The organism is Brevibacterium sp. FME37 (assembly GCF_014897485.1).
Lineage (GTDB): Bacteria > Actinomycetota > Actinomycetes > Actinomycetales > Brevibacteriaceae > Brevibacterium.
This window is the reverse complement of record NZ_JABUYE010000005.1, coordinates 1-57289: the sequence shown is the minus strand read 5'-3', so window position 1 is coordinate 57289 and position 57289 is coordinate 1. Positions and strand designations below refer to the sequence as shown.

At 61.5% G+C, this 57289-nt stretch carries 54 protein-coding genes (1 of these 54 cut by a window edge); 23 read left to right on the top strand and 31 right to left on the bottom strand.

Going from position 1 to position 57289, the window contains the following annotated elements:
• A protein-coding gene (gene lgt / locus INT29_RS07925) for a prolipoprotein diacylglyceryl transferase (protein ID WP_096163134.1) crosses the window boundary here: on the top strand, positions 1 to 672 show its 3' portion. The gene continues 252 nt to the left of window position 1, outside the view; only the last 672 of its 924 coding nucleotides appear in the window; its start codon lies beyond the left edge, outside the window; its stop codon occupies positions 670 to 672.
• Positions 673 to 717: 45 nt separating this feature from the next.
• Here the strand turns inward: lgt and INT29_RS07920 are convergent, their stop codons facing one another.
• The 3 genes from INT29_RS07920 to INT29_RS07910 all read right to left on the bottom strand — a co-directional run bounded on the left by INT29_RS07920 (position 718) and on the right by INT29_RS07910 (position 3155).
• Positions 718 to 1914 carry a pyridoxal phosphate-dependent aminotransferase gene (locus INT29_RS07920; protein WP_193071316.1) on the bottom strand — a complete coding sequence of 399 codons (1197 nt, stop codon included), beginning with the start codon at positions 1912 to 1914 and terminating at the stop codon, positions 718 to 720.
• Between the two features lie 139 nt (positions 1915 to 2053).
• Positions 2054 to 2617 carry a hypothetical protein gene (locus INT29_RS07915; RefSeq protein WP_193071315.1) on the bottom strand — a complete coding sequence of 188 codons (564 nt, stop codon included), beginning with the start codon at positions 2615 to 2617 and terminating at the stop codon, positions 2054 to 2056.
• A 139-nt stretch (positions 2618 to 2756) separates the two neighbouring features.
• Positions 2757 to 3155, bottom strand: a complete 399-nt coding sequence (locus INT29_RS07910) for a cupin domain-containing protein (protein WP_226829966.1) — start codon at positions 3153 to 3155, stop codon at positions 2757 to 2759.
• A gap of 138 nt (positions 3156 to 3293) precedes the next feature.
• Here INT29_RS07910 and INT29_RS07905 point away from each other — a divergent pair, with 138 nt between their 5' ends.
• Entirely contained in the window at positions 3294 to 4748 is a 1455-nt protein-coding gene (locus INT29_RS07905; RefSeq protein WP_193071314.1) for an NAD(P)/FAD-dependent oxidoreductase, read from the top strand.
• 45 nt (positions 4749 to 4793) lie between these two features.
• Complete coding sequence (locus tag INT29_RS07900; protein WP_096158042.1) at positions 4794 to 5963, top strand: pyridoxal phosphate-dependent aminotransferase; 1170 nt, start codon at positions 4794 to 4796, stop codon at positions 5961 to 5963.
• A 30-nt stretch (positions 5964 to 5993) separates the two neighbouring features.
• Here the strand turns inward: INT29_RS07900 and INT29_RS20625 are convergent, their stop codons facing one another.
• Positions 5994 to 7046: an XRE family transcriptional regulator gene (locus INT29_RS20625; protein WP_101584196.1), complete on the bottom strand. Its 1053-nt coding sequence runs from the start codon at positions 7044 to 7046 to the stop codon at positions 5994 to 5996.
• Positions 7043 to 7651: a hypothetical protein gene (locus INT29_RS07890; protein ID WP_101557098.1), complete on the bottom strand. Its 609-nt coding sequence runs from the start codon at positions 7649 to 7651 to the stop codon at positions 7043 to 7045. The genes INT29_RS20625 and INT29_RS07890 overlap by 4 nt, the downstream gene beginning before the upstream one ends.
• A gap of 96 nt (positions 7652 to 7747) precedes the next feature.
• On the opposite strand from INT29_RS07890, the gene INT29_RS07885 reads away from it, so the two are divergent.
• Entirely contained in the window at positions 7748 to 8431 is a 684-nt protein-coding gene (locus INT29_RS07885) for an NAD(P)H-binding protein (protein WP_096145714.1), read from the top strand.
• Between the two features lie 18 nt (positions 8432 to 8449).
• Here INT29_RS07885 and INT29_RS07880 read toward each other — a convergent pair whose 3' ends face one another.
• The 8 genes from INT29_RS07880 to INT29_RS07845 all read right to left on the bottom strand — a co-directional run bounded on the left by INT29_RS07880 (position 8450) and on the right by INT29_RS07845 (position 14215).
• Positions 8450 to 9097, bottom strand: coding sequence for an RraA family protein (locus INT29_RS07880; protein ID WP_125188626.1), 648 nt, complete (start codon positions 9095 to 9097; stop codon positions 8450 to 8452).
• 5 nt (positions 9098 to 9102) lie between these two features.
• The gene (locus INT29_RS07875; RefSeq protein WP_193071313.1) at positions 9103 to 9501 is read right to left on the bottom strand and encodes a RidA family protein; all 399 of its coding nucleotides are present in this window, start codon (positions 9499 to 9501) and stop codon (positions 9103 to 9105) included.
• Positions 9498 to 10907 (bottom strand): MFS transporter, encoded by a 1410-nt coding sequence (locus INT29_RS07870; protein ID WP_226841734.1) that lies wholly within the window; start codon positions 10905 to 10907, stop codon positions 9498 to 9500. Before INT29_RS07870 ends, INT29_RS07875 begins: the two co-directional genes overlap by 4 nt.
• A gap of 196 nt (positions 10908 to 11103) precedes the next feature.
• Positions 11104 to 11736 (bottom strand): homing endonuclease associated repeat-containing protein, encoded by a 633-nt coding sequence (locus INT29_RS07865; RefSeq protein WP_226823970.1) that lies wholly within the window; start codon positions 11734 to 11736, stop codon positions 11104 to 11106.
• A gap of 10 nt (positions 11737 to 11746) precedes the next feature.
• Positions 11747 to 12166: a hypothetical protein gene (locus INT29_RS07860; protein ID WP_193069947.1), complete on the bottom strand. Its 420-nt coding sequence runs from the start codon at positions 12164 to 12166 to the stop codon at positions 11747 to 11749.
• Between the two features lie 17 nt (positions 12167 to 12183).
• Positions 12184 to 12825 (bottom strand): small multidrug efflux protein, encoded by a 642-nt coding sequence (locus tag INT29_RS07855; RefSeq protein WP_114319463.1) that lies wholly within the window; start codon positions 12823 to 12825, stop codon positions 12184 to 12186.
• A 139-nt stretch (positions 12826 to 12964) separates the two neighbouring features.
• On the bottom strand, positions 12965 to 13732 hold the full coding sequence (locus INT29_RS07850) for a MerR family transcriptional regulator (protein ID WP_069599282.1): 768 nt from the start codon (positions 13730 to 13732) through the stop codon (positions 12965 to 12967).
• A 78-nt stretch (positions 13733 to 13810) separates the two neighbouring features.
• A complete protein-coding gene (locus tag INT29_RS07845) occupies positions 13811 to 14215 on the bottom strand; it encodes a hypothetical protein (RefSeq protein WP_096177659.1) in 405 nt (134 codons plus the stop codon).
• Between the two features lie 58 nt (positions 14216 to 14273).
• Between INT29_RS07845 and INT29_RS07840 the strand changes: the two genes are divergently transcribed.
• The 4 genes from INT29_RS07840 to INT29_RS07825 are packed head-to-tail and all read left to right on the top strand — an operon-like array spanning position 14274 to position 18862.
• Complete coding sequence (locus INT29_RS07840) at positions 14274 to 14444, top strand: hypothetical protein (protein WP_165771016.1); 171 nt, start codon at positions 14274 to 14276, stop codon at positions 14442 to 14444.
• 29 nt (positions 14445 to 14473) lie between these two features.
• A complete protein-coding gene (locus INT29_RS07835; protein ID WP_096159471.1) occupies positions 14474 to 15076 on the top strand; it encodes a hypothetical protein in 603 nt (200 codons plus the stop codon).
• 46 nt (positions 15077 to 15122) lie between these two features.
• On the top strand, positions 15123 to 18191 hold the full coding sequence (locus tag INT29_RS07830) for a DEAD/DEAH box helicase (RefSeq protein WP_193071312.1): 3069 nt from the start codon (positions 15123 to 15125) through the stop codon (positions 18189 to 18191).
• A gap of 32 nt (positions 18192 to 18223) precedes the next feature.
• A complete protein-coding gene (locus INT29_RS07825; protein WP_009883487.1) occupies positions 18224 to 18862 on the top strand; it encodes a hypothetical protein in 639 nt (212 codons plus the stop codon).
• Between the two features lie 142 nt (positions 18863 to 19004).
• Here INT29_RS07825 and INT29_RS07820 read toward each other — a convergent pair whose 3' ends face one another.
• Complete coding sequence (locus INT29_RS07820; RefSeq protein ID WP_096145676.1) at positions 19005 to 19328, bottom strand: CHY zinc finger protein; 324 nt, start codon at positions 19326 to 19328, stop codon at positions 19005 to 19007.
• Positions 19329 to 19429: 101 nt separating this feature from the next.
• On the opposite strand from INT29_RS07820, the gene INT29_RS07815 reads away from it, so the two are divergent.
• Complete coding sequence (locus INT29_RS07815; RefSeq protein ID WP_193071311.1) at positions 19430 to 20470, top strand: DUF2891 family protein; 1041 nt, start codon at positions 19430 to 19432, stop codon at positions 20468 to 20470.
• 102 nt (positions 20471 to 20572) lie between these two features.
• Here INT29_RS07815 and INT29_RS07810 read toward each other — a convergent pair whose 3' ends face one another.
• The 4 genes from INT29_RS07810 to INT29_RS07795 form a co-directional block, all read right to left on the bottom strand.
• Positions 20573 to 21598: an Abi family protein gene (locus INT29_RS07810; RefSeq protein WP_193071310.1), complete on the bottom strand. Its 1026-nt coding sequence runs from the start codon at positions 21596 to 21598 to the stop codon at positions 20573 to 20575.
• Positions 21599 to 21884: 286 nt separating this feature from the next.
• Positions 21885 to 23387, bottom strand: coding sequence for an aspartate ammonia-lyase (locus tag INT29_RS07805; RefSeq protein ID WP_193071309.1), 1503 nt, complete (start codon positions 23385 to 23387; stop codon positions 21885 to 21887).
• 60 nt (positions 23388 to 23447) lie between these two features.
• Positions 23448 to 24740 (bottom strand): flavin-containing monooxygenase, encoded by a 1293-nt coding sequence (locus INT29_RS07800; RefSeq protein ID WP_193071308.1) that lies wholly within the window; start codon positions 24738 to 24740, stop codon positions 23448 to 23450.
• Positions 24741 to 24981: 241 nt separating this feature from the next.
• Positions 24982 to 25914: a LysR substrate-binding domain-containing protein gene (locus INT29_RS07795; protein WP_193071307.1), complete on the bottom strand. Its 933-nt coding sequence runs from the start codon at positions 25912 to 25914 to the stop codon at positions 24982 to 24984.
• Positions 25915 to 26090: 176 nt separating this feature from the next.
• Here INT29_RS07795 and INT29_RS07790 point away from each other — a divergent pair, with 176 nt between their 5' ends.
• The 5 genes from INT29_RS07790 to INT29_RS07770 all read left to right on the top strand — a co-directional run bounded on the left by INT29_RS07790 (position 26091) and on the right by INT29_RS07770 (position 31466).
• A complete protein-coding gene (locus INT29_RS07790; RefSeq protein WP_319020861.1) occupies positions 26091 to 26534 on the top strand; it encodes a RidA family protein in 444 nt (147 codons plus the stop codon).
• On the top strand, positions 26531 to 27214 hold the full coding sequence (locus tag INT29_RS07785; RefSeq protein WP_193071306.1) for a DUF1028 domain-containing protein: 684 nt from the start codon (positions 26531 to 26533) through the stop codon (positions 27212 to 27214). Before INT29_RS07790 ends, INT29_RS07785 begins: the two co-directional genes overlap by 4 nt.
• On the top strand, positions 27211 to 28368 hold the full coding sequence (locus INT29_RS07780; RefSeq protein ID WP_193071305.1) for a M20 family metallopeptidase: 1158 nt from the start codon (positions 27211 to 27213) through the stop codon (positions 28366 to 28368). Before INT29_RS07785 ends, INT29_RS07780 begins: the two co-directional genes overlap by 4 nt.
• A gap of 125 nt (positions 28369 to 28493) precedes the next feature.
• The gene (locus tag INT29_RS07775; RefSeq protein ID WP_193071304.1) at positions 28494 to 29864 is read left to right on the top strand and encodes an MFS transporter; all 1371 of its coding nucleotides are present in this window, start codon (positions 28494 to 28496) and stop codon (positions 29862 to 29864) included.
• A 90-nt stretch (positions 29865 to 29954) separates the two neighbouring features.
• Entirely contained in the window at positions 29955 to 31466 is a 1512-nt protein-coding gene (locus INT29_RS07770; protein ID WP_193071303.1) for an aldehyde dehydrogenase family protein, read from the top strand.
• A gap of 69 nt (positions 31467 to 31535) precedes the next feature.
• Here the strand turns inward: INT29_RS07770 and INT29_RS07765 are convergent, their stop codons facing one another.
• Entirely contained in the window at positions 31536 to 32153 is a 618-nt protein-coding gene (locus tag INT29_RS07765) for a TetR/AcrR family transcriptional regulator (RefSeq protein WP_096158021.1), read from the bottom strand.
• 146 nt (positions 32154 to 32299) lie between these two features.
• Between INT29_RS07765 and INT29_RS07760 the strand changes: the two genes are divergently transcribed.
• From INT29_RS07760 to INT29_RS07750, 3 genes are all read left to right on the top strand, one after another.
• Complete coding sequence (locus tag INT29_RS07760; RefSeq protein WP_193071302.1) at positions 32300 to 33853, top strand: APC family permease; 1554 nt, start codon at positions 32300 to 32302, stop codon at positions 33851 to 33853.
• Between the two features lie 5 nt (positions 33854 to 33858).
• Entirely contained in the window at positions 33859 to 35823 is a 1965-nt protein-coding gene (locus INT29_RS07755) for a primary-amine oxidase (RefSeq protein ID WP_096158019.1), read from the top strand.
• Between the two features lie 128 nt (positions 35824 to 35951).
• Entirely contained in the window at positions 35952 to 36626 is a 675-nt protein-coding gene (locus INT29_RS07750; RefSeq protein WP_096158018.1) for a hypothetical protein, read from the top strand.
• A gap of 78 nt (positions 36627 to 36704) precedes the next feature.
• Here INT29_RS07750 and INT29_RS07745 read toward each other — a convergent pair whose 3' ends face one another.
• On the bottom strand, positions 36705 to 37460 hold the full coding sequence (locus tag INT29_RS07745; RefSeq protein WP_096158017.1) for an alpha/beta hydrolase: 756 nt from the start codon (positions 37458 to 37460) through the stop codon (positions 36705 to 36707).
• Positions 37461 to 37746: 286 nt separating this feature from the next.
• Positions 37747 to 38112 (bottom strand): CHY zinc finger protein, encoded by a 366-nt coding sequence (locus INT29_RS07740; protein WP_240516243.1) that lies wholly within the window; start codon positions 38110 to 38112, stop codon positions 37747 to 37749.
• Between the two features lie 512 nt (positions 38113 to 38624).
• Between INT29_RS07740 and INT29_RS07735 the strand changes: the two genes are divergently transcribed.
• Positions 38625 to 39485: a hypothetical protein gene (locus INT29_RS07735; protein WP_133066650.1), complete on the top strand. Its 861-nt coding sequence runs from the start codon at positions 38625 to 38627 to the stop codon at positions 39483 to 39485.
• 497 nt (positions 39486 to 39982) lie between these two features.
• Here INT29_RS07735 and INT29_RS07730 read toward each other — a convergent pair whose 3' ends face one another.
• Positions 39983 to 41656 (bottom strand): amidohydrolase, encoded by a 1674-nt coding sequence (locus INT29_RS07730; RefSeq protein WP_193071301.1) that lies wholly within the window; start codon positions 41654 to 41656, stop codon positions 39983 to 39985.
• A gap of 42 nt (positions 41657 to 41698) precedes the next feature.
• Entirely contained in the window at positions 41699 to 43189 is a 1491-nt protein-coding gene (locus INT29_RS07725) for a peptide MFS transporter (RefSeq protein WP_193071300.1), read from the bottom strand.
• A 195-nt stretch (positions 43190 to 43384) separates the two neighbouring features.
• On the opposite strand from INT29_RS07725, the gene INT29_RS07720 reads away from it, so the two are divergent.
• Entirely contained in the window at positions 43385 to 43822 is a 438-nt protein-coding gene (locus tag INT29_RS07720) for a DUF2891 family protein (protein WP_226841732.1), read from the top strand.
• Entirely contained in the window at positions 43749 to 43988 is a 240-nt protein-coding gene (locus INT29_RS20070; protein WP_319020865.1) for a DUF2891 family protein, read from the top strand. The genes INT29_RS07720 and INT29_RS20070 overlap by 74 nt, the downstream gene beginning before the upstream one ends.
• Positions 43989 to 44020: 32 nt before the next feature.
• On the opposite strand, the gene hutH is transcribed toward INT29_RS20070, so the two are convergent.
• From hutH to INT29_RS07695, 5 genes are all read right to left on the bottom strand, one after another.
• Positions 44021 to 45580: a histidine ammonia-lyase gene (hutH, locus tag INT29_RS07715; RefSeq protein WP_193071299.1), complete on the bottom strand. Its 1560-nt coding sequence runs from the start codon at positions 45578 to 45580 to the stop codon at positions 44021 to 44023.
• 40 nt (positions 45581 to 45620) lie between these two features.
• Positions 45621 to 47201, bottom strand: a complete 1581-nt coding sequence (locus INT29_RS07710; protein WP_193071298.1) for a BCCT family transporter — start codon at positions 47199 to 47201, stop codon at positions 45621 to 45623.
• Positions 47202 to 47414: 213 nt separating this feature from the next.
• The gene (locus tag INT29_RS07705; protein ID WP_193071297.1) at positions 47415 to 48971 is read right to left on the bottom strand and encodes an amidohydrolase; all 1557 of its coding nucleotides are present in this window, start codon (positions 48969 to 48971) and stop codon (positions 47415 to 47417) included.
• Positions 48968 to 50671: an amidohydrolase gene (locus tag INT29_RS07700; protein WP_193071296.1), complete on the bottom strand. Its 1704-nt coding sequence runs from the start codon at positions 50669 to 50671 to the stop codon at positions 48968 to 48970. Before INT29_RS07700 ends, INT29_RS07705 begins: the two co-directional genes overlap by 4 nt.
• Before the next feature lie 32 nt (positions 50672 to 50703).
• Entirely contained in the window at positions 50704 to 52005 is a 1302-nt protein-coding gene (locus INT29_RS07695) for an MFS transporter (RefSeq protein WP_193071295.1), read from the bottom strand.
• A gap of 67 nt (positions 52006 to 52072) precedes the next feature.
• Here INT29_RS07695 and INT29_RS07690 point away from each other — a divergent pair, with 67 nt between their 5' ends.
• The 3 genes from INT29_RS07690 (at position 52073) to INT29_RS07680 (ending at position 54586) form a co-directional block, all read left to right on the top strand.
• Positions 52073 to 53116, top strand: coding sequence for an Lrp/AsnC family transcriptional regulator (locus INT29_RS07690; RefSeq protein WP_226841753.1), 1044 nt, complete (start codon positions 52073 to 52075; stop codon positions 53114 to 53116).
• Positions 53117 to 53231: 115 nt separating this feature from the next.
• Complete coding sequence (locus tag INT29_RS07685) at positions 53232 to 53654, top strand: (deoxy)nucleoside triphosphate pyrophosphohydrolase (protein ID WP_193071294.1); 423 nt, start codon at positions 53232 to 53234, stop codon at positions 53652 to 53654.
• Positions 53655 to 53656: 2 nt separating this feature from the next.
• Positions 53657 to 54586, top strand: coding sequence for an HNH endonuclease (locus INT29_RS07680; RefSeq protein WP_319020860.1), 930 nt, complete (start codon positions 53657 to 53659; stop codon positions 54584 to 54586).
• Between the two features lie 48 nt (positions 54587 to 54634).
• On the opposite strand, the gene INT29_RS07675 is transcribed toward INT29_RS07680, so the two are convergent.
• From INT29_RS07675 to INT29_RS07665, 3 genes are all read right to left on the bottom strand, one after another.
• Positions 54635 to 55795 (bottom strand): CoA transferase, encoded by a 1161-nt coding sequence (locus tag INT29_RS07675; protein ID WP_193071293.1) that lies wholly within the window; start codon positions 55793 to 55795, stop codon positions 54635 to 54637.
• 9 nt (positions 55796 to 55804) lie between these two features.
• The gene (locus INT29_RS07670; protein WP_193071292.1) at positions 55805 to 56674 is read right to left on the bottom strand and encodes a MaoC family dehydratase N-terminal domain-containing protein; all 870 of its coding nucleotides are present in this window, start codon (positions 56672 to 56674) and stop codon (positions 55805 to 55807) included.
• Between the two features lies 1 nt (position 56675).
• A partial coding sequence (locus tag INT29_RS07665) for an acyl-CoA dehydrogenase family protein (protein ID WP_264298563.1) occupies positions 56676 to 57289 on the bottom strand: 614 nt, incomplete at its 5' end.

The following is a 57289-nucleotide window of genomic DNA, read 5'->3' as shown; positions in this document are numbered from 1 at the left end:
ATCTACCACGTCATCACCCACTACACGGACTACTTCGGCCCTGGTCGCAATCCGTGGAATCCCTTTGAGCCCGGCTCTGTGTGGGCGATCTGGGAGGGCGGAATCGCCATCTTCGGCTCACTCATCGGCGGCACCCTGGGCGCGCTGATCATGTGCCGCCGGCTCAACATCAAACTCTCCGCACTTCTCGACGCCATCGCCCCGGGACTGATCCTCGCCCAGGCCTGCGGTCGCTTCGGCAACTGGTTCAATCAGGAGCTCTTCGGCCAACCGACCACACTTCCCTGGGGCCTGGAGATCGACCCGAACAATCCGGCTTTCCCTCCCGGGCTGCCTGTCGACACCCTCTTCCACCCGACGTTCCTCTACGAGGTCATCTGGAACAGCCTCGGCGCCCTGGTCCTGCTGTGGTTGGGCCGCCACCTGTTCTTCCAGTGGGGACGCCTCTTCGGCATGTACCTCGTCTGGTACGGCGCCGGACGCATCGTCTGGGAGTCCATTCGCCTCGACCCCAGCTTCGTCGTCCTCGGCCTGCGCACCAATGTGTGGGCAGCGATTGGCGCGGTTGCTCTCGGAATCGCCATCATCGTCGTTCAGAAGATGCGGCACCCCGAGCCGGAGAAGTCACCGTTCATCAATGATCGGAAACCTGAGCCCGAACCCGCCGACTAATCAGCTCGACCGGCCAACTGGCTCGACCGGCGGCGACCAGCTGGCTCAGCCCTGCGTGACCCAGTCACGTAGGCGCCCCAGACCTTCATTGATCTCGTCGACGCCGATGCCCGAGTAGGCCAGACGGATGTAACTGCGGTCCTCCCACTCCTGCTTCCGGCCGAAGTGTTCGCGGGTGCAGAAGGAGACTCCCGTGTTGTGGAGTGCCGCGGTGGAGAACTCACCCAGCGTGGCAATCCCCATGGCCGCCATCGCCTCGGTGACATCGGGGAAGACGTAGAACGTTGAGCCAGGCGTTGCCACGCTCATGCCCGGAATCGAGTTGACGATCGAGCATGTGGCGTCCCGACGCTTGCGCAGCACCTCGAGCATCTTCCCTACGCCGTCCTGCGGTCCCTGCAATGCGGCGATGCCTGCCCACTGGACGTAATGGGTGGTGCACGATTCGTCGTTGGTGTTCAACGTCGACATCACCTCGGCGATCTCACGCGGTGCGACAGCACAGCCCAAGCGGGACCCGGTCATCGCGAACTTCTTGCTGAACGTGTAGAGGATGACGGTGCGCTCGCGCATGCCGGGAAGCGCGGCGATGGACTTCGACTTCCCCTTGTAGCGCATCTCGAAGTAGGCCTCATCGGAGAGCACCCACAGGTCGAACTCCTGGGCGATCTGGGCAATCGCCTCGCGTTCGGCGTCGGTGGATTCGGCCGAGATCGGGTTCTGCAGGTCGTTGTAGATGATGGCGACGGTCTGGTCGTCGATCGAGGCCCGCAGGTGGTCGAGGTCGATGGCGAATCCGTCGCCGGTGGGCACGTACCGGTAGGGCAGGGCAGTGCCGCCGAGGTATTCGATCTGGGATTCGTAGATCGGGAAGCCGGGGCTGGGGTAGAGCACGCCCTCGCCAGGATCCATGACGGTTTGGAGGAACTTCGTGATGACCGGCTTGCCACCTGTGGTCACGACCACCTCGGCGGGGTCGATGCTCATCCCACGTCGGGAGCCGATGTCATCGGCCAGTGCTGCGCGCAGTTCCGGGATCCCCGGGCCCGGGCAGTAGCCGGTCTTGCCGTCCTTGATCGCCTTGTCCATGGCCTCGACGATGTGGGGTGCCATGGGGAAATTGAGATCGCCGAGGTGGAACGGATAGACCACATTGCCGCGGGCCTTCCAGTCGGCGGCGTCCTGGGCAACCCGAAACGAGGTCTCGGTGCCGAGGTTCTCCAAGCGGCGAGCAGTCTTCATTGTCGGCTCCTTCAATCAGATCACTGACGGTGTGGAAGTCTGCGGATCTGCATTCCCGGTTCCCGTCGATTCCCTCACGATAGAACACTGTGGTGTCGAATGTCAGTGGTGCCCGGCTGTCAGTTCGCAGCCAGCGCGCTCAGCTCACAGCAAGAGCGTCGCGACCGGCCATCAGGCACCATAGTCCGATACTCAAGAACACCGGTGCGCCGAGCAGACCACACCAGAAACTCGGTGCGGCGATATCTCGCGGCAGAAGAAACGCCACAACCGCGACCACGGTCAGCAGCGCCGCGGCGAGGTGGAGGACGGGCTGGGCGAAGACCATGGCGAGCGCGAAGAAATGGATGCCGACGATCGCGAAGATCAGCGGCGCAGCCCAGTCCGAGTGCCCCGAACGGATGGCGAGGAAGCCGAGCACCCCGCCGACGATGATCTCAGCCCAGACGATGACGATGTAGACGGTGAAGGTCGTGGTTCCGGTGGCGATCGCCGTCGCTTCGTCCCAGTGTCGGATCGACAGCAGGATGCTGGGCACCATCAAGGCGAGTCCGCACACGGAGAGTGCGCCGAGGACGACACGGAAGACGGCGCGACCCGGCGGGCCCTCCTGCGCCCATCCTGACCAGATGAACGCCGCGAGTCCGAACACCGCGCCGATCATCACGAGGTCCCGCGGAAAAGCCTGGTCGATCATCATCATTGACCCTTTCGCCCCAGTCGACTTGCCTGCCAGTCTAACCAGAGTCGTCTTGGGAGCCGCCTGCGATGTCGAGCACGCCACTGCCGTCTACATCGAGCCGAATGTGTGGGTTCGCCACCGTACGGGTGCGTGAGACCCGCTATTCGCTGGGCGCGATGAACAGTTTCCGCAGGGGTGCTTCGTCAACGTGCCAGCGAGTTTTCATCCCGTCTTCGAGGTGGACCAATGTGCCGGGCGAGAGCTCAACTGGAGGCAGGTCAGGTTCGTCGAATTCGATGCGGCCGGTGCCGCTGATGACGATGAAGACCTCATCGCCTTCGACATCGCGCATGGCACCAGCGCTCATCTCCCACAGGCCGTAGTCGGCGCCGGCGATCGAACCGAGTTCTGCAAAAGCCGTGGTCGCGTCGGCAGGCGAAACGCGTGAACCAGCATCGCTGTCGGTCGCCGAGGTGGCTGCACCGACCCGTTGCCAGTCCTCGATGGGCTCGTGGTCGAGAGGGAAATCGTCGGTGTTGATCGGCTCCATTGCGCTCATGGTGCCAGTTTATCCAGAGCCGCGGTTCATCGACTGATCCGAGTCATGAAACCGCCCCTGGACTGCACGGAATCCATATGGCAATACGCCGCCCTGCAACCATTTACTTCGCTCCAACGGTGGGATAGAACTGATTCCATGTCCTACCTCAACGGCGAGGCCTCCCATTGGCTGACCCAGTCCCCTCCCGAGACCACCATTCCCTCCCCACTGCCCACCGATAAGCAGGACCTCATCATCGTCGGCGGCGGCATGACCGGCCTGTGGTCGGCCTACTACGCCAGGCAGACTCACCCCGACTGGCAGATCACCATCGTCGAGGCAAAGCACATCGGCTACGGTGCCTCAGGTCGCAACGGCGGCTGGCTCTCCACACTGATGCCCGGCAACAGGGCCAAGTACGCCGAGGCGGTCGACCGTGCCAACGACACCGACCCAAACGGCCCGGTCGGCTCTGCCGGACTGAGCGGGGTGGAGTCCGTGAGGTCATTCCAGTCTGCACTCTTCGACTCCATCGACGAGGTCCTCGAGGTTCTCAAAAGCGAGGGCATCGACGCCCATCAGGTCCGCGGCGGCCATATCGACATCGCCCAGTCCGAGGCCGGAATGACCCGACTGCGCGAACTTTACGAGGGTGACAAACAGTACGGCTACGGACCCGAGGACATGCAGTTCCTCGACGCCGAGGCGACCAAGGCACACATCAACGTCGACAACGCTCACGGCAGCGTATTCTTCCCCGGCACCGCCCGCATTGACCCCGCACTCCTCACGCGTGGCTTGGCAGCAGTCCTCAAGAATCAGGGCGTCACGATCTGCGAGGACACCTCGGCGGGTCACATCGGCAAGGGTGTGGTCGCAACGAATCGCGGCCCGGTCACCGGGGACACGATCTTCGTCTGCCTCGAGGGCTACTCGGACACCGTCACCGGTGACCTGCCCGGGCTGGAAGGACGTCAGGTCATCCCCGTGTTCTCGTCGATGATCGCGACCAACCCGCTGCCCGCCTCGGCGTGGGAGGACATCGGCTGGGACGGCCGCGAATGCCTCGGCGACACCGCGCACACCTTCATCTACGCCCAACGCACCGACGACGATCGGATCGCCTTGGGCGGTCGCGGTGCACCGTACGAATTCGGCTCGCGGTTGCCCGGTGACGGGCAGGTCCCCGCCGAGGTGGTCGAGCTGCTGAGCACGCGCCTGTCCTCGCTCTTTCCCAACCTCGAATTCGAGGTCGACCACGCTTGGCGCGGTGCCCTGGGTGTGACCCGGGACTGGTGCGCGGGGATCTTCTTCGATACCAACCAGCGCATCGGCGTGGCCCGCGGCTACGCCGGACACGGAGTCACGGCCACGCACTTGGCGGCGAAGACGCTTCTCGACCGGGCATCGGGAGCCTCGACAGCACTCACACAACTGCCCTGGAACGATCATTTCTCCGGTCAGTGGGAGCCCGAGCCCATCCGCTGGCTGGGCATCCGCTCGATGTACAAGATCTTCAACATCGCCGACGAATGGGAACGCATCACCGGGGCGAAGAAGACGAGCCTCCTCGCCCAGTTCGGCTCCCGCCTGGCCGGGCTCCACGAATAGACCCGGCCCAACCAACGTGGCTCCACACAGAAGTACGAGGAATCAATGACACATGAGTACCGCCGCATCGCCCCGATGGCCCAGACCTACCCAGCCTCGAACATCCGCAAGATGTTCAACCTAGCCTTGGACTACCCAGAGGCCGTGAAGCTGACGGTCGGCGAGCCGGACTTCAATACTCCCGCGCACATCAAGGCCGCCGGCATCCGCGGGATCGAGAACAATCAGACTCGGTACGTGGCCAACGCCGGCATCCCACCGCTGCGCACGGCGATCGCAGCGAAGTACGCCGGCCGGTGGAATCGCGAGGTCACGGCCAACAATGTCATGGTCTCCTTCGGTGCGATGGAGGCGCTGACTTTCGCCCTCGACGTCACCGTCTCCCCTGGTGAAGAGGTCATCATCCCCGATCCCAGCTTCCCGAACTATGTGGGACAGATCCACCGCCTCGGCGGGGTGGCGGTTCCAGTGCCGGTCACGGAGGACAACGACTTCAAATTCCGCGCCGAGGACGTTCGATCGGCTATCACCGACAAGACCGCGGCGATCATCATCAACAGCCCGTCGAACCCCTTGGGCTCGGTCATGGACCGGGCCGAATTGGAGACGATCGCGGATCTGGCCGAGGAGTTCGGCTTCACGGTCATCTCCGACGAGGTCTATGACCAGATCACCTTCGACGATGCCCAGTTCACCTCCATCGCCGAGGTGCGCCCTGGCTTCGATCGGTTCCTCGTTGTCAACAGCTTCTCGAAGACCTACGCGATGACCGGGTGGCGCTGTGGATTCGTCATCGGGTCGGTCGATCTCATCGCGCCGATGGCCTTCCTCCAGGAGGGAATCACCTCGAGCCTTCCCGGGTTCGTGCAGGAAGCGGCACTCGCAGCGATCGAGGGCCCGCAGACCGACGTCGACATGATGGTGCAGTCCTATGCGCAGCGCCGCGACCTCATCACCGAGCGCATTGCGGGCATCGACGGCATCAGCATGCTGCGCCCCGAGGCCACGTTCTATGCCTTTGCCAACATCAAGGACTGGGGACTGACCTCGTGGGAGGCGGCCACCGCTCTTCTGGAGAACCACGGGTTGGCAACGATTCCCGGCTCGGCATTCGGGGCTCAGGGTGAGGGCTACCTGCGGCTGACGTTCTCCGTCGCCCCGGAGACTATCAATACGGCCTGCGATCGGATCGCCGACTTCGCCGCAACGCGGTAATGCCTGCCGACACCTGTGACCCGGTGAAACTCAGACCGAGCTCAAGTGGCGACCCGATTGAGGCAGGAACACGTCAGGCACCGCATCCCTCGCGTAACCGGTCAAGTCTGCGAAGTCGTCGTTGGTCAAACCCGCCGATCTGAACTGAGCGACGAGACCTGACACCAGCCTCGGCGACTCCACTGGGACACGGTCTTCCTCTGGCTCTTCTGTGCGCCACCCTTTGCGGCTGATCTGCCGGTAGAAATTCTGCCGATCGGTTCCGCTCGCCAGACCAAGGCGAAATGCCCTCTCGAAGATGGCCTGCATAGAGACTCCCCACTCGAGCTTGAGAGCCAAGAGATTGGGCAGCTTCAGCGTCTTCAGCTGGTGACGGATCTCCGCCTCCGGCATCAGGAACTCGGCTGCGAACTCATTGGCCTGGGCTTCAACGTCGATCATCTCGTCATCGACATATCCGTCTGCGTGCATGACAAGATGCCCCAGCTCATGAGCCAACGTCAGGCGCTTGCGCGAAGGCGAGGACCAGGAGTTGACGATGACCAGCGGATAGTCGGAGACCCACTGCGAAAGACCATCGATTCGATGAGTGCCCAGGTCGAGTTCACAGACAATCGTTCCCGCTGTCTCCATCAGGTCCACCACAGACCTCACTGGCCCAAGTGGCACGCGCCAAGCTGTACGTACTCGACGAGCAGCCTCCGCCGGTTTCGTGAACTGATAATCGAAGGTCGGCACATGGGTTGCCGTCTGCAAAGGCGCGCGTTCGGTGAGCATCGACATATGCATCCGGAGCTCGTTCAGTTTCGCTTCGGCAGACTTCCACATCGACACCTTGGTCGACGACTGGCGGCGCATATGCGCTGACACTCCGATGGCGGCACGCATGCGAAATTCCTTGACGAGGAACGCCGGGGTGACACCAAGCTCGTCGGCAATCCTGCGGATTTCAGAGTCCTCAGGCGTCCTGGCCCCCGAAATATATCGGGAAACAGTGGCCTGAGCAGCACCGATCGCCAACGCGAGATCAGCCTGAGTCAGGCCTCGTGCGCGCATCAGTGTCTCTATGACTTCGCCTTTCACAGTTCGTCAGTTCCGGTTTCTTCGTCGCTGTCGACGAGGCCACTGAGATCAAGTTCAGGCATAGAAGTCTCGTAGACGTCTTCCACCCGGATCGTCGCCGGGCGCTCAACTTCGCGCTCGAGTGTGACGGCCCACAGGGCTCGACTATCAAGTGACTCTCGATAGGAGATGACGGCAGGACCGATTCGCCCATCCATCCACTTGTACCCGACAGCCAGATGCGTCACCTCAAGCCCATCGAGAGGAAGAGTCGGCTCATACCAACGTTTCGCCCCTTCGGTGGGGAATGCAGCGATGACGTCCCCCGCCCGGTGGCGCTTCACGCGAAGTTTGAATGAGTTCATCCATCCGATCTCACGTACCGGCTCGTCGTCAATGATCGTTGACTCCGGGGACGCGTCGATTCGACGAACGAGTTCTGCCCACACTCGCTCGTGGATGAAGCTGCTGATGAATCGCTGCGTGAATGTCGGAAACCAGGCGGGTCTGAAATCCTGGAAGTCACCCAGGTCAATGCGGGCTTGATCGACCGAATCGATCAGGGCAGTCTGAAATTCGTGCCCAACTGCGTCAAGAATCTCGTGTCCATTTTTCGCCGAAATCATACCAGTAAATATACCACCGCATTCGGAATACTGAGCCGACATCCGGACTTACACCAGGGAACCAATAGAACGCACTCCACCATTTGAGAGGCAGACATGTCGACTATCACGATCATCGGCGGCCACGGAAAAGTTGCGATGCTGGCGGCACCGCTGCTCAACAATGCCGGGCACACGGTCCGCTCGGCCATCCGCAAGGAGGAGCAGTCCTCCGAAATCGAGGCGGCGAACGCGACGCCTGTCGTCGCCGATGTCGAAAACCTCGACACCGATGCCATCGCCGAGGTGCTGGCCGGCAGTGACGCGGTTGTCTGGTCCGCCGGTGCTGGCGGATCGGGTGAGGACCACACATGGGCGATGGATCGCGATGCCGCCATCCGCGTGATGGATGCAGCCCAGAAGTCGGGTATCCGCCGCTTCGTGATGGTCTCATACTTCAATTCCCGGCTCGTCGACGGCGAAGTTCCCGGCGTCGAGAAGGGCGACGGAATGTACGCCTACTACAACGCGAAGTCACAGGCCGACGAACATCTGCGCACGAAGACCGACCTCGACTGGACGGTCCTCGGCCCCTCAGTTCTGACCCTCGAACTTGCGACACAGAAGATCACCGTGGACAGCGCCGGCGAGACCCGCGACCTGGACGTGCCCTCGACGTCTCGCGACAACGTCGCACATGTCATCGCCGCAGCCATTGCCGAGCCCGCGAGCTTCGGTAAGACGCTGAACTTCCACGACGGTGACACCCCCATCGCCGAGGCGGTCGCTCAGGGAGTCTGAGATCTGACCGTTCCCCGGTCACCCCGGCAGCAGCTCCCGCAGGTCCTCCCCCGCGGCAATTCGCGCGAGAAGTGCTGGTTCGCCCCAGTCGGAGGCCAGCGCCGCCTGCAGGACCTCATTCCCCGGGCCCGTCGGTGGCAGTACAAGCACTCCCTGCCGGTCACCGAGAACCAGATCACCGGGGCGGACTGTGACGCCGTCGATCTCGACCTCGCAGTCAAGGACATCATCGCCGAAGCTGCCGGTACGTTTCGTCGTCCGCGCGATCAGTCCGGTGGCGAAGACCGGGAGCCTGTCCTGCACGTTGCGCAGCGCAGCGGCGTCGGTGACGGGTCCGTCGACGACGATGCCTGCGGCACCCTGGGCGATCGCGGCCGCCGCCGTGACCGCCCCGACCGGCGCGTGGAGGCCGCTGGCGACCCGGATGACGAGAACGTCACCCGGCCTCAGTGCGTGCAGTGCGCGGTTGACGGCGAGCGCATCGGGTTCGCGCAGATCGAGGGTTCTGGCCGGGCCGACCATCTGCGGCCCTTCGTTGATCGGCACCATGCGGGGAGTGCAGAATCCGTCTTCGAGGAAGTGACCGAGCGTCGGGAGTTCGACCTCTCTCAGTGAGGCGATCAGTTCCTCGGAGGCCAACTCCTCACAGTCCAGGTCCACCGCCATACCGCTCACGCCCCACCCGCTGCTTCGGAAGAATCGCTGACAACCGCGACACATTCGACCTCAAGCGAGATGTCCCAGATGGAGACGCACACGGTGGTCCGTGCCGGTTTGGCCTCTCCGAAGAAGTCCGCATAGACACGATTGAAGGGCTCCCGCTGCTCGGGCGTGGTCAGATAGGCGTTGACCTTGACCACCTTGTCGATGCCGCTGCCCGCGGTTTCCAGAACCGATCGCAGGTTGCCCAGGCACGTCCTCACCTGATCCTCGAAGGCCTCGGGTGTGATGCCGTCGGCAGCGAACGGCACCTGCCCGGTGGTGAAGACGAATCCGTTGGCGACGACGGCCTGCGAGTACGGGCCGATGCCCGGGGCCAGACCCGGGGCTGTTTCAATGCGGCGGATCATCGGTTCTCCACCCCCACCTCGGCGGTGGTGTCAGCGTTGACTCCGGCCTCGGCGGTATCCGCCTGGTCGATGCTCTGCAGGCGGTTTTCGGTGAGCAGGAACAGGGCGATGAGTGACAGGACTGCGGAGCCGGCGATGTACCAGGCCATCGAGTCGGACTTGCCGGTGACGTCGAGCAGCCACACGGTGATCGCGGGGGTGATTGCCGAGCCCAGCAGGCCCGAGAGCATGTAGGACACGGACAGTCCGGAGTAGCGGATCTTCGCGCCGAAGAGCTCGGCGAGGAAGGTCGCGATCGGTCCGTAGTTCGCGCAGAAGGCGATCATCATCAGCCCGTAGGCGAGGAAGACTGCGGGGGCGCTTCCGGTGTTGATGAGCCAGAAGAACGGAAAGGCGAGGATCACTTCGCCGGCGATTCCTGCGGCGATGATGGGGCGCCGTCCGACCTTGTCGGAGAGACGGCCGAAGACCGGGATGAAGATGAGTCCGACGATGCAGGCGACGAGGACGACCCAGAGCATGAAGTTGCTCGACAGCCCCTTCTCCTGGGTGCCGTAGTTGACGCCGGAGGCGACCATGAGCGTGAAGGTCGATCCGGTCGACAGAGTGGCGATGCCGCCTAAGATGACGGGCTTCCAGTAGTGGCGCATGAGGTGGGCGAAAGGCAGTTTGGCCTTCGCTCCCTGTTCGCGGACCTGCTGGAAGCTCGGGGTCTCTTCGATGTTGAGGCGGATGTAGATGCCGACGGCGACAAGCAGCACGGAGGCGATGAACGGAACCCTCCAGCCCCAGGAGATGAGCGCTTCCTCGGACACGAGACCGGTGACGATCAGGAAGGCGAGGTTGGCCAGCAGCGTCCCCACGGGGACTCCCACCTGGACCATCGACCCGTACCAGCCTCGACGCTCCTCGGGTGCGTGTTCGACGGTCATGAGAACCGCTCCGCCCCATTCGCCGCCGAGCGCCAGCCCTTGGATGATGCGCAGGGTGAGCAGGATGAACGGTGCGGCGATACCGATCGTGTTGAAGTCGGGGACCAAGCCGATGGCCAAGGTCGCACCACCCATGACGAGGAGGGAGACAAGCAGCATCGACTTGCGTCCGAGGCGGTCGCCGAAGTGTCCGAACAGGACCGCTCCCACCGTGCGCGCCAGGTAGGCAGCGGCGAAGGTGAGGAACGCGAGGATCGTACCCAAAGCCGGTGAGAGCTCAGGAAAGAACACCTGATTGAACACCAGCGCCGAGGCGGTGCCGAAGAGGAACAGGTCGTACCATTCCACGGTGGTGCCGATGACGCTGGCGGTCGCGATCTTGCGCATCTTCGCGCGATCGAGGCGAGCGCTGGCGGCTGTGCCGGTGCCCGAGTTGTCGACGGAACCGTCGTCGGTGCGAGTTGGCGAACTCATGGTGGAGCCTCCGAGAGTGCAGATGAACAGAGTTGGAAGTGACTGTCATCACTCTTCCCTGTGCGCACTTCGGCGACAATGAAATTTCACACCAGGGTGAGGCTCAGAATTGTGTATTTGCACATTTCGGCATCATCGAGCCATCCCGTGGTGGCTTGAGAATCCGTGCTCGGCCTCTTACCTCGCGGTCAAACCCTCACCCCGCCGAGGCGAGTGCCGCGTTCCAGCTTCCGTAGAACTTCCGCACTGCGGCGGCCGAAGGAACTTCGCCCTTGTGTTCGGCGGCGTATTCGCCGTAGGCCTTGTAGGTGGCACCGAGGTCCCGGTCGTCACAGTCAGCGACGAAGTCGGCGATCGCCTTGTCATACGCGGCTTCGTCGAAGCGCAGCTGGCCCCGTGCTCGACCCACCGAGCTGGTGGCCAGGCCCGCGGCCTTGAGCGCCTCGTTCCAGGAGCCGAAGCGTTGGACGGCGGTCTGGCTGGTCGGCGGCCACACACTGGCGCCCTTGGTCGAGGCCACACCCAACTGCCTGAGGACTGTGGTGCGCGCCTTCTCGTATTTCGCCGCGGTCAACGCCACCGGGCTGGGTGAGCTGCGCACGCTGGCAATGGATCCGGCCACCTCGGCGAGGGCCTTCTTCACGCCATTCTCATTCAACGTCTGATTGCGGAGTGCGACCTCAACCTCGGCGAGGATCTCGCTGTCCTTGGGACTCAGCGCGGACGTGGCAGTCGGGGCCAGGCCAGCGTCGGTCGCGGCGAGGTGGAGCAGCGCCCCGATGAGTGCGGGGGCGGCGGTGTGGGACCTGTCGGTGTCGGAGTCAGTCATCGCCTTCATCTTACGTGCGATGCCTTTCCTGCGACGCCCCTTCTCTGCGTTGGAGGAGAATGCTCATCACGAGCGGCAGGCTGCAGACGGCCACGGCCATGAGCAGTGCGGCGATCGCGGAGTCGACGATGAGGAAGTAGCCTCCGCCGAGGAGCACCGTCGAGGTCGCGGCCGACACTAGGCGACCGGTCACGGTTCCGCCGATGTCGCTGCCGTCGAGGATGACGTCGATGAGCCGGGAGATGACGAACCAGGCGACGAGGATGCCGAAGGTCGCCAGCAGTGACTCGGAGAGGGCCAATCGCATCGGCACCTCGAGCGCCCAGCCCAGCAGGGTGGCTGAGAACGGCATGAGCAGGGGAAGGGCCGTGGCCGCGAGAGCGATGGCCGAATAGGTGAGGATCTTCCTGTGGCGGTAGGCGGTGGTCATGGTTCTTCCTTTCCGGTTCAGCCGGTGAACAGGGACAGTGCTCCGGTTGCGATGAGTGTGGTCAGCGTCGTCCAGACGACGATGGCGATGCCCTGCCAGAGCAGGATCCATGAGGTCTTGACTCCTGAGCTGACCAAGATCGTCGAGGTGATCTGAGTGGGAATGGCCAGGGGTCCGAGCAGGCTCGCGCCCGGGACTCCGAAGCGGTTGAGAAAGCGTTTGAACTTGATCCGGCCCTTCGATTCGGGCTTCTTCTGAGCGGGTGGCTCGTTGAGGAACCTTGCTTCGCCCTCCGCAGGCCCGCGTTCGTCGGCAAGGGTTGCGCTCTCGTCGGCGACGGTGGCGTCGGCCCCAGCCACTCCAGCTCCGGATCCGACGCCGACGCCGACGGGCACGCTCTCCCGAGCTCGGCTCCGGCGAGCCACTACGGCCTCGCGAGCTCGGGCACCGAGCAGCACGATGACGGTGACGCAGATGAAGTTGCCGATCGCTCCGGCGACCCCTGCGACGATCGGGTTGAGGCCAGCCCACACTCCGATGACAGCTGAGACCTCGCCCTCGACGAAGGGCACTGCTCCGGCGAGCGCGATGATGAACGGCTGCAGAAGCTCGGGGACGTGGGAGGCGAGGCCTTGGAAGAAGGTGATGAGGGTGTTCATGATGTCCTCTGGAAGTAGTCCGATTGATTACTTCCAGTGGAAACTGTGTTCTCAGAACAGGGTCAAGCCGTGATGGTCGAACACCGGAAATTCACAGGGAAAGGAGACTGCAGAATCCCCTCGCCGAGGTGGCCGCGACCTACTCGGTACCACTTTCCATGGCGTCATCGTCGGCAGCTGTCTCTTCCACACGCTCCTTGTGAACCCTGATGATCGCCCGGCCCAGGACATCGAGTTGGGCCGGGTTGTAGAGCTCGACCATGGACTCCATGATTGCCGACCACCCCAGGTCCTCGGCGGCGCCCTCGACACTCGGCCGAATGTCGAGCAGCCACGGGTCATCGTCGAGATGCTTCTCCATCAAAGGAACCATGGCATCGACGGCATGGACCCGTGCGGCTTCATCGGCGTCATCGGGCAACTCGTTGAACTCGCGGTCCGCAGGCGAAGTCTCGGCCATGATGCCACGCATCTGGGTCATCGTCTCGTCGTCATAGAGTCTGGCGTAGAGACCCATGAGGCGCCTGTCGGCCTCGGACATGGTGGCGGCGACATCGCTGAAGCCAGAGGCGGTGTCGATCGGTGCCCCGTGCTCGATGAGCCCAGCGACCTCATCACGAGTCTTCTCGAGTTCGGCGATCTTAGTCTTGAGTTCGGCATCAAGATCTTTGAGAGCCCGGCGCTGTACTTCCTGGTCACCGTCGATCGAGCTGATCTTCTCCAACGGAATCCCCAGGCTACGCAGACGACGAATCTGCAGCAGACGCAGCAGGTGAGCCGCGCCGTACTGCTTGTAGCCATTGCTGGCACGCTCGGGCTCAGAGAGCAGACCCTGCTTGTGATAGTGCCGGATCGTGTTGACTGTGGTGTCGGTCAGCCGCGCCAACTCGCTCGTACTCCACCCCACGGGTCATTCCCCTCGCCGCTGCTGCGTCTTTGTCGGACAGTGACAAGTGTATTGGCCCTCGGCGCGGATGACTCCGTGTCAGTCGATACCTTCCGGAGTGTCGGGAGGCGTGAAGAAGGTCTTTCTCATGAGGTACAGCGCGAGTCCGGCGATCACGGCAATCACGACAGCGGTGAACACCAGGTCGAAGACATCGCTGCTCTGTGCGATCAGTCCGGGAACGACGAAGCTGGCCGCAAACACGCCGATCAGCGCTGCGCCGAGGCCCTTGCTGCCGTGGAAAGCTTTGATCTCGAGTGCCGCACCCTTTGCGCGAAAAAAGAGCCACACGAGCAGAGAGAAGACAGCGGAACCAGCCAAGACCATCCAGATGATCTCCGGTGTCGGCTGTCCTCGCAGCATCGACTTGGCGACGACGCCCAACGATCCCCAGGCGCAGAGAATCCCTGCACCAAGCAGCAATGTGTATGCCTCTGAAGTCATGAGTCCTATCGTGCCTCCTGCATGGGCGTCGTTCGAACCCGCGTGTTTAAACTGAACCATGACTGAGTTCAATATCGGCGACACCGTCCAGATCATCACTGGCCCCCTGAAGCACAGCGTCGGCACCGTCGTCTACCTCTATGAGGAGACGGGAAAGTACCTCGTGCGAACAGGCGTCGGGGCACAGGACTACTACGCACCGGATGAGATCGAACTGTTCAATCCCTGACGGGGACAGCTTCAATTTAGAATTGGCCTGTGTTCACACTGTCGCCCGGATTGCCTCTCGCTTCGCTCTGCGCTGTCGTGCTTCTGCTCTCCGGCTGCTCCGATGACGCAGCAGATCCCACCGTCGGCACATCGGGTTCCACTCATTCCCCGACAGACCGATCCCAGACGACTACGGGCGCAGAATCAACCACACCGCTTCCGACCACCCGTCAGCTCGGCGAAAGCGTCACCCTGTCGAACGGGAACAGCGTCACCGCCCACGAATACCGAGTCGTCTCCGATACATCCGATCACACCTCGGGTGCCATTGACATCGAAGTCTGCACGGGCGAAGAGAACATCTCCCCCACCAGCTTTGAGACCACGGAACCCTGGTCGGTCATCTCGGTCATCTCGGTCGGCGATGAATACCACCGCGTGGCAGACGTTCCCTGGAAATACGACGAGATCTCACCGGTCCTCGAACCCGAGGCTCACATTCCCGGGGGCGAATGCCTCCGTGGCTGGGCAATAACCTATGCAGGACCCGACGACGAAGTCACCACGATTCGCTACCGCGACGAATCCCCCAGAGACCCGAACCACGAAGAGATCCTCTGGGAAGTTCCACGGGACCAGGCGACCGAGTAGCGTCACCCGGCCATCACATGTCCGCCCTCAATGAGAAGATGGCACGGTGCCCGCCAATGACCATGCTTCGTCCCATCACACCGCCGGGTGGCGTGATGCCTTCGCCTCCCTCGCCGAGGTGGCCCCGCAGGAGTACACGCCCGTGGCCTTGGGATTCGAGCTCGTCGAGGTCGTAGCCCGGACATGGTTCGAACCGAAGCACTCGGTCGTGCTGGAGAAGCAGGAAGTCTCCCCCGGCTCCAATCCCAGCCTCGCGATCCGCCCGCTGATCCTCAGCGAATCCGGCAACTGGGTGAAGAAGTCCCTCACCTGGCGCACCATCGATCGCATGGCCCGGCAGTTCAACGTCGATCCCCGTCACCAGGAGTGGTTCACCCAGCTCGCAGGACTGCGGACCCGGGACAAAACGGACTTCACACCCGATGGTGCGCCGTACAACCTCGGCGATTTCCACACTCCTCTGCTGTGGGACATGTTCGCTCAGGCCGCCGAACTCGGGATCGAACTCGTCGGCGTCAATCAGGGCATGGATGTGCGCATCGGGCGTGAGGCGAAGGCGATCATCGACGTCAACCGGGTGAAGAACCAGCTGCGGGTGCAGCCACGGGTCACGATCGATGAACGCGAATTCTCACCAGGACTGACCAAGCCCATCTGGACGCACGGGTTCTTCGGTGTCGACCTGCGCACAGGGTTCACGGTGACCTTGGCTCCGGCGGCCAAACCCACCGCGCAGTCGGCACTCTCAGTCTTCCAATCAACTGGCCCAATCACGATCCCGGCGAACGAGTCCGAAGAATTCTTCGAGGAGTACTACCCATTGCTGCGTACTTCCGCCGAGGTCGTGAGCACCGACGAGACGGTGAAGTTTCCCCAGTTCAGCCAGCCGCGGCTGGTCCTCTTCATGGTCTACGGTGCAAAGGACCACCTGAGCCTGCAGTGGTACTGGGAGTACTCGGGACCGCGCCGGACCCTGCCCGTGGTGCCCCTGTCGAAACTCGGCACCTCCGCCATCCGCACCACAGCGGGCGCGCGCAGCACCACTCCGACGCCAGACCCACGCGACAACCGCGACCTTGAGCATGAGGGCGCTGTGCTCGACCAAGTCGCGTCCGTCCTCGCCGAGACCCAACCGCCGGGCCACCCCCGCGACATGGAGCTCTCCGACGTCGACACCGCGGACTTCGTCGTCAACGTCCTGCCCGGGCTCGAGGAGATCGAGCACGTCAAGGTCATCACGCGCGGGAAGAAGCAGCCCTATCGTGAGCTCGGCGGGGAACCGAACATCACGATCACCTCGGTCGAGTCGGAGAAGAACGACTGGTTCGACCTCGGCTTCCAGATCACCATCGACGGCAAGCCCATCCCCTTCGTCAAGCTCTACAAAGCCCTGGCGTCGGGGACGAAGAAGATCAAACTCGTCGACGACACGTTCCTGTCGCTGAACAAACCCGCCTTCGACAAACTCAAGGCACTCCTGGCCGAGGCCGATCTCATCCCCGAGTGGGAACCCGAGTCGCCCAAGATCACGCGCCTGCATGTGGGCCTGTGGTCGGAGTTCGAGGAGCTCGCCGATGAGACTCTGCCCGCCCAGTCCTGGCAGGAATCCGCGCAGGCACTGCTCGACCTCGACCACCTGCCCGCCGTCGAAGTCCCTCACCTGAACGGCGTCACCATGCGGCCCTACCAGGTGCAGGGATTCCGGTGGCTGGCGCTGCTGCACAAGTGCCACCTCGGCGGGATCCTCGCCGACGACATGGGCCTGGGCAAGACCCTGCAGACCCTGGCACTCATCGCCCACGCAAAGGCCGAGCACGCGAACTCTGGGAGCGGGGAACCGCACCCGCCGTTCCTCGTCGTCGCTCCCACCTCGGTGGTGGACAACTGGGCAAAGGAGTCCGCGAAGTTCACCCCTGACCTCGACGTTCGTGTCGTTTCCGAGTCGACGAAGAAGAGGCAGAAGCCCCTCGCCGAGGTGGTCGCCGGTGCCGATCTCATCGTCATGTCCTATGCGATGCTGCGCCTGGACGAGGACCCGATCTCCCGCCTGGACTGGGCAGGGTTCATCCTCGATGAGGCACAGTTCGTGAAGAACAGCTCCTCGCAGGTCCACAAGGCCGCGAAGTCGGTCAACGCACCCTTCCGCCTGGCTCTGACGGGCACTCCGCTGGAGAATTCTCTACGCGATGTGTGGTCACTGTTCTCCATCACCGCACCTGGACTCTTCCCCAGCTCGCATCACTTCGAGAAGGAATACGTGCGGCCCATCGAAGGCGGTGAGGATCCGGGACGAATGGGACGGCTGCAGAAGCGGATTCGACCGTTCATGCTGCGCCGCACGAAGGATCTTGTCGCAGCCGATCTGCCGGAGAAGCAGGAGCAGGTCATCAATGTCGAGCTCAACGCTGCTCACCGCAAGCTCTACGATCGGGTGCTGCAGAAGGAGCGGAAGAAGATCCTCGGCTTCATCGACAGCGAGTATGACAAGCAGCGCTTCATCGTCTTCCGCTCACTGACCCTGCTGCGCATGCTCGCACTCGACCCGCGCATTGTCGACGGCGAACACGAAGGTGTGCACTCGTCCAAGCTCGCCGCCCTCATGGAACGCCTCGAGGATGTCGTGGCGGAGGGCCACCGGTCAATCGTGTTCAGCCAGTTCACCTCCTTCCTCGACAAGGTGGCCGAGGATCTCGATCGCCGAGGTGTCCCCTACGTCGTCCTCGACGGCTCGACTCGCAATCGCGGCCAGGTCGTCGACGAGTTCCGATCCGGCGCGGCTCCCGTGTTCCTCATCAGCCTCAAGGCCGGCGGTTTCGGCCTCAACCTCACCGAGGCCGACTATGTCTTCCTTATGGATCCGTGGTGGAATCCGGCGACGGAGAACCAAGCGATCGACCGAGCGCACCGGATCGGACAGACGAAGAACGTCATGGTCTATCGCTATGTCGCCGAGGGAACGATCGAGGAGAAGGTCCTGGCCCTGCAGAAGAAGAAGGCTGAGCTCTTCGACTCCCTCATGACCGACGGCGGGGCCTTCGAAGGGCGCGGCCCCAACGGTCAGGCATTCAGCCAGACGGTGACGGCCGAGGACATCCGGGGACTGCTCGAGGGGTAGCACAGCGCCAACCAACTATCCTGATAGTGACGATGACTGATGACTCAAAAGCGACCCGGGAGCAACGCTGGCAGGAACGCCTGGCAGTGCCGGTTCTGGTCGCCGCACTCGTCTCGATCCCAGCAATCTTCCTCACCTTCCTCTCTGAGCCGTGGAGCGACGCCGGCAGAGTCATCAATCTCTTGTCCGGCTTGGTCCTCGTAGGTGAGACGCTCATACTCTTCCTCGTTACTCCTGACAAGAAGTCCTGGTTCAAAAGGCACCTGTGGCTGATCGTGCTCACAGTTCTCGTGATCATCGGAGTCATCTTCGCCCTCGGCCCCGTGCAGCTGTTTCGCATCATTCGACTCGTCGGCGCATTACGTATTCTGCGTACAGGCAGAATCATCAAGGCCGGGCGACTACTCTCGGGACGCATCAGCGGCAGATGGAATCGTCTCGCAGCCCTGGGTGTCTCAATCCTGGTCGCGATCTTCGTCGCCGCCACTCTTGCCGATCCGAGTTCAACGGTCCGTGAGATCTTGCGCGGCGTCTTGCCCTTCGACTTCGGACCCATCGCGGTCATTGCCTCAGGGCTGATCCTGGCAGGCGCCACGTTCATCGTCCTCTTTGATCGCAACAGCAAAGACGAATTGGACGCAGAGCCTGGCAACGATGGCGGTCAGAGCTAAAGTCACCATCCGCCCGAGAATATTTACTTTAGATTGCCTAAAGTAAATATTGACGGCCACCTCGTGAGCTGAGGTTCGCAGCAAGCTGCACGAGAGGACGGCGCCCAGCGGAATCCGCGATAACTACGTGGCGGTCGCTGAGTCAGCCCTTGAAGTAGTAGCTCGAATGCGCCGCACACCGAGGGTTGAATGCCGCCGCGCACTCGGGACAAGCATCGGTACTCCGGTACGTGTCGATCGTCAGCTGTGACCAGCACATTCCGCAGAGGATGGCCGCCTGATCCCACTTCTCACGCGGCCATTGCTGGGCGGGATGATCGGTGGTCTCGGCGTGGCAGAGGTGGCACGGATAGTACCGGTCGCAGCACGCGAAGCGAATGGCGATGATGTCGAGCTCGGTCGCATAATGCTCACAACGCGTGTGCTCATCGACCGTCTTGCCATAGACCTGAGGAAACCTCGCCACCCCGCGCCCACCTTCCCCTCATTGAGCCGCTGCCAGTTCTCACTCTAACTGCCAACGCGCCCCGTCCGAGTAGAGTGAAATCCCCGAACCGATGAGGATCCATGCCGCAGTCTGCAGAGTTCGTCACCCCCTTCGCCGAGGTGGCCCTGAGCAACATCACCCGTAACTATCCGTACGCCGCCCACCACGTTGCACAGTCGTCCGCAGACATCGTCGAACCGCGCGAGAAGAACCCGGCTTTTGCGAACTCTTTCGACTGGCACTCGAGCGTCCACATGCACTATCTGCTCGTGTCCCTGCTGGCCACGCCAATTGCCCGAACGGCTCCGTGGCGCGACGAGGCCATCACGGTTCTCACCTCTCACCTGAGTGCTGAGAAACTTGCCGCCGAAGCGATGTTCCTCCGCGAGCACCCGACCTGGGAACGTCCCTATGGCTGGGCCTGGGCCGTCGAGCTCGTGCGTGCGCTTCGGGCCAGCGAAGAAGCGCGGTTGCGTGATCTGGCTTCCGGCGCCGAGGTGCTCGCCCAGACGGTCTTAGACCTGACCGTGGCATGGCTGCCGCACATGCCCGAACCCGTCCGTCATGGAATCCACCCGAACACCGCCTTCGGTCTGCGCCGCATCCTGCTCGGCGCACGAGACTTCGGCCGACATGATGTCGTCGATGCCATCGCTGGTGCCGCTCGGCGCTGCTTCGCCGATGATCATGCCTGGAACTTCAGCCAGGAACGCAGCGGCCAGGACTTCCTCTCCCCCGGCCTGTGCGAAGCCGACCTCATGGCCGAGATCCTCACCGCCGACGAGCTCGCCGTGTGGCTGCCAGACTTCCTCTCGGAACTAACGCCGGAGTCCCCCGCACTCTCCCCCGTCGAGGTCCTCGATCCCACGGACGGCTACCAGAGCCACCTATACGGCCTGGGCCTATCCGTTGCGGCCTCGATCATGCGCCTGGCCCCACGACTCCTGCAGATTGCCGAGGACTCAGGCAATCTGGACCTCGCTGACCGCACCAGGGGCTTCCTCACCCGAGTCGATACGCTCATGGCTCCCGGGCTCGAGGCGTCTGTGTCCGATGAGTACATGGCCTCGCACTGGGTGGCGACTTTTGCGTGGGAAGTACTGGAGCTCAAGAAGGATTGAGATGGATAGGTACGGCAGGTGACCTGCGGACCCCAAAAGGCACGGGGGTCGTGTAAGTGTCTGCTCTCCACCCAAACCTGGTGGTCGACTATCGTCCAGAAGTTACTGCCACAGGAGCTTGGTGTTCCAACTCGCAGGGAAGCCCATGTCCAACTCCGGCGTGACTACACGATGTCCATCGGGTGTGATTAGCGGGAGGCTGAAGGACAGGATGTGATCTCGAAACCTGGCAGGCCAATCACTCGGTTCAGAATGTGACCTAAGCATGAAGGCCAAGACGGCGGCATTTATATAGAGCCGCTTGCTCTCAGTTGAAGTGCGAGAATATCCAGGGGTTGAGACGTGGTCCAGCAATGGGCCAGCTGTGTGCCTGGGCGCGATCGACTGCGCGCGCTTGAAGTGTCGGTTGAAAAGCCGCGAGCCATGGGCGCAGTAGTTGCGCAAATCGGCGACTGCCCGGACGACTTTCCCGAACGGGGCGGGATGCATGAAGCCAAAATCATTGGCCACAGCCCGGGCATCAGCGGACTTCATCAGCTCGAAGAGATACGGCAAGCTCCCGAAACTGAGAAGTTCGGTTACGGCCCAGACCGGTAATGGTTGAGAGGGATATTTCGCTAGGTGATGAGCAACAAAGTCCTCTTCCGGCTTCGCACTTCCTATGGCTCTATCGACGGTGCGTTTCCAGGCCTGGAATTTAGTTTGAGGTGGCTGACTCCTGGGGATCAGCGTATTGCACTTCGCGGTGTCAAGGCAGTTTCGGTCTAAGTGCGCAGCCGGATCCAACCTGGCCAAAGCGTGCGCAATCGAAGCACGCAAGCGAATTTCGAAGTCCAAAGTCCCGTCTAGGCAGATGCGGGCCAACTTCATGTCGAACTCTTCAAGAGTTATGACATGATCGATGCTCGCCCCTGTCATGTACGTGGCAGCTCGGTATTCGCGCATTGCGGCATTGATCTGGTCGGCAGGCAGCAGCTCACGGAACACGTAGCGGTATGCTCCAGACCGGTGGTAGCCCACCCGAGTGAGGAAACCGAGGGTGCGTGCGTGATTCGGAATCTTCAGCCCAGCTTCAGCCAAGTCTGTAATCAGATCCTCGCGCTCTTTGAACGCTTTTGTGAAGTGCATGCAGCTCATTATCGCGCAAATGAAAATCGTCTCCTTGAGTCCGAGGACTCAGAGGGAGACGATGTCTGATGCCCCCAGCTTAGCACTCGGCGAAGGAATATTCACTGCGCTCGTCGGCGCACAGCTCCTGCGATCCCCTGTGCGCCAGCTCCTGGCACCGCCGTTAGCGGCCACCCAGGTAAACGGAAGAATACGACAGCAACAAGGAACCCCTCGTCGAGTTCCGACGCTCCACCGGTTCGCTGACCAGCGGACCCCACCTCACACCGCCCACGGCCAAGTCTGGTCACTCTGGAGATGGCACCACGGGGATCTCCGAGGTCATCTCGTCGCGAGGAACCGCCTCGGCGCTGTCGGCCGAGTTCTCCACACCGTGATCGGCAGGCAGGCCGGTCAGACGCTCAGGCTTGAGGATCTCCTCGAGCTGAGTCCTATCGAGGAGCCCCTGCTTCACGACGAGGTCAGAGATCGGTTCGTTCGTCGCCAGCGCCTGCTTGGCCAGCTGCGCGGCAGGGGCGTAGCCGATGACCGGGGCGAGAGCGGTGATGACGGTGACGGAACGGGCCACGGTGTCTTCGAGGGCCGCCTCGTTGGCGGTGATGCCGTTGACACAGTTGACGCGGAAGGTCTGGCAGGCACGCTCGAGCCAGGTGATCGACTGGAACAGGGAATGGGCGATGACCGGCTCGAACGCGTTGAGCTGGAGCTGGCCGGCCTCGACGGCCATGGACACGGTGACGTCGGCACCGGCGACTGAGTAGGCGACCTGGGAGACAGCTTCGGGGATGACTGGGTTGACCTTGCCGGGCATGATCGATGAGCCAGCCTGGCGGGCAGGCAGGTTGATCTCACCGAAGCCGGCCTGTGGTCCCGACGACAGCAGACGCAGGTCGTTGGCGATCTTCGACATCTTCAGAGCACTTCGCTTGAGCGCCCCGGAGAAGGTGATGAAGACCCCGGTGTCGGAGGTGGATTCGACGAGGTCGCCGGCGGTGACGAGTTCGAGCCCGGTGATGGAGCGCAGGTGCTTGATCACCGCTTCCCTGTACCCGACCGGGGCGTTGATCGCCGTTCCGATCGCCGTGGCGCCCATGTTGACCTCGCCGAGGAGTGCCACCGCGTCTTCGAGCCGCTGGACGTCCTCACGCAGGGTGGTGGCGAAGGCGTTGAACTCCTGCCCCAGGGTCATCGGCACCGCGTCCTGGAGCTGGGTGCGACCGACCTTGATGATGTCGGAGAACTCGCGCCCCTTCGCGGCAAAGGCATCCGCCAAAAGTGTGAGTTCGCCGAGGAGGTTCTGCAGTGAGAAGGCCAGCGCGATCTTGATCGCCGTCGGGTAGGTGTCGTTCGTGGACTGGCTGTGGTTCGTGTGGTCATTGGGATTGATGAACGAATAGTCGCCCTTCGCGTGACCACCGATCTCGAGCGCACGGTTCGTGATCACCTCATTGGCGTTCATGTTCGTCGACGTGCCCGCCCCACCCTGGATCACGCCGACGGTGAACTGGTCGTGGAGGCGCCCGCCCTTGATCTCTTCGCAGGCGGCATCGATGAGGTTCGCTCGCTGTTCGTCAAGGGCACCGATCTCCAGGTTCGCCCGCGCCGCCGCCTGCTTCACACAGGCGAAGGCACGGACGAAGTCGGGGTAGACGGAGACCGGTCGGCGCGCGATCGGGAAGTTCTCGCCCGCCCGGGCTGTGTGCACACCCCAATACGCTGCAGCAGGGATTTCGAGGCTGCCGATCGAATCGGTCTCTGTGCGGGTGGGTGTGGATGCGCTGTCGGTCACCGCTGGTGCCTTCTTTCGTCGTGAGGATGCGTCATGATCGCGGAGGTTGTCCCTCGGTAATCACCGTACTGCGGCTTCAAGCAGGGCGTTATGATCTGGCTCATAGTCGCGGTACTTACGCTGGATCTCGATCTGGTCGGCGAGGTATTTCGCGTCGTGCCAGACGCCCCAGATGAAGCTCGATCCGCGACGTGAGAGCCACGGCAGGCCCAGGAAGTACATGCCCGGAACGGGAGTGACGCCGCGCTGCTGGACGGGGTAGCCTCGCTCGTCGAGGACGCCTTCGACCTGCAGCCATGAGTAGTCGACACCGAAGCCGGTCGCCCAGATCACGGTCCGCACGTCCGCCTCGGCGAGGTCCATTTCGAGGATCGGGTTGCTCACGCACTCGGGGTCAGGACCGAGCTCATGAGCCTCTGGTTCAGGGGGCAGGTCGAGGCCGTTGCGTTCGATGTAGTCATCGGCCTCACGCAGCAGGGACAGGTAGTTGTCGTCGCCGCGGGCGATGTTTGCGCCCAGGTCGGAACCGATCTGCAGCTTGCCGTGGAGATAAGAGTTCGCGCGTCCCAGCAGGGTGATGCCCGAGGCTGCGAGATTGCGGAAGTCCACGGTGTGCCCGCCTTCGGCACCGCTGACGGCGATCGTGACGTGATCGGCGCCCACGGGTGGGGCTGCGAGGTCCCATTTGCCCAGGGCTCCGAGCCACCAGCAGAAGTCGCGATTGCGGTATGCCCGCGGTGGGCGATCGTGTGGGCCCACGGCCAGGTAGACCTTCTTGCCGGACTTCTGGATCTCCGCGGCGATCTGGACACCCGAAGAGCCTGCACCGACGACGAGCACAGCGCCTTCGTCGAGCTGCGCGGGGTTCTTGTACGAGTTCGAGTGGATCTGGGTGATGCCGGAGCTCTCGGGCACGATCTTCGGAATGACCGGTGTCTGGAATGGCCCCGTCGCGGCGACGACATAGTCGGCCTCGATGGTGCTCCGGTCGGTTTCGACGAGGTAGCCGCGGGCATGCTCCCGTTCGGTCACTGTGGTCACGGTGACTCCGGTGCGCACTGGCAGGTTGTTGCGTTCAACCAGCGTGCGGAAGTATTCGGCCACCTGGTCTTTGGTTGCGAATCCGTCGGGGTCGACGTCGGCGAATTCCTGGGTGGGGAACCTGTCGTGCCAGGCGGGGCCGTTGGCGACGAGGGAGTCCCAACGCCTGGACTGCCAGGCCTCGGCGATCCGGTTCTTCTCCAGAACGATGTGGGGTACTCCCCTGGACTGCAGGTGCTCGCTCATCGCGATTCCGGCTTGGCCCGCGCCGATGATGACGACTTCGGTGGTCTCAGTTTCCTTGCCCGGCATGGGACACTCCTGTTCTCGAAAACCGCGTCTGAGCTGCAGATACGGCACTTGCGTCTTTGCTCGTGGGGCGACGATGGTGTCCGCCCTCTCGCGATCCAGCAAACCGCAGGTGAGAGCGTCAATGCCAATAGTTGTTGACGGTCAATTGCATCTACCGAATAGATGTAGCCCTGTGGAGTCAATCATTTCCGGGTATCTCGAAGCTCAGCAGAAAGCACCGAACTCAGCCGAATCGACTAGGTCAGACGGAATCCTCGCCTGAGGCCGCCTCGGCGAGGATCTCGCGCATCATCGTCGTCACGGCTTTCGCCTTCGCTGTTCCTGCCGCCTGCGACAATGCCGAGACGACGAGATGAAGGCTGGGTGCAGAGTCAGCGATTTCGAGGATCGAGGTCTTGGCCCCCGTATAGGTCTGTTCGATGTCGGGGCGCTGGTTGAGGATCGAGAATCCCAAACCCATGGCGACCATCGAGCGCACGGTCTCGTAGTTCGAGGACTTGTACTTGACCTTGGGCGTGATGCCGGCCGTACGCAGCATAGTGAGGAAGTACTCCCGGCTGTCGGGCAGATCAAGGAGGACGAGCGGGTCCTCGGCGAGCGCGGACAGCTTGACCTTCTTCTTCCCGGCCAGCCGGTGGTTCGTGTCGACGATGACGTGCGGTCTCACCTCGCCGACCCGCTGGGCTTGGACGCCTTCGGCCTCGGTGAGGTCGTAGTTTATCGCGATCTCCGCCCGCCCACTGCGCAGTGCGGCCATGCACTCCTCGTGATCACCCTCGACGACTTCGATGCTCAGTTCCGGGTGCCGTTCGTTGAGCCGCCCGATGAGCTGCGGAAGAATGAAGGGGGCCAGGGTCTTGAAGCAGGCAAGGACGATCGTGCCGCGAACCTCGTTCTGTCCGGCCTGGATCGATTCGACCGCCTCGGTGATGAGCCCGAAGATCTGGCGGGTCTCGTGAAGCAGCCCTTCGCCAGCCGGGGTGAGGACCAGACCCTTCGAATGCTGGCGGACGAAGAGCGGGGCGCCGAGCGCCTTCTCCAGCTGATTGATCGCCGTGGACACCGCCGACTGGGCGATGTGCAGCTCCTGGCTCGCCGTCGTCATGTTCAGTGTCTTCGCGCATTCTGCGAAGTACGAGAGTTGAGTGAGCGTAATCGAGAATCTGTGGACCATGGCGACCTCTTCGTCAGTGGAATCTATTATTCAGATTTGGAATCTGTTTTTCAGATGGAGTCTCTAGATAATAACTATTTCACAGATACTCTGTTGTTTCCGAGAATGGAAGCACACACCCGAACGGCGCCACACCCCGTTCGACATGTTCCGATCAGCTCGAAGAGGAGACCGCAGTGGCCGAACCCACGCACACACGTCTGAGAATGTTCAACACCAAAGAGACCTACCCCGAACAGAACCTCGACAACGATCTGTGCCAGGCCGTCGTCGCCGGCGGTGTCGTCTACCTCCGTGGCCAGATCGGCCAGGACCTTGAGACTCGCGAGTCCGTGGGCATCGGCGACGTCACCGCGCAGGCGGAGAAGGCCATGTCCAATATCGCCATGCTCCTCGAAGAAGCAGGCAGCCGACTCGAGGACATCGTCAAGGTCACCATCTACATCATCGACCCCCGCTACCGCGAGGACGTGTACCGCACCGTGGGCAAGTGGCTCAAGGGCGTCTACCCCGTCTCGACCGGCATCGTCGTCCAGGCATTGGCCCGCCCCGAATGGCTCGTCGAGATCGACGCCACCGCCGTCCTCAGTGAACCTTCCACCGCCGAGGTGGCCCGATGACCTTCTCCCTCCTCCTCCACGATCCCGACACCGGTGAATTCGGTGCCGCGATCGCCTCGTCCTCCCCCGCGGTCTCTGCCCGGTGTCTCAACCTGGCCGACGGCATCGGCGGAGTGAACTCACAGAACATCACGGACCCCCGCCTCGGCGGACGGATTCTCGACCAGATGGCTGCCGGCAAGCCTGCGCAGCTGGCCCTGGATTCGATCGTCGATCAGGTCGAGGCCGATGTCATCGCCTACCGGCAGATCCTCGTCATCGACGGCAGCGGCAACACCGCAGCCCACTCGGGCGCCGAGGCGCTCGGGATCTTCGGTGCCCGTACCGAGCAGAACGCCGTGGCCGGTGGCAATATGCTCAAATCACTCGACGTCCTCGATGCCTTCATCGAGACCGCGCTGTCCTCGACCGGACCGATTGAGCGTCGCCTGTTCGCCGCTTTCCAAGCCGCTTTCGCCGCCGGTGGCGAGGCCGGACCCGTACATTCGGCCGGCCTAGCCGTCGTCAGCGACGCCGGCTGGAGGGTCACCGACCTGCGCGTGGATTGGGCCGACGAGGATCCGATCGGTGAACTGGGCGAGCTCCTCGACATCTGGATGCCCCAGCGTGAGGACTACATCACCCGCGGCCTCAACCCCGTGGCTTCACCGTCTTACGGTGTCCCCGGAGACGAGCGATGAGCCAGCCCACCGATGTCGAACTGTCTGTGAAGGATCGGATCGCGGCCCGCCTCGCCGAGGTGAGCCCCGCACTCGTGGGCCTGTCGAATTCACTCCACGACGATCCCGAGATCGGGTGGCAGGAATTCCGCTCCGCCGCCTCGGTGGCCGGTGTTCTGGCCGATCACGACTTCACCATCGAACAGCCCTACCTGGGACTCGAGACCGCGTTTCGCGCGACGTTCGGATCGGGTGACTTCACCATCGGATTCCTCGCCGAATACGATGCCCTGCCCGGCCTCGGCCATGCCTGCGGGCACAACCTCATCTCCGCGATGAGCGTCGGCGGGGCCATCGGTCTGGCCGCTGCGGCAGAAGATCTGGGCATCAGCGTCGAGGTCATCGGCACCCCCGCCGAAGAAGGTGGCGGCGGCAAGATCGAACTGCTCGAACGCGGAGCGTTTGCGAACCTCGACTTCGCGCTCATGGCCCACCCCGCTCCCGTCGACGTTGCCGAGGCAGAACCCTTCGCGGTCACCCATTGGCATGTCGAATACACGGGTCGCGCGGCTCATGCGGCTGCCTATCCGGAGCGTGGAATCAACGCCAACGACGCCTTCCTCGTCGCCCAGGTCGCCCTGGGCCTGCTGCGTCAGCAGCTGCCGAAGACCGTGCGCGTCCACGGCGTGATGACCAACGGCGGCGAAGCACCCAACGCCATTCCGGCAAAGACCGAGGGCCGCTGGTATGTCCGCGCCGAGTCCACCGAGGAACTCCTGGCGATGGAGAAGCGGGTCATCGACTGCTTCGAGGCCGGGGCACTGGCCACCGGCGCCACACTTTCGATCACGCCGGAGAGCAAACGGTATGCGGAGATGCGCACCGATGAGGAGGCGCTGGAGTCCTACCGGGCCAATGCCATCGCACTCGGCCGGAACTTCGACGTCGACCCGATTGCCGCCACGATGAATCGGGCCTCGACGGACATGGGCAATGTGTCCCAGGTCGTCAATGCCATCCATCCCTATATCGGGGTCGGCGGGGAGGCGAGCAACCACCAGGCGGCCTTCGCTGAATCCTGTGTCGGAGAAGAGGCCGAACGCACGCTGATCGACGGCGCCACGGCACTTGCCTGGACCGCAGCCGACGTCAGCACCCGACGGTCAGGCACCTGACCAACCGATTCACCAGCTCGGTGAACCGACAACAGCCACCCGCATGGGCCGAGCTGGTGTCGGCTCACCGAGCCGAAGCCGCCGGCACACCGCCGGCGCCTGAGGTTCCAAAGGAGGAACTCGATATGAGCGGTGCACACCCTGCCGACGCGAAAGACCTGGCCTATAAGAAGGGCCTGCAGAAGAGCGTCGCGGCCGGATCCATCGGCGTGCTCGTCCACTGGTTCGACTGGGCCGTCTACGCCTATATGGCGACGACGATCGCGGCGATCTTCTTCCCCGAGGGAGACGAGACCGCGGGTCTGCTCGCGACCTTCGCCGTCTTCGCGGTCTCCTTCCTCGTCCGCCCGATCGGTGCGATCATCTTCGGTCGCCTCGGCGACAAGCTGGGTCGCAAGCTAACGCTCTCCGTCGTCATCATCGCCATGGCTGCTTCGACGTTGGTCCTCGGCGTTCTGCCGACCTACGAGACGATCGGGATGCTCGCCCCGATCCTCCTCATCGTCACCCGCATCGTCCAGGGCCTGGCCGCCGGTGGAGAGTTCGGCAGTGCTGCGGCGTTCCTCGGTGAGTTCTCACCCCGGAAGCGCCGAGGCTTCGGCTGCAGCTGGCTCGAAGTCGGTTCCCTGCTCGGGTTCCTCCTGGCCTCAATGGTCGTCTTCCTGCTCACCCAGGTACTCAGCCCCGAACAGGTGCTGGCCGGCGGGTGGAGGATTCCGTTCCTCATCACGGTGCCCCTGGGCCTCATCGGCCTCTACATCCGCCGCAAGATCGAGGACACTCCTGAGTTCGCGGCGCTGCAGAAGATGGAGACCGTCTCCGAGTCGCCGCTGCGTGAGGTCTTCAAGCGCAATCCCAAGCAGTTCCTTCAGACGTGCGGCATGGAGATCTTCATGAACGTCACGTTCTATGTCGTTCTCGTCTACCTGCTCACCTACCAGGAGACCGAGCTGGGCTTCGATCCCGGTCGGGCCGCGCTGCTCTCGACACTGGCCTCGGCCCTGGGACTCATCATCGTCCCGCTCTCGGGCATCGCCTCGGACAAGTTCGGTCGCAAGCCCGTGCTCATGACCGCCGCGGTCTCTCTCACGGTGATGGCGATCCCACTGTTCATGCTCATGCAGGTCCAGTCCTCGCTGGCCGCGTTCGTCTCGACCTTCGGCCTGGCGTTCATCCTCGCCATCATCCTGGGAACGCATGCCGTGACCGTGGTCGAACTCTTCCCGACGCGGACCAGGCAGACCGGGCTGTCGATCGCCTATGCGCTCACGGCCGCCCTGTTCGCCGGCACCGCACCCTACGCTCTGACCTGGCTGATCGAGAACACCGGCAGCATGCTCAGCCCCGGCTTCTTCCTGGCCGTGGTCGGCGTCGTCGGCATCATCACCGTGGTCTCGATTCCCGAGACCCAAGGCGTGGACCTGCTCAAGGACGACGATTTCGATACCCCGGCAACAGCCTCGGCGAGCGCGACTGCCGATCCGGCCGTCTCCTGAGCGACCGCTCCTCACCAACGACTTCTCTGACCATTTCAACCACGAACTCTCTGACCACCAGAGACATCGCGAACGACTGGAGACTCATCCATGACTGACACCATCTCGGCACCCACCACCGCCGCCACAACCTGGCGCGACAAGGCCGCGAACCTGACCATCGACGGACGCCCCGTCATCAACGGCGAGCGCGTGGACGCGATCTCCGGTCAGACCCAGACGAAGACGAACCCTGCGAACGGTGAGACGATCTCGCAGCTCCACCTCGGCGGGCAGGACGATGTCGATGCCGCGGTGAGCGCCGCACGCACCGCGTATGAGACCGGTGAGTGGTCACGAGCCTCGGCGACGCATCGTCGTGAGGTGCTGCTGCGTCTGGCCGATCTCATCGAGGCGCGGGCCGACGAATTCGCACTGCTGGACACCCTCGACATGGGCAAGCCGATCGGGGAATCTTCGACGATCGATGCCCCTGGTTCCGCCGCGCTCTACCGGTTCTACGGTGAGGCGATCGAGAAGACTGTCGACGAAATTCCGGTCACTCCGGTGGGGTCGACCGCGCTGGTGACCCGTGAGTCCCTTGGGGTCATCGGCATCATCGTGCCGTGGAACTACCCGCTGGAGATCGCGACGTGGAAGATCGCTCCGGCGCTGGCTGCGGGCAATGCGCTCGTGGTCAAACCCCCGGTCGAGGCCTCGCACTCGATCCTGCTGTTGGCCGAACTCGCCGTCGAGGCAGGGGTTCCGGCGGGCATCCTCAACGTCGTTCCCGGTCGCGGATCGGTCGTGGGCAAGGCGCTGGGCATGCACATGGACGTCGACATGCTCGGCTTCACCGGGTCCACCGAGGTGGCCATGCAACTCCAGCAGTACGCCGGAACGTCGAACATGAAACGTCTGGCCCTGGAGGCCGGTGGGAAGAGTTCGAACATCATCTTCGCCGACTGCGACGACCTCGAAGCTGCGGCTGTGAAATCAGCGTTCGGCGCCTTCTACAACCAGGGCGAGGTGTGCTCCGCGAACTCACGCATCTTCGTCGAACGCCCCGTGTATGAGAAGTTCCTCGAACTCTTCAGGGCCGCGGCCGATGGCTTCCAGCCCGGCGATCCGCTGGACCCGACCACGGCGATCGGTTCGCTGGTGTCCGAAAAGCACGCCGATCAGGTGTGGGAGTGCGTCGAGGAGGCACGCGCGGGCGGAACCATCGTCAAGGGCGGCAACCGCCCGGGAATCAACGGATCCACAGCGTTCATCGACCCGACAATCATCACCGACCTCCCGGCCGATCACCGTCTCCACCAGCATGAGATTTTCGGACCCGTCGCCCTCGTCACGCCCTTCGACACCGAGGACGAAGCGATCGAGAAGGCCAACGGAACCCCGTATGGTCTCGCGGCTTCGATGTGGACCGGCAGCATGGCCCGGGCCCACAGGGTCTCGTCCCGCCTGGTCGCCGGCACGGTATCAGTGAACACCGTTGATGCGCTGGGCTTCACGACACCCTTCGGCGGATTCAAGCAGTCCGGTTTCGGCCGTGATCTCTCGGTGCATGCCCTGGAGAACTACTCGGACTTCAAGACGACTTGGCTGCAGTGGGGGTGAACCGCTAAAGCGAGTTATCAGCGCGGTGAACCTGCAATAGCCACCCCCATGTGGCGCGCTTTTGCAGGTTCACCGCGCTGTTGTCGTCTCTGATAAGTGACACCCCGTCATGACTTCCGCGTTAGCAGCGATCATCCGATAGATGTCCTCACCATCAAGCGGCGTCCCGCCCATAAGGTGCAGCCCGTAGGCATCCTCCATCGCCACCAGATTGCTCGCCGCCGTCTCGACCGGCAGCGCCATCGTGAACTCACCCGCCTCAACGCCTTCGCTGAGCACATCGACGTAGAGCGAGACCTCGAGGCGGTACAACTCCGCCATCAGCTGCGCATGAAACGCATCCCTGTAGGCGTGGGTGTGCAGCTCGTTGAGCACCTGGAAGTCGATATCGTCTCGTGACTGTGGAATTCCGCTGCGGATGACTCGCTGGAGTCTGGCCCGAGAATCCTCACCCTCGACCTCCTGCTGCCTGCGGTTCCAGTAGAAGCGCGACACAGCATCCTCATGCACCTCGCGCACCAGGTCGCCGAGGTCCGGATAGTAGTACGCAACCGACCCGGCACCCAGCTCGGAATACGCCGCAACATCGATGGCGCGCAGGCCGTTGAGGCCGCGTTCGACGATCGCCTGCTTGGCCGAGTGGACCAGCTGTTGCCGACGTGCCTTCTGATTCTTCGGTCTCGCCATACCCTCATCATCTCCTGAAGTGATCTAGATCAACACTGATCGCTATGGCAAAAGCGCCACTTTCCTCTGTTCATCACTTCCCGTCCATGCCATTCTTTTGGGTGTAGCCCAAAGAATCAAATGGACGCCCACTCACAAGGAGGTGGATGGTGTCTTCACACGAACAGACCACCGCATACGCGGACGAGCAGAAACAGCATCTGAAGAAGACGCTCGGCCGTTTCGACATCGTGCTCATCGTCATGTCGGCCGTGCTCAGCATCGAAGTCCTCGCCGAGACGGCAGGCTTCGGCGCAGAGACCTTCACCTGGACGCTCGTCCTCGCCATCTTCTTTCTCGTGCCCTACGCTCTTGTCTTCGCCGAGACCGGCAGTTCGTTCGTCGGTGAGGGCGGCGCCTACCTGTGGGTTCGCCAGGCTTTCGGCCGGCCGGCCGGTGCGATCGCGTCGATCCTCAGCTGGGTCACTCAGCCCGTCTGGGTCGGCGGTTCGATGGCGTTTCTGGCCACCGGAACCTGGAACCAGTTCATCAGCCCGCTCGAGGCGGGTTCCGTCGGTGACTGGATCTTCAAGATCGTCTTCATCTGGATCACAGTGCTCGCCGCGATTCTCTCGCTGGCGAAAGCCAAGTGGCTGCCCACGCTCGGCGGCGCCCTCAAAGTCATCTTCATCGCCTTCTTCCTACTCACCACGATCATCTACGCAGTTCAGAACGGCGTGCAGCCACTGCACCTCTCAGACTTCAGCCCCAGCCTCGGCGGGTTCCTCGGTCTGGTTCCGCTGCTGCTCTTCTCCTACCTCGGCTTCGAGGCATCGAACAGCGCATCGGATGAGATGAAGGACCCGAAGAAGGACATCCCTGCTGCGATCGCACGGTCGGGCTTCATCTCGGCTCTGTGCTATCTCCTGCCGGTCCTCGCCATGCTGCTTGTACTGCCGACCAAAACCATCACGGGAATCGGCGGCATGCTCGATGCCGTCGAGACCGTGTTCAGCGTCTACGGTCCTGCCGCCGCACCGATGGTCGTCATCGCAGCTCTGCTCTTCGTCATCATCCTCGCTTCGCAGGGTGCCGCCTGGATGATCATGAGCGACCGCATGCAGGCACTGACCGCCGCAGACGGTGCCTTCTTCGGAGGATTCTTCGGCAAGATCTCACGCGGCCTGGGCACTCCGGTCAACGTCAACCTGCTCTCGGGGACCGTGGCCACCGTCTTCCTCGTCGCGGCCATGCAGCTCAGCGGCGACGCCGGAGCACTCTTCGGGGTCGTCCTCTCGATCTCCATCTCGACGTTCCTGCTCAGCTACCTGCTCATCATCCCGGCGGCCATCAAGCTGCGGTGGAAGCACCCGGACATCGAGCGTCCGTTCCGCGTGCCCGTGAGCAATATCGGCTTCACCCTCCTCGGCGGCCTCGCCTTCCTCTGGGTGCTGCTGGGATCCTGGGTCGCCATTTTCCCCGGCACACTCGATCGCCTCTTCGGCCTCGACTATGACTTCCTCGACGAATGGGGCGTCGACCAAGGGCCGTTCACCGCACTCACACTCGGCACCCTCATCGTCCTCGCTGCGCTGGCAATCGTCGGTTATGTCCGCGGCGCGAAGATCCGCGCGTACGGCCCCGCCCTTGACCCTGAAACACTGCAAGCCAGTCTCGACAACAAACTCGACAAGCCACTCACAACCACGGAAGGTGTCTGAACGAAATGACCACGACCACCCCGACGACGTCAACCGCGTCGACCACTGCACACCCCCTCGACCGCCTGATCAGCGACGAGATCGAACTCAACCGTGCCATCATCGTCGACGCGGGCCACGTCAGCGAGCAGACACTGTTCGCTCTTGTCAGCCTCGTCGAACCCGATAAGCGTGACGTGATCTCAGGGGCCACGGACCTCGACCGTCGTGTGCGCTCCCTGCTCGTCGAGCGCGGCAGCAGCGAACAGACCGAAGTCCTCGTGTCCTTGTCCCAACGCAAGGTCCTCCTCGCCCGTGTCCTCGACGTCGCAAACGAGGGCCAAGCCCCGATCACGATGACCGAGTACGAATCGGCCGAGCAGCTCATCCGCAACGACGCCACATTCCGTGCCGCCGTCGAGGCCCGCGGCATCACCGACATCGAGACCGTGCGCATCTGCGCCCTCTCGGCCGGCCGCTTCGACATTCCCGGCGAGGAGGGCCGCCGCCTCGTGCGCGGCTCCTCGTTCATCCAGTCCGACCCGCAGGACAACGCCTGGGCGCACCCCCTGGAGGGACTCGTCGCCTACCTCGATCTCAACACCGGTGAGGTCATCGATGTCATCGACACCGACATCGTCCCGGTGCCGAAGGAACGTTTCGACTACCACCTCGACTCGTGGCTGCCCGAACCTCGCACCACGCAGAAGCCGATTGAGATCTCACAGCCCGAAGGTGTCAGCTTCTCCCTCGACGGTGATGTGCTGACGTGGGAGAAGTGGCAGGTCCGACTCGGCTTCGACCCAGTCGAAGGACTCGTCCTCCATCAGATCGGCTTCGATGACAACGGGCAGCAGCGCCCCATCGTCTACCGTGCTTCTGTGGCAGAGATGGTCGTTCCCTACGGCGATCCGAGTCCCGTGCGCTTCTGGCAGAACTACTTCGACGCCGGCGAATATTCGATGGGTAAGAGCGCGAACTCGCTCGAACTCGGCTGCGACTGCCTCGGCGAGATTCAGTACTCCGATGCCGTACTCGCCGACGAACAGGGTCACGCACACACCATCAAGAACGCCATCTGCATCCACGAAGAGGATGCGGGCATCCTGTTCAAGCACACCGATGAGTTCACCGGTGCCGCCGATGTGCGCCGCAACCGCCGCATCGTCATCTCCTTCTTCATCACCGTCGGCAACTACGACTACGGCTTCTACTGGTACCTCTACCTCGACGGCACGATCGAACTCGAGTGCAAGGCCACCGGCATCGTCTACACCGCGGCCTACGGGGATGAGACCCAGCGTCAGCGCTGGTCGTCACCGCTCGGCGACGAAGGCCTGGGCATGCCCTTCCACCAGCACATGTTCTGCGCACGCCTGGACATGCAGGTCGACGGCATCGAGAATGCGGTCAATGAGCAGGAGGTCGTGCGCGTTCCCTTCGGTGACGACAACCCGTATGGCAATGCGTTCACCCGCAAGCAGACTCGGCTCACCGAGGAGGGTGGCAGGCTCGCCAATGGTGAGGCCGGTCGAGTCTGGCACGTCATCAACCCGGAGAAGAAGAATCGTCATGGGTTCCCCGTCGGCTACCAGCTGCACATGCCCGACGAACCGACGATGATGGCCGCCGAGGGCTCATCGATCTCGAAACGAGCCGGCTTCGGGCAGAAGCACGTGTGGCTGACTCAGTTCGACGAGAACGAACGCTTCCCGTCCGGTACTTACCCGAACCAGAACCCGGGTCAGGGCACCATCACCCAGTGGGTCCAGCAGCAGCGGCCGGTCGACGGTGATGACATCGTCATCTGGCCTTCGTTCGCGATGACTCATTTCCCGCGCCCCGAGGACTGGCCGATCATGCCCGTCGATCGCCTCGGATTCTCGATGAAGCCCTATGGCTTCTTCGACCAGAATCCCGCTCTCGACGTGCCCCGGCCCAAGTCAGGTCACTGCGACGCAGAGGGCGACACCTCCTGCGAGTGCGGCTGACCTTCACAACCGGGGGCGGTGTTCGGACACATCATCTCGAGCACCGCCCCTTCCCGTACTCTCACACCTAACGAGGTCGTCCGTTCGAAGACGTGGACGACCGATGCCCAAAGGAGGGCAGATTCCGGATGAGCCCCATCGCATCGATCCTCATGGTCGCCGCAGCTGTGCCCTGCGTCATCGGCGCCGCCACCTCGCGGAGCCGGCTCTCAATCACCGCCGCGTCGGTGATGCTGCTGACCATGGTGGACCTGGCGTACGTGAGTGTTCTGTCACCGGTCCTCTGGTCGGGACTGCTGCTCCTCGTCGGACTCTGCGTAGCGGTGAGGCTCGGGTCGAGGCTGAAGGCGAAGTCGAAAGCGCAGGCGATGACCGCCTTGCCCGAGAAGGTTCTTGTCAGCGCCAACACCGCTCACTCCCCCACCACACACACCTTGAGCGATACCGCCGAGTCATCATCACTGGAGCGCCCGACCGAGTGGCATAAGGCCCGCCCGTTTCCCCGACTAGGGAGAACGTCCGCGATCCTCTCCGCAGCCGCCTATCCGATCATGGCGTGGCAGGTGCTCAACCATGGCGCCCATCATGCTGCCGGTGCGGGCACTGGTGGTCACGCCGCTCATCACCACGGAAGCACGTTCGACGGCTCGTTCGTCAGCGGTGTCATCACGTTGAGCGTCATCGTCGTAGCGTTGCTGCTCACGATCTGCGCGGTGCAGGCCCTCGCGCGCAAACGCCCGGGGCTGATGCTCGAGTCTCTTGGCATGGCCACGATGCTGCTGGTCATGCAGTTCATGCACTGACCCAAGCTCAACATCGACGAGGTGGTCCGACGAAACATATCGTCGGACTGCCTCGGCGCTGAACGACTTCCTACTCGCTCAGCCGGCGGCAGCGCCGAGATGTCGTGCGAAGAATCGGGCGGCATCTTCACCCGCCCAATGTGGGACGCCGGTGTGGCCACCCATGTTGGCGTTGAGGATCTTCTCCGCAGAGCCGAATGCGTCGAAGAGATCGAGAGCCATTCCCCGGTCATTTCCCTCATCGTCCCACTGGAGAAGCACGTGCACAGGAATCGTGATCTGACGCGCTTCCTCCATGGTCAAGCGCGGCACATAACTTCCAGCGAAGAGTCCAGCTGCTGCGATGCGCGAATCGGTTGCGGCCAGACGTACACCGATTGCGATCACTCCGCCGGAGATTCCAACCCGCTCGGTGATTTCGGGAAGGCCGAGTACCTCGTCGAGGGTGATCTGCCATTCCGGCACTGTTGCATCGACCAGGGGAAGGATCAATCTGTCGACGACGTCCTCCCCTGGTTGGTCACCGGCGGAGATCGCACGCATGAGGTCCACATGAGCCTGCTCGGCACCGGGTAGCGGAGTACGATCTCCCGACCCCGGAAGCTCGACGGTCACGGCGGCGAAGCCCTGCGCGGCAGAGCTGCGTGCCCGTGCTGCCAGACGAGGATACATTCGTCGCATCCCGATCCCGCCGGGTTGGCCCATCAGAAGGACGGACACGGGGGCGGAGGCGGTAGCTGCTGACGGAGTCCACAGAATGCCAGAGATGTCACCGAGGACAAACTCACGCTCGACGATGCCTTCGTCAAGATTGTGTTCAGAAATGAAGTGCATGGTCGTGCCTTTCGGAAGTACTGCTGATCAGCGGCACTCCCGGACGACCTGTCGTCCGACCGTGATTCCCCAGAGGAGCACCAACGTCAAGTCATTCACGGGTACCACCTCCTTAGATTCCTGCACGGGTTACCGATTTTATCAGCGTCGGCAGAACTGCGGAACCTGACTCCTGCCGAATCGATGTGTTCCCGTCTTCGCGTGCTGTCGGACGTCACCACCATCATCATGACTAGCAGCAGCTGGTCGACAAACGATTCAGTCCAGACCCGTTGATTTCACTGAGTCAGCGCTTTCCCTCAGCGTCGAAGTAGTACGAGGAATGTGCCTTGCAGCCGGGGTTGAACGCAGCCGCGCATTCCGGGCACGCATCCACTCCCAGATAGGCCTCGACCGTCAACTCCGTCTGGCACGCACCGCAGAGAACAGCGGGCCGATTCCATTCTTCACGAGGCCACTGCTGTGCGGGGTGCTCTGCACATTCGGCATGGCAGAGATGGCACGGATAGAACCGATCACAGCAGTAGAAGCGGATGGCAATGATGTCGAACTCGGTCGAGTAGTGCTCGCACCTGGTGTGGTCATCGACCGTTTTGCCGAAGACCTGTGGTGATGTCGTCAATGTCTCTGCCGTCCGTCCGAGAAAACTCACGCTTCCCAGGTTAGATCGTGCCCTTGCGTCGACAACCTCGCGACTGGGTCTCCGACGGACCACTAGCAATGATGAGTCCAATCAAATACTACCGAACCGTGGAATTGAGCTGAATCAGCACCACCGCCAACCACAAGTTCAAGCGGTTCGAGCGTTCAAGAGCAGAAGAGCCAATAGGACTACTCGGGGCCGTCGCCTCGGCATCGGCAGGGTGATTTGCCTTGAGGCTCCACCGATCACCGCTAAAAGTCCGATAGTTGATAGCCACCATGTGAACCGCGGTGAGACTGGAAGCCAAGGCATCTAGTCTCTACCGACCGCTCACTCTCACCACATGCCAGCTCGCGTAATCCATTTGTTTGGCATCTGCTCGATCAGTTGTCGACTTCATACTTTCGTGTGAGGCGCAGGTGTGATCGTGCTGATAGAGTGCATATTTAGACAGATGTCCTTGTTGAATATAAAATATCATGCCCATCAGGTTCGGGCTGCTATTTTAAAGAAAGTTGATCATGAACCGAATAGCTAATATTTCCTTCACAGCAGCAACTCTTACTCTTGTACTGGGCGGCTTAGCATCAGTTCAAGCGTCTCCGAGTGCATCAGCCAAAGAGCCATCCAGATCGACACCCATTAGTGTCGACGCAAGCGTTGGAATTGACAATAACGCGCTCGAACTTGAAGGTCCCGTTTCGGACTTCGATGTGAAGCTGCCTGATGTGATCGCCGACCCCGAGCTCGATGCCTCCGTTACAGAGGAGGGAACATCCGCTGAATTCACGACAACGTTCGCGAATCCTGATGAAGCTGTCTTTGAGACTGGAACCGACGATGATGTCGACATTGAAGTCGTAAAAAACGACGAAGGCGAACAGTCTGTTGTGCTTACCAACTCGAAAGGAGATCTCGTCGGGGGCATCGCGATTGAAGAAGCCCACACGGCCGACGGGAACCAGGTGAGTCCGGAGCTTTCCATTGAAGGCAGCAGAGTTATCCAGACCTTTAAGGACAAACAGAATAATGTAGATGAGCCCGTCACCGTTAAAGCATACGCTTCTACCGTCTGGTACAAACGGGGCTGGGTGACTAAGAAATCCGGGAAGAAATACATCGTAAATGTTGATCCCACGAAGCTCGGACGCAAGCAGATTGCATGGAATACGCACAAGACGCACGTGAAACATGCCAAAAAGGTGCTTGGTGCCGCAAATACCAAAAAATACTGGAATTACAACATCGAGCAACAATTTGTCTGTCATGTAGTCGGTGCATGGTTCCCAAGCGGAGTGTACAATATGGAATCCTGGCAGCCCTCCCTGGCTTGGGGTAAAATTGCGAACCCAGTTGACCGCTGCAATAGATCAAAGAAATAGCAACAGAAGGATCCTTCTAAATGACACTCTTCAGAACCATTTTCATCGTGCTTCTATCGCTATTCGCGATCAGCATACTGACGATCCTCGGAATTGCTGCAGTAACGTTTACCACCGACGGCGGGGGGTATCGGGGTTCCGACTGGCTGGTCGGTCTCGGCTTCGGCGCAATGTGGGTAGCATTCGCGTGCCCTGTGCTCATTGCGTTGCTAGCGATAGTGACATGGCTTAAACGCCGCACAAGCCTAAAGGCCAAATAGTATAGTTCCCGACTAAAATTTTGGATTCAAGAGAACGTGGTCCGGACCGCTAGAGTTAGCGGTCCGGACCACTCTATCTATTGGTGACTAGAAATCCTCATTCCGGATTAATCCCTAATGCCTTCGGCCAATTTCTGTCGTCTGTCGAAGGCAATTCTCGGTTCCGAGACTGGTCGGTACTTGATCCGCCTGGAGGACAAAGGCTAGTGGCCGGTGAAGAATCAGCGGAGGCAGCCGTTAGCCCCGCTCGTACACAACTTCTCCCGCAGACACCGTCGTCTCCACCAGAATGTCCCCCAGATCCTCCACCGCCACCTCGAACGGATCCCGGTCGAGGATCGCGAAGTCCGCTGATTTCCCCACTTCGATGCTTCCCGAGACATCGTCGAACCCATTGGCATAAGCCGCATCGAAAGTATAGGCACGAAGCGCCTCACCCGCGGTGATCTTCTCCTCGCCGAGCAATGGTTCGTGTTGTGCGACATCGTCCTGACCGTGAGGGTCATTGTGTGGCGCCGTCCGGTTGACTGCCACGTGCATGCCCCAGATCGGATCGGGGCTCGAGACCGGCCAGTCGCTGCCGAACGAGAGTCGGACTCCGGCATCCCTCATCGAGGCGAATATGAAGTGGTGAGACTGCTGTTCTTCGTGGAGCAGCGGCAGCTTGGTATCGACGAGCACAGAATCGCGCCTAGCCCACAGAGGCTGCACATTGGCGATGATTCCGGCCTCGGCCATCCGTGCCAGCTCGGCCGGGTCGGCGATGTCGAGGTGGGCGACCTGGTGGCGGCGCTCAGGACCCGGCCCACCGTTCTGGGTGAGTGCATCCACGGCGAGCTTGAGGGCGTTGTCGCCCACGGCATGAATGTGGACGTCGAAGCCGTTGGCCTCGAGACCGCTGACGATCTCGTTGAGCTCTTCGGCCTCGAACATGAGCAGACCGCGTTCGTGATCGTGACCGCGGTACGAGCGCTTGAGCGCACCGGTGAGATTCTCACACACCCCGTCGAGCATGATCTTGACGACCGTGGCCTGCAGACCACCGCGGCGTCGGTTGCCGTCGAGGCCCTGGATCGTGGCTCGTCGTTCCTTGATGGTCTCGAGCTGCTGGGCATAGGGGACGGCACGGTCCCACCACAGTGCGGCGGTGACCTTGCTGGAAAATCTACCGTCTTCGGCAGTCGAGAGGTATGGGTGGAAGGTATCGATCGGTGAGCCGGTGAGGACCCCGACACCTGCGTCCTGCCAGCCGACGATGCCCAACGTATGGAAGTAGTCCTGTGAGGTGCGCAGTGCCCGTTCCACATCCGCCGAGGTGCTCGCGGGGAACAGTCCCGTCACGAGTTCCGCTGCGGTCTCGAAGAGCAGACCCGTCGGGTTGCCATCGGCGTCCTTGACGATGCGTCCACCGTCGGGGTCAGGGGTCTCGCGGGTGATTCCGGCGACCTCGAGGGCGCGGGTGTTGACCCAGGTGCCGTGGGCGTCGTGGCTGGTGATCGAGGCCGGACGGTCGCTGACGACGGAGTCCAGATCACGGCGGTGAGGGAATCCCTCAGTGAACACGTCCCCGTACCAACCGGACCCGAGCACCCATTCGTCGTCTGGATGTTCGTCGGCGTACTCGGCGATTCGATCGAGATAGGGCTGGTAGCCGTGGATGTCGTCGAGGTTGCACTCCACCATCCCCAACCCGCCGAGGACGGGGTGGGCGTGGGCGTCGTGGAAACCGGGGATCAGCGTCCGACCGGCCACATCGATCACCTCGGTGTCGGGACCGGCCGCTGTCTTGCAGTCGGCGTCGCCGATGGCAATGATCGTTCCATTGTCGATGGCGACGGCGTCTGTGGTTGGTGTCGTCGGATCCATTGTATGAATGGTTCCGCCGCGGTAGATGCGGTCAGCGACAGGCATGAGGAACTCCTTGGTCATGGGAGGGTACAGAACTGTGGGAGGTCAGGCGACGCCGAGCTTCCGCAGTGGGCCGCGGATCACGTAGAGGAAGATTGCCGTGAGCAGACTGATCACGGTCATGAGGGCAAAGAATCCAACTTCGCTGGTTTCGGAGTACAGCTGTCCCATGAAGCCGGAGAGACTGGCACCGGCGGCTGTGGTCAAACCCCATAGCGCCATCATCTGGGAGTTGAAGGCAACGGGAGACAGTTGGGAGGCCACTGACATGCCGATCGGTGCGTAGGTCACCTCGGTGATGCCCATGACGATCATGCCGGCGATGACAGCGACGAGGGGAATCAGGCCGGAGAAGATCAAAGGGAAGATCGCGAAGAGCCCGAACGTCAGAGTCATCAACACGAAACCGAATGCGAGCTTCGAGGTCGTGCTCGGAACGCGACGGTTGGGTCGGTTCGCCAGCTTCTGCCCATATGCGGCGATGATCGGCCCCGCGATGATGCCGGCGATGACTTCGAATGTGCTGATGTAAGCGGCGGGCATCGAGTAGTTGCCGATGTTTAGTTCCACCCGTGAATCGGCGTAGACGGCGAAGGTGGTGAACAGTTGGAGGATCATCGTCCAGAAGATCGCGCCAGTGATGAAGAGCGGGATGAAGGCTTTGACCTTCAGGCGCTCGTCCGCGGTGACGTTCTTCGATCGCAGCATCGCCACGAAGTACACGACGGCGACGATGAGGATCGTTCCGAGCACGTAGTTGTTGAGATTGCCGGTGGACATGAGTCCCGTGCTCACGAGCACGGCGATGACGGCAACCACAGCTATGCCGAACCCTGTAGCTTTCCACTTGCCCTGCGAACTCACCGGGTTCGGGACGATCCGAGCTTCTTCGGGCACTGTGTTGCGACCGAGGAAATATGTGATGAGACCGATTGCCATGCCGACTGCCGCGGCACCGAACCCGTAGTGGAACCCGAGTTCGACCTGGAGATACCCGGTAGCAAGTGGGCCAAACAGGGCACCGATGAGGATGCCTGTGTAGAAGATCGCATAACCGGAATCCCGCCGGGGTGACGGTTGAGCGTACAGCCGACCCACCATGGCATGAGTGTTGGGCGCGAGCGCACCCGTGCCGATTGTGATGAGCGCCAGGCCTGTGAGAAGCCCAGCCATTCCCGGTAGTGCCGCGAGGCTGATGTGCCCCGCCATGATGATGGTGCCGCCGGCCATCACCATTGTTCGAGCCGGGACCAGTCGATCGGCGAACCAGGCTCCCACAGGTTGACCGAGGTAGACGGCACCACCGTAGGCGCCGGCAATGGCCAGGGCTTCGGTTTCGGTCAGCCCCAATCCACCGTCGCCGGCCGAGTAGTAGATGTAATAGGCGAGGATGACTTGGAGTCCGTAGAAGCTGAAGCGCTCCCACATCTCGATGGACGAGAGGGTGAAGAGTCCGATCGGCTGTTTTTGCTGAGTAGGACTCGTATCCGGCGAGCTGGCCGGTCCCGCAGGGTCGGCAATCTGAGAATTGGACATGACTTCCTCGGCATGTTGAGTGCCCTGTCGAGCACAAGATTGTGTGTGGATGGGTGAAGTGAAAGGGCCACCGCTATCCGGCTGAGGTGGTGCTTCGAGCCTAATGACGTCGCTTCATCGATTCCAATAGTCGTTCTGGATGTCCACTGTCTGATTTTCAGATGGGCGACGACCCTGGGTGGCAGAATCGTTCTCATGACATCCGCTGCTGACTTCGTCCACCATTTCGCCGAGGTGGCCCTGGCCAACATCACCCGCGAGTACCCGTTCGCCGCCCACCACGGCGCACGCGGATTGATCGACATCGTCCCGGCAAGCGAGAAGAACCCAGCCTTCGCAAACTCATTCGACTGGCACTCCAGCGTGCACATGCACTACCTATTGGCGTCACTTCTGGGCACCAAGTCAGCCCGTAGTGCGGATTGGCAAGACGAAGCCATCGAGATCCTCGCCACCCACTTCAGCGAGGAGAATATGCGCGCCGAGGCAGATTTCCCCCAAGACAACCCGAGCTGGGAACGACCGTACGGCTGGGCGTGGGCCATCGACCTCCGAAGCCATCGCCGAGGCGGCCCGCCGCTTCTATGCCGAGGACCGGGCCCAGAACTTCCGTCAGGAGCGCAGCGGCCATGACTGCCTCTCCCCTGGGTTGTGCGAGGCCGACCTCATGGCCGAAGTCCTGACCGAGGATGAACTCGCTGTCTGGTTGCCGGACTTCTTGTCGGAACCGACACCTGAAACACCGGCACTGAATCCGGTTGCAGTCATCGACCCCACCGACACTGTGTCGTCTACATGATGCCCGCCGTCATGCTTCTCATGTCATCCGGGTCAAACTGTGCGCAATTTGCTCCCACCTGACTCCACCGCAGCTATAAGTTCCTCGCCGACGATCAGAGAATGAATCGCTTCGATATCCTTGTGGACCTGGCGGTCTCTCTCAAGCTTCGGGACCATCGATCTAATCGTGTCGTGAGCAGCGCCCACACCTCGTCCGATGGGTTCAGAGGAGATGAACTCCACTGCTTGGCATGCACACAAAAACTCGATAGCAAGTACGTGCGATACATTCTCAATGACTTCGAGACTCTTGAGCGCAGAAGAGGTACCCATACTCACGTGGTCCTCCTGACCGGCTGCCGACGGGATGGAGTCCACTGAGGCAGGCTGAGCCAACCGCTTGTTGTCTGAGACCAGCGCAGCAGCAGTGTACTGAGGAATCATGTACCCCGAATCGGTGCCCGGGTTCGGCGATAAGAACGGAGGAAGTCCGCTATGGTGAGCGGAAGTCAGCCGGAATGTCCGCCGTTCTGAAATGCTGGAGAGTTCTGTGAGCGCTATTGCGAGCATGTCCAGAGCCATCGCCACAGACTCACCGTGACAATTCGACGACGACAATGACGTCTCATCCTCGGCGAAGATGAGCGGGTTATCGGTCGCGGAGTTCATTTCGTCTTCGATCACAGACTTGACGAATCGAATCATATCTTTGGCGGCACCGTGTACTTGAGGAATCGATCTCAGGCTCAGAGCGTCCTGCACCTTGCGCTGGGTATCCGCGTCCTCCAAGTTGCTTCCCTGCAACAATCTTCGGAGGTTTTCGGCCGTCGCCCCGACGCCCTCGTGCTTCTTCACAGCGCCGATGCGGGCATCGAATGCGGAGAGGTTCCCGCGAAGTCCCTCAACCGAAACGGCGCTTGCGATGTCTGCAGTCTTCAGCAGCGACAAGGCATCGTGTACGGCAAGGCCTCCGAGTGCGACCATGTCGCACGTGCCGTTGAGCAGGCTCAGTCCCTCTTTTGCCTGCAGGACGACCGGCCTCAGTCCGCGGCGTTTGAGCGCTTCTGCACCAGAGACCTCCGAGCCATCCACGCATGCTTCGCCTTCACCGATGAGAACCAACGCGATGTGTGCTTGGTACGACAGGTACCCGAGCGACCCCTTGCGAGGTACTCGCGGGATCACATCTTCATTCACCATGCCAAGAAGCAGATCCACGGCTTCTTCCCTGATCCCGGAGTACCCGAGCGAAAGGTTTCGGACCATCATTGTCATCACCGCACGCGTTTCGACCGCAGAAAGAAGGTCTCCCACTCCGCTGGCGTGGCTGCGCACAAGGCTGAGCTGCAGCTGGGCTGATTCCTCCGGGCTGATTCGGATCTTGCTGTTATCGCCGACACCGGTCGTAATTCCATAGACAATTGCATCCTGGCTCAGCAGATCGTCGACGACTCGCCGGGACTCCCGAATCCCGCGACGCGCATCATCCGAAAGCCGCACCAAGCAGCGATCTCGGGCGATGCGATGCAGGTCATCGACGTTGAACCCAGAGGGACTGATGGTCACATATTCTTGCGTGTTGATCTCATGCTCCTTCGCTCGAAAAGACATTGTTGATGCTTTCGGTCTGACGGCAGAAACGGGAACAGGCTCAGTTCTCGAGTTGCGCAGCTTCAGCCGGGTCATCCCTCGGTTCACCCATTATCTTCGTGTCCGACCGAAGGTATTTAACGGCAGAGAAGGAGATGAGGATGATCAGGAACAATACGGGGAATCCTGCAAGGGTTGCGGTCTGTTTGACCGCGTCGATGCCCGAAATCTCCCCTCCAGTCCCGGCCGTCACGGTAAGAATCGCCAGAATACCGATCAGCCCGCCCCAGAAGATCTTGACGATAGCCGGTGGCTCCGGATTCTTGAGGTCGTTTCCGGTAGTTGTCAGAGACGACATCGTGGTGGTCAGTGAATCAGCCAGAGTGGTGAAGGAGATAAAGATTGCGATCAGCATCAGGATGCCAAAGAGCAGCGATAGTGGGAGTTCGTCCAGGAAAGCGAACAGGGACAGTGGCACACCGCCTTCGCCGTTAATGATGTCCCAGAGTTTGCCGTCGCCCTTCCAGTCGAAGTACATCGCCGCTCCACCGAATACCCAAAACCAGAATGCTCCGAAGGCCGCTGGCAACAGCATATTGACCGTGACGAACTCACGGATCGTACGCCCATAAGAGACTCGAGCGATGAACATACCGATCAAAGGCGCATTGGCTCCCCATAGCGCCCATTCGAAAATCGGCCAATCGCGAGGCCACGATTCACCATCCATCGGGCTGAACCACAGATGCATCTCCGCGAAATCGGAAAGGTACTTTCCAGTTCCTTGAGTACCAATGGTCATGATGTAGGCCGTTGGGCCAACCACGAGCACGAAGACCAAAAGCAAGAGGAAGAGCCTGGTGTTCTGCTCGGCCAGGAATTTGATTCCTTTTTGGAGACCGGTGTAGCTCGACAGAATATAGGTGATGGTGATGAGAATGGCGATGGCAGCCCACAGAGTAGGACCATTGACGATGTCCGTATAGTGCGAGACGCCGCTGCCGATCTGCAACACCCCTTCACCGAGGATCGCGGACATGGCACCAGCAATGGCGAACATGCAGACATTGTCAACGACAGTTCCGATGCCCCCAAGCGCCCGCTTTCCGAAAATCGGATACAGAGCAGAGCTGACTGCATAAGGCATGCCCTTGTTGTAATGTGCGTATCCGATTGCTATTCCGCAGATGACGTACAAGGCATATGGGGCAATCGTCCACTGCATCGTCACGGCCGCGATAGAGAACGTTGCTGCCTGTTCAGATCCTGGTTCCAGCCCGAGCGCAGCCGGAGGGTTCATAAAATGAGTCAACGGTTCTGCGGTACCCCAGAACAGAATGCCGGTACCGATCCCGCTGGTCAGAGAGATCGCAAACCATTGCCATTTCGTCATTGTCGGCTTGGCCCCGTCACCACCGATTTTGATCTTTCCGAATTTCGAGAAGCCCAGATACAGGCAAACGAAGATCAAGACGAAAACGGTCAAGCTGAACAGCCAGCCGAAGTTGCTGAAAGCGAACCCCACGACCGTCGACTGTATGTTGTAGAACCATTGAGGGGCTGCGATACCCAGGACTGCTGTGGCGACCAGCAGGACAGCCATTGGGGCGAATACTCCCCACCGCATCTTCTTATTGTTCATCATTGACTCCGGTGGATTGTCCATCAATTACGACCAACCAACGGCACCGGGAAAACACCAGCTCTGTCCCGTCCTTGGTGACTCAGATGCTGATGCAAACATTGGCGTTAGAAAGGCCTCCGGCCATGCTGGCAGGTCGTTATCTGGCTCACAATCCACCTGAGAAAAATTGTGTCCGAAGTGTCGGACGATTTTTTGACGCCCCCGGCGACCTCACCACCACCGCTGACCGTTGCCCCGATCAACGCGGTAGTCCGGCCACGGCAGATCAATCGGTGGTTCGAATTCTGTCAACAGCAACGCCGGCATCGGATCAGCTGAAGTACGCAACTCGAACTCAGTCGTCGCCTCGGCGAGGACGTCAGGTTTGCTGAGCAGGTCGAGGAAGGTTCCCGAAACGGTCTTTCCAGCGGTGAGGATCGTCGGTGCGATCGTTTCGCGCATTCCACCCAGCGCATTCATCACCCATGAGGGATACGGGCCGGCACCGGGCGCCGGGGCCAGGGCTGGCCGCGAGACGTAGAACCGCACGAGGGGTGCATAGTGGCTCATCTCCACGTAGTCGTCGCTCGTCCAGTTTCGCTGCCATGCCGGCATCTGCTCGCGCAGCAGCCGCTCGGCTTCCTGCGGTTCGATGAGGTGCTCTGTTTCTGCGAGGTACGGCGTCTCGTTGACCTTGATTCCAAGCTCCCGCTGCACCTCTTGGGCGAGCGCCACCGCTTCGGAATCGTAGGTCGGTGGCCCCACCTCGGCGAGGTTGTCGTAGAGCGCCTGCGCGAGAACGTGGTTTGTCCGTCCTGGTCGACTTCTGGCCACCCAGCGGTCTTCAACGTCACAGTGGCCCATCATCGCTGCTGCCTGAGCATTGCGATCCAGGATGGCCAGGATGCGCTCAGCCATCTCGAGGTCTGGTGTGCGCCAGGAGAACTGAATTCGCGCGACTCTCTGGGGCAAATTATCTGCTGTTGCTTGACCGTCGGTGAGGATCGCGTCGGAGAAGCTCCAGCCGCCGGCCGCCGGCAGCATTGCGTCAAGCATCGACCGTGACGAGCTCAGCATCTGCATAAGCGACAGATTCGCACCCGGCGCACGAGCCGCCGAATGCGATGCGGGTATGGGCGAATGTGGGTCGGAGCTCGACAGCTGCCAGGTTTCTGGAGCATCGCAGACGAACGAATAGACCTTGCTGTAGTACGCCCCACAGTGAGTGTCCCAGCGGGCTGTATTGCATAGCGGAAGCATGTAGAAGGGATGAAACGACACGATTGCGTCTGCATCGTCGTAGTACCCGCGCAGTCCGTGGACGACCTTCGATCCATGCATCTTCTCCGCCGGTTCTCCTGTGTAGAGAAGTGTCCCGGTGATTCCGTGGGTGGTCATCGCGTGTTTGGTCGCAAGCAGGCCTGCCAATGTGGAGATGCCCAGCGCAGAATGCGGATCCGTGTGCCCGGGCGCAAAGCGCGATAGCCCCTCGCGCGGCTCTTCCCGAGTGGTTGCAGCCTGCGAGTTGCCCGGGACTGCGTCGTATTCGGCGTAAGTGAGCAGCGTAGGTCCTGAACCGTTGGACCAGCGCGCGCTGAAGGCCGTGGGCATGCCGCCCGAACCGTCTTCAACCTCGAAGCCTTCCTCCCGCAGGCGTTGCACGTACCAGGCTTGGGAGTCATACTCCCGCCAGGCCGGTTCCGCTAGCTCCCAGATATGGGTATGCCAATCGAGAAGCTGATCGAGATGCTCGTCGATCCATTCCTGGGCCGTTGCCTTCGCGTTCATGCACTCGCACCTTCCTGTGCTGATCCCGAAATATCACTCGCGCACAGCCTGCGCACCCCGTCGACCCAGGTCTCGAGCACGGGAATGGCAGCGATCTCTCCGCCCGGCACGGTCAGGGGATCAGCTCCGAGGACAGTGAAGTCCGCTCGCTTACCGACGCTCAGGGACCCGAATTCGTTCTCTCGGCCCAGGGTGATCGCTCCTTCGAGAGTGTGTGCCCGCAGTGCCTCCTCAGCTGAGATCCGCAGTGCGTCTGGTCCCAGCTTGTGCCCGCGTCTGGTCACCCGGGTCACTGCGGTCTGGATCGCTTCAAGCGGACGGGGCTCGGCGACCGGAGCGTCCGAGGACAGAGTGATGGGCACGCCGGCGTCACGAAACTCGCCGAGCGGATTGAATCGTTCCCCGGGAGTGCCGATGGCCTGCTCGACTCCTTCGCCCCAGTTGTAATAGTGCTGAGTCTGGTTGACCGGTCTGATTCCCAACTCGGCCATGCGTTTCACTTCGACAGGATCGGGGAGCCCGCAGTGTTCGATCCGGTGGCGAGCATCGGAGTCGGGGCGCACTTGCAGTGCGGCTTCGATGGCGTCGACGACCATTCTGATGGCAATCGGCGACTGCGCGTGGGTTGCAGTCTGCACGCCCGCAGCATGTGCTCGATGCACAAGTCCGGTGTACTCCTCCGGCGAGTGATAGAGCTGCCCGGTCCGGCACGGGTCACCGACATACCCGTCCGGGAAGTAAGCGGTCCACCCCCCTAAGGTGCCATCAGCGTAGAATTTGATTCCAGCAGCGGAGAGGAAGGCATTGCCGAAGGGACCTGTGAGGCCGAGGTCGAGAACGGCGTCGAGCAGGTGGGAGAGGAAGTACATCGACACCCGCATCTGAAGCCCGCCACGTTCGGCCATGGCAAGGTAGGCGGCGAACTCGCGTTTCGAGACCTGCGCATCCCCGATCGCAGTCACGCCGCCTGTGAGGAACTCGCGTTGAACGATGTCGAGTTGGTTCTGGTGTTCGGCTGCTTCGTCGCCGAGGTGGAAGTTCGGCCCGTGGCGTCCGATCTTGACCCCGCCCAGCCCGGTGAGGACATTGCATGCCGCGTCTGAGAGCTCTCCTGTCAGGTCTCCGTCAGAGCTGCGGAAGAATTCGCCGCCCTCAGGGTTGGGAGTGTCACGGGTGATGCCGAATTTCTCGAAGGTGAACGTGTTGACGACTCCCCCGTGGCCAGAAGCGTTCATGATGTACACCTCGCGGTCGCGGGCGACTTCGTCGAGTTCGTGTCGAGTCGGGTGCCGACGTTCGATGAGATTGCGCTGTTCGTAGCCGTATCCGCGGATGGGCACATCGGCGGGAAGTTTCGCTGATTCCCGTCGCAGAACCTCGAGGATCTCGGGGATCGACGTTGCCGCATTCGGAGAGACATCGATCCAGGTATGCAGCTGACCGTACATGAGCGGATGGGCATGCGGGTCAACGAACCCCGGGACGATCGTGGCGTCGGGAAAATCGACACGGACAGGATCAAGGCCACGATTGGCCGCGGCCTTCTCGGCGTCGGTCGCCGTTCCCACTTCGAGAATCTTCCCTCCAGCGATGAGCATCGCCGAGGCGTCGCGAGCGGTGTCATCGACCGTGTGAATCACGTTCGCAGTGATCAGTGTGGCTGCGGAATCGCGGTCGTCGAAGGTGGCCAATTGTCGCACGGGCGTCTCCTTGGATAGTGGTGTCGAGTGGGTCAGGTGTTGGCAGTTTCAGGTTCGTCGCTGTGCTGCGGTGCCAGCGCGGTGGCGATCCAGGCAACCGCGGAGAGGAAGCCGAAGAGACCGATGACGGACCAGATAGAACCGGTCGCTGCCATGAGCGAGGTCGCAACAATGGGTGAGAGCCCGCCCCACACCGCCGCGCCGACGCCGTAGGCCAAGGACATGGAGGTGTAACGAGCCTGGGGGCGATACATCTGTGTAAGGAGGGCGGACAGTGGAGCCCAAGTCGCGCTCATCGTCACTCGTATCGCGCAGACGAAGATGTAGATCAGTGTCACTGTGTGATTCTCGATGGCGAGGATGAGCGGGATGGAACAGAGGAAGGATAGTCCGACGCCGAGGTACATGAGGCGTTTTCCTCCCCACTTGTCACCGAGCAATGCCAGCGGAAGCGTCACGAGAGCTTCGAGGAAGGACGCGAGCGTCATTGCCCCAAGGATGATGGAGGCGGCGAGACCGATCTCTTCACTGGTGGCATAGCTCTGGACGTAGGCGGTGGCGAGGTAGTATCCGCCCGAAGCGATGGCGACCATGCCGAATCCCAGAAGCACGGGATACCAGTTGAAGCGCAGAGTGTGGATGATCGGTGTCGTCTCGCTGGCGCCGCTTTGTTTGAAGACGGGGGTCTCTTCGATGCGCAGCCGAACCCAGATGCCCACAGCAATGAGGACGATGCTGATAAGAAATGGCACGCGCCAGCCCCAGCTGAAGAGAACATCGTCACCCATGAGGGAGAGCACCCAGAAAGCGCCGGAGGAGAGGAGCGCGCCAAGGGGGTTGCCCAGTTGGGTGAAACCGCCGTAGAAGGTCTTAAACTTCGGTGGAGCGCTCTCGACGGCCATCAGGCTCGCGCCGCCCCACTCGCCACCGACTGCCAATCCCTGGATGATGCGGAGGATGATGAGGAGCACCGCTGCGGTCATGCCCCACGTGTCGTAGCCGGGCAAACAGCCGACGAGGACGGTCGCCACACCCATCATCAGCAAGGTGATGGTCAATGCCGGCTTGCGGCCGAGCCGGTCGCCGATGTGCCCGAAGATGATGCCGCCCAGAGGTCGGACGAAGAACGCCACCGCGTAGGTGCCAAACGATGCGAGGGTGCCCAGAGTTCGGTCAACCTCCGGGAAGAAGATTTGTGGGAAGACGATGGCAGCGGCAGTGGCGTAGACATAGAAGTCGTACCACTCAATAGTTGTGCCAACGGCTGCGGCGAATCCGGATTTGAGTGCGCGACGGTGCGTGCGCGCGGGGGCGCTTGGCGCGGACGAGGTCATGATGAGCTCCTTTGCTCGGTTCGCCGAGATGACATAGCTGTGCGGCGAGCGTTGTGGCCTTGCAGTGATGGTAGGTCTGTTCGGGCGCAGTGTCACCGGCAATGGTTCACCAGAGATGGGCCTGCAGCCGCTGATTTGTTACCTCGGGAGACAGACTGCGCGAGAATGGGGAGTAACTACTCACTGCGACTACACGATTGGATTCACCATGGGGCATACGGGGGATTCTCAACTCGATGCTGCGATCATCCGTGCCCTTCAACGGGATGGACGCACGAGCGTGCTTGACCTCGCTCGCGCCCATGCAGTTTCACGACATGTCATCTCCGAACGACTGCGTGTGCTCACAGAACGCGAAGGATTGCGCGTGGTCGCAGCGCTTGACCCCGGAGTTGCCGGCCATCATGTGCTGACGCATTCCATGGTCCGCGTCGATGGCCCCGTATCCCCCGTCGCCGAGGCGGTGGGACGATTACCGAATGCTGTGTTCGTGTCCATAGCAAGCGGAGAGCGCCCGTTGGTATTCGAGTCTCGACACGGTTCAAGCCGGGAGCTTCTAGACACACTCAATGCGGTCAGAGCGATCTCCGGCGTCCGTGAGATTCGAGTCACGACCTACGTCGAAGTACTCCGCGGCTTCTTCGTCCCCCAAAGACGCGATGAAATCGCGTTGGATGAACTCGACTTCGAACTCATCGCTGCGCTGCAAGCCGATGGCCGGACAAGCTATCGTACTCTCGCCGAGGTTGTTCACCGCTCACCGTCAGCTGTGCGGTCCAGGGTTCAACGGCTCATTTCTGCCGGCGTCATCCGTATCGCTGCGATCAAATCCGGCGGGCTCTCCACCAGTCGCTTTGCCACAGGTCTGGGCATCACCCTGGCAGGCAACTTTGAACCAGTGCGGCAGTTCATTCTGGAATCAGACTCGATCGAGTTCGCCGCACGATCTCATGGCGCCCATGATTTCATCGCCACCGCAGTCGGCTCTTCCTCCACCGAGGTTCTTGCAACAGTCGAGGCTCTACGCGGGCTCGACGACGTTGCCGCGGTAGAGACCTGGGCCCATTTCGATCTCGTCAAGGAGGACTATGCCCGGGCGATGGGGCGGTGAACGAAGAATCCTGTACAAATCTTCAAACCAGGTCTCAACCAGCTGCCGGCGTTGTGCACCAATCGATGCATACCGAACAGCCAGTTGAACGGAAATCTGCCTATAGTGTGGAGTCATGAGCAAAACTCTGCGCGTAGTGGCGGCAATTTTCCACAGTGAGGGCCGTGTTTTGGTATGCCGCCGCAATCCTGAGAAGGCGGCAGGCGGTAAGTGGGAATTTCCAGGCGGCAAAGTCGAGAACGGAGAATCTCCCGAGGAGGCATTGCTTCGCGAGCTGGCAGAAGAACTCAATGTCGGGGCCGCCACTATCGGGAGTCTCGTTTCGCGATCCACGACTACCACCGGTGAAGCCGCTATTGATCTTGCTTGCTATTGGGTGAAAGCCGAGTCAGTTCCTCAGTCAAGCACGGACCATGACGAGCTTCGTTGGACCGCAATAGGCGAGCTCAGTGAACTTGATTGGGCTGCACCCGACTTACCCGCAGTGCGTGAACTGCAACAATCAACTGTCCTCTCGGAAAAACAGGAAGAGTGCTAACTGTGGTCGAACCAGACGGTCTACGCGAAGCAGCAATCTCATGGCTACAGATGAGGACGGACGATGGCCGCGATCCCCTTACTCGAGACGAGATCCAAGATTTCGAGTTTGGTGGTGAGCAATTCAAACTGCAATCAACACAACAAGGGATTCGGAAGCCCGCGGGGTTTTCAGCGGCCCTTTCAGTACAAACCGTATTCCGAAGGCCAGGCCAAGAACGCCCCTATGAGGACCTCATCGGAGACGATGGTTTATTGAGATACATGTGGCGAGGCGATGATCCGACGTTTCCTGAAAATGTCGGCCTTCGGAACGCAATGGAACAGAAGCTTCCCCTCATCTGGTTCTGGGGTGTTGCAATGCAACCAGCTCGATTTCAGGTGATCGCTCCTGTATATGTTGTCGGCGAAGAGCCACACGAGCAACGATTTCTTCTCACGGCAACCGAACCGGCCGCCGACATCTCTGAGATAGATTTTTCGGCTCACGAGTATGTTGCAAAAAGGTACCTCACGCGAATGGCCAAAGTCAGGGTCCACCAACCTGTCTTTAGAGCAACGGTTCTTACTGCATACGAAAACCACTGTGCAGTATGCAATCTGGCCCACCCGTCGTTACTCGACGCGGCTCATATAGTCGCAGATCGAGAGGAGAAAGGAATCGCCTCAGTCGTGAATGGACTAGCCATGTGCAAGATCCACCATGCAGCATTTGACAGGTACTTCCTTGGGGTCCGACCGGACTACACCGTTGAAATACGCCATGATCTTCTCGAAGAGGTCGACGGACCAATGCTCCGTCACGGCCTACAAGAACTTCACGGCCAAAAGCTGATGACGGTTCCAAAAGTTCGTCAAGATCGTCCGCAAGCTGACCTACTCAAATTCAAATACGATGAATTTCGTTCTGCCACGAAGCTCAACGTCCTCTGACTTCTCCGCGGCATGCGAACGCCGCGGGGATGCTTTAACAACGCCTACCTATTTTCCGGTCTGTATTCCCTGCAACACCGCATCAGAATCCCCACCCAGCTGTGGAGCAGGAACGGCATCCCCCGCAGGCGACCCACCGAACGACAGCGGCACCCGCGGCGCCAACACTGTTCCCACCCCCGGCTGGTCAATCTCCCCGAACAGTGGGTTCTCCAACGAGCACCACGGATCGTTGTTGACGAGTTCCTCGAAGGTCTGGAACTTCCCCTGCAGCACACCGGCACCGCTCAACGCAGCAGCAGCCTCGGCGACGGTGTGGGCTGCGAACCATGGCCGCAGCACCGAATCGATCGCCTCACGAGCCTCAAAACGTCCGCCTTCGGTCGAGAGATCAACATCGAGCATCGGCCCGATCATCTCGAGTTTCTCGCTCAAGCCCGTTGCCTTGCCAAGCCCGCGCCAGTGCTTGTTCGAGATGACGGCAACCATGATCTCTCGACCGTCCGAGGTCTTAAACGACTGCCCATACGCACCATAGAGTCCATTGCCCAACGGCCCACGCGTCTTCCCGGTCGCCTGCACCTCGGCGATGTAGCCAAGGTTGCCGACAGTCGCGAGCATAACGTCAGACAGGGCGAGGGTGATCTTCTGGCCCTTCCCCGAGGACCGACGATCCAGCTCAGCAGCCATGATCCCGTTCGCAATATAGAGACCCGCGGCGACGTCCCAGGCCGGCAGAGCATTGTTGACGGGACGCTCGTCATCGCCGGTGATAATCGGGAACCCGCTGGCCGCATTAATCGTGTAGTCCACGGCCGGCTTCCCATCATGGGAACCGTTGAGACGCAGCATGACCAGATCCTCACGGTGCTGGACAAGATTCTCATATGACAGCCATCCACGGGCGGGTAGGTTCGTGACCAGGGTGCCCGCCTCGGCGATGAGGTCGGTCGCGATCTTCTGACCCTCTTCTGATTTGAGGTCGAGGGTCACCGAGCGTTTGCCCTTGTTCAGGCTCGCCCAATAGATCGACGTCCCGTCATCGCTGATCGGCCACCGGTTGGCGTCGATGTTGCCGCCGATCGGATCGATGCGGATGACGTCCGCGCCCAGCTGTGCCAGGGTCATCGCGCCCAGAGGTGCTGCGATGAAGGCGGAGATCTCGACGACTTTCAGTCCGGTCAGTGGTGCCAGTCGTGGCTCTGACATGGGTGCTCCTCAGCTTTCCGTGGTCGTCACTGTTGCCGCGATCGCTGTCTGACCGTCAGGTCCGATGGCTTCGAGTTCGTGGGTGTTCGCTCCGGTGCTGCGCCCGACGAGGTGGATCTGCTCGTTCGCGAACAGGGGTGACTTCGCGCGGAAGTCGTAGCTCGCGACCGTGACCTCCGGATGGTTCTTCATGAATGCGTCGAGCAGGAGTGTCGCGGTCAGCGGGCCGTGGGTGACGAGTCCCGGGTAGCCTTCGACGCCCGTCACATACGGGTGGTCGTAGTGGATGCGGTGGGAGTTGAACGTCAGCGCAGAGTAGCGGAAGAGCGTAACCTCGTTGGGTCGCACCGAGCGCACCCAGCCCCACCCTTCGGGTGCAGGTGAATCGCCTCGCGGTGGAGCCGCAGCGGATCCTTCGGGCGCCGAGGTGGCTTCCCGGTAGACGATCGTGTGCCGATCCGTCGTCGCGAGGTTGCCATCGGCGGAGACCTCGTGGCACAGCACGACGAAGCAGAGGGAACCGCTGCCGCCGGTCTTCTCCGTGATCGATTCGATAGTCGTTGTCCGCAACAGCTTCTGCCCGGCGAGAATCGGTGCGTGGAACTGCAGCTTGCTGCCGGCCCACATGCGCCGAGGCAGTTCTACTGGGGGCATGAATCCGCCGAGCTTCACGTGACCGTCTGTTCCCAGCTCGCTCATCGGGACGTCGTCCTCGGCGAAGTGCAGCCAATGTCCCAGCGGGAACAGAGTCACCGGTCCGGCCGAAGAGCGTCCATCCTGTTCCAGCAGTGTGGCCAGGCGCGAGGCATTGACGCCCGAAGCAATGTCTTCTTCGGTGGTGGATCGACCGACCCAGTCCTGCAGATTGATCTCAGTCATGTCAACGTCCTAACAGTTCATCGGAGATGATGCGCATCTGGATCTCTGACGAGCCCTCGAAGATCTTCGTCAACCTCGCGTCTCGCCAGTGGCGTTCGACGGCAAAGTCCTTCGTGTATCCGGCACCACCATGGATCTGTACTGCCTCTGAAGTGACCTTCTCCGCCATCTCAGCAGCCAGATACTTCACCATCGCCGCCTCCTTGTCACACCGGCGACCCGAATCGATCTCCGTGCACACGTGATACATCAGAGCCCGACTGGCCTCGATCTGGGCAGCCATGTCAGCGACCTTGAACCGCAGGTGCTGGAAGTCGGCCAAAGGATGGCCGAACTGGACCCGCTGCTTCAAGTACGCGATCGAGTCCTCTAGTGCGGCCTGTGCCAGACCGATCGACCGAGCCGCCGTGTGCGCACGTCCGACTTCGAGTCCGGAGACTGCTTGGTAGAAGCCCCTGTCCTCTTCCCCCAACAACGCATCCGCTGGCAGGTGGAAGTCGTCGAAGGCCAGATCCCAGGTCTTCCATCCGAAGTACCCGATCTTCTTCACAGCAGTGCCTGACGTTGATACTGGAAAGGTCGGGAATCCCGGTGTGACCCAAAGCCTGACTGACC

What these genes read in the sequence shown, in the direction of transcription:
- INT29_RS07920 (WP_193071316.1), bottom strand. Translation starts at nt 1,914, where the DNA reads ATGAAGACTGCTCGCCGCTTGGAGAACCTCGGCACCGAGACCTCGTTT.
- INT29_RS07800 (WP_193071308.1), bottom strand. Translation starts at nt 24,740, where the DNA reads ATGCCGGGCAAGGAAACTGAGACCACCGAAGTCGTCATCATCGGCGCG.
- INT29_RS07845 (WP_096177659.1), bottom strand. Translation starts at nt 14,215, where the DNA reads ATGACTTCAGAGGCATACACATTGCTGCTTGGTGCAGGGATTCTCTGC.
- hutH (WP_193071299.1), bottom strand. Translation starts at nt 45,580, where the DNA reads ATGTCTTTTCGAGCGAAGGAGCATGAGATCAACACGCAAGAATATGTG.
- INT29_RS07675 (WP_193071293.1), bottom strand. Translation starts at nt 55,795, where the DNA reads ATGTCAGAGCCACGACTGGCACCACTGACCGGACTGAAAGTCGTCGAG.
- INT29_RS07735 (WP_133066650.1), top strand. Translation starts at nt 38,625, where the DNA reads ATGAACCGAATAGCTAATATTTCCTTCACAGCAGCAACTCTTACTCTT.
- INT29_RS07825 (WP_009883487.1), top strand. Translation starts at nt 18,224, where the DNA reads ATGACTGATGACTCAAAAGCGACCCGGGAGCAACGCTGGCAGGAACGC.
- INT29_RS07670 (WP_193071292.1), bottom strand. Translation starts at nt 56,674, where the DNA reads ATGACTGAGATCAATCTGCAGGACTGGGTCGGTCGATCCACCACCGAA.
- INT29_RS07705 (WP_193071297.1), bottom strand. Translation starts at nt 48,971, where the DNA reads ATGAACGCGAAGGCAACGGCCCAGGAATGGATCGACGAGCATCTCGAT.
- INT29_RS07720 (WP_226841732.1), top strand. Translation starts at nt 43,385, where the DNA reads ATGACATCCGCTGCTGACTTCGTCCACCATTTCGCCGAGGTGGCCCTG.
- INT29_RS07755 (WP_096158019.1), top strand. Translation starts at nt 33,859, where the DNA reads ATGACCACGACCACCCCGACGACGTCAACCGCGTCGACCACTGCACAC.
- INT29_RS07910 (WP_226829966.1), bottom strand. Translation starts at nt 3,155, where the DNA reads ATGAGCGCAATGGAGCCGATCAACACCGACGATTTCCCTCTCGACCAC.
- INT29_RS07905 (WP_193071314.1), top strand. Translation starts at nt 3,294, where the DNA reads ATGTCCTACCTCAACGGCGAGGCCTCCCATTGGCTGACCCAGTCCCCT.
- INT29_RS07710 (WP_193071298.1), bottom strand. Translation starts at nt 47,201, where the DNA reads ATGAACAATAAGAAGATGCGGTGGGGAGTATTCGCCCCAATGGCTGTC.
- INT29_RS07795 (WP_193071307.1), bottom strand. Translation starts at nt 25,914, where the DNA reads ATGGTCCACAGATTCTCGATTACGCTCACTCAACTCTCGTACTTCGCA.
- INT29_RS07810 (WP_193071310.1), bottom strand. Translation starts at nt 21,598, where the DNA reads ATGCACTTCACAAAAGCGTTCAAAGAGCGCGAGGATCTGATTACAGAC.
- INT29_RS07855 (WP_114319463.1), bottom strand. Translation starts at nt 12,825, where the DNA reads ATGAACACCCTCATCACCTTCTTCCAAGGCCTCGCCTCCCACGTCCCC.
- INT29_RS07875 (WP_193071313.1), bottom strand. Translation starts at nt 9,501, where the DNA reads ATGATCCGCCGCATTGAAACAGCCCCGGGTCTGGCCCCGGGCATCGGC.
- INT29_RS07915 (WP_193071315.1), bottom strand. Translation starts at nt 2,617, where the DNA reads ATGATGATGATCGACCAGGCTTTTCCGCGGGACCTCGTGATGATCGGC.
- INT29_RS07885 (WP_096145714.1), top strand. Translation starts at nt 7,748, where the DNA reads ATGTCGACTATCACGATCATCGGCGGCCACGGAAAAGTTGCGATGCTG.
- INT29_RS07690 (WP_226841753.1), top strand. Translation starts at nt 52,073, where the DNA reads ATGGTAGGTCTGTTCGGGCGCAGTGTCACCGGCAATGGTTCACCAGAG.
- INT29_RS07865 (WP_226823970.1), bottom strand. Translation starts at nt 11,736, where the DNA reads ATGACTGACTCCGACACCGACAGGTCCCACACCGCCGCCCCCGCACTC.
- INT29_RS07880 (WP_125188626.1), bottom strand. Translation starts at nt 9,097, where the DNA reads ATGGCGGTGGACCTGGACTGTGAGGAGTTGGCCTCCGAGGAACTGATC.
- INT29_RS07730 (WP_193071301.1), bottom strand. Translation starts at nt 41,656, where the DNA reads ATGCCTGTCGCTGACCGCATCTACCGCGGCGGAACCATTCATACAATG.
- INT29_RS07815 (WP_193071311.1), top strand. Translation starts at nt 19,430, where the DNA reads ATGCCGCAGTCTGCAGAGTTCGTCACCCCCTTCGCCGAGGTGGCCCTG.
- INT29_RS07775 (WP_193071304.1), top strand. Translation starts at nt 28,494, where the DNA reads ATGAGCGGTGCACACCCTGCCGACGCGAAAGACCTGGCCTATAAGAAG.
- INT29_RS07745 (WP_096158017.1), bottom strand. Translation starts at nt 37,460, where the DNA reads ATGCACTTCATTTCTGAACACAATCTTGACGAAGGCATCGTCGAGCGT.
- INT29_RS07750 (WP_096158018.1), top strand. Translation starts at nt 35,952, where the DNA reads ATGAGCCCCATCGCATCGATCCTCATGGTCGCCGCAGCTGTGCCCTGC.
- INT29_RS07870 (WP_226841734.1), bottom strand. Translation starts at nt 10,907, where the DNA reads ATGAGTTCGCCAACTCGCACCGACGACGGTTCCGTCGACAACTCGGGC.
- INT29_RS07760 (WP_193071302.1), top strand. Translation starts at nt 32,300, where the DNA reads ATGGTGTCTTCACACGAACAGACCACCGCATACGCGGACGAGCAGAAA.
- INT29_RS07900 (WP_096158042.1), top strand. Translation starts at nt 4,794, where the DNA reads ATGACACATGAGTACCGCCGCATCGCCCCGATGGCCCAGACCTACCCA.
- INT29_RS07770 (WP_193071303.1), top strand. Translation starts at nt 29,955, where the DNA reads ATGACTGACACCATCTCGGCACCCACCACCGCCGCCACAACCTGGCGC.
- INT29_RS07860 (WP_193069947.1), bottom strand. Translation starts at nt 12,166, where the DNA reads ATGACCACCGCCTACCGCCACAGGAAGATCCTCACCTATTCGGCCATC.
- INT29_RS07840 (WP_165771016.1), top strand. Translation starts at nt 14,274, where the DNA reads ATGACTGAGTTCAATATCGGCGACACCGTCCAGATCATCACTGGCCCC.
- INT29_RS07785 (WP_193071306.1), top strand. Translation starts at nt 26,531, where the DNA reads ATGACCTTCTCCCTCCTCCTCCACGATCCCGACACCGGTGAATTCGGT.
- INT29_RS07765 (WP_096158021.1), bottom strand. Translation starts at nt 32,153, where the DNA reads ATGGCGAGACCGAAGAATCAGAAGGCACGTCGGCAACAGCTGGTCCAC.
- INT29_RS07725 (WP_193071300.1), bottom strand. Translation starts at nt 43,189, where the DNA reads ATGTCCAATTCTCAGATTGCCGACCCTGCGGGACCGGCCAGCTCGCCG.
- INT29_RS07890 (WP_101557098.1), bottom strand. Translation starts at nt 7,651, where the DNA reads ATGATTTCGGCGAAAAATGGACACGAGATTCTTGACGCAGTTGGGCAC.
- INT29_RS07780 (WP_193071305.1), top strand. Translation starts at nt 27,211, where the DNA reads ATGAGCCAGCCCACCGATGTCGAACTGTCTGTGAAGGATCGGATCGCG.
- INT29_RS07685 (WP_193071294.1), top strand. Translation starts at nt 53,232, where the DNA reads ATGAGCAAAACTCTGCGCGTAGTGGCGGCAATTTTCCACAGTGAGGGC.
- INT29_RS07695 (WP_193071295.1), bottom strand. Translation starts at nt 52,005, where the DNA reads ATGACCTCGTCCGCGCCAAGCGCCCCCGCGCGCACGCACCGTCGCGCA.